The sequence below is a fragment of the Photorhabdus viridis genome, assembly GCF_040256935.1.
Lineage (GTDB): Bacteria > Pseudomonadota > Gammaproteobacteria > Enterobacterales > Enterobacteriaceae > Photorhabdus > Photorhabdus viridis.
Map to the genome: position 1 here is coordinate 1 of NZ_JBEJZY010000013.1, position 57,671 is coordinate 57,671.

Sequence of the window (57,671 nt, forward strand, 5' to 3'; positions counted from 1 at the left end):
GACAGGCTCTCGCACCAGAAAGAGTTGTTGCGGTTTCAGCATCGGGCCAGTACCCGCATCACGTCAGGCAACAGCGTCAATGGACAGGCGATGGCATACCCGTCTGGGGTAAGTAGATGAGTATTAAAGTGTTTTCTCGCCAGTTATTTAACAACGTCAGTAAAGATAAAAAGTAGATATAATTAGCGTTCGTTAAGCGTAATCCGATGGTGATTAAACTTAACAAAAAACAGAGGTTAAAACTTTATACCGATGAATACCATCAGTTAAAAAAATGACTTTTAATCACAGATTAAATCCTACTCATCATAAAACTCATGGCAGGATTCATTTTGTTTACCCTGTCCTGTTTAATTTATTTATCAGTGATTCTATATTCCACTTATTTTACCTTTACCTAACCTACTATAATCATTTAAAAGCGTGAATGCCGAAGTATTAAATCTCTTATATCAGGGCGGATTAAAACGCAATAAATGCCGATTTTCAAAAGGAGAATTAATGGCATTTAATCGAAAATCATTAACCGCTAATAGCGAGTTGAAAAGAAATTAGCACGTAAAAGGATATTATCCGAACAAATGAGTATTAAAGCATTTTCTCGCCGGTTATTTAACAACGTCAGTAAAGATAAAAAGTGGATATGATTTGCGTTCATTAAACATAATATGGTGATGATTAAACTTAACAAAAAACAGAGGTTAAAAGTGATAAAAACGACGGTAAAAATTTTATACCGATTAACACCATCAGTTAAAAACATGAATTTTAATCACAGGTTAAATCCTGCCAATAATAAAACGCATAGCAGAGTTCACTTTATTTACTCTTCCTTGTTTAATTTATTCATCAATGATTCTATATTCCACTTATTTTATATTTACCTAACCTGTTATAATAATTTAAAAACGCGAACACCGCCGTATTAAAATCTTATATCAAAACAAATTTAACGCAATAAATAAGAATTTCCAAAGGGAAATTAATCGCATTTAATCGTAAATCATTAACCATTAATAGTGAATTGAAAAGAAATCTGCACGTAAAAGGATATTATCCAAGTAGATGAGTATTAAAGTTTTTTCTCACCAGTTATTTAACAACGTCAGTAAAAATAAAAAATGGATATGATTAGCGTTCATTAAACATAATACGGTGATGATTAAACTTAACAAAAAACAGGGGTTAAAAAGGGTAAAATGACGGTTAAAACTTTACACCGATTAACAGTATTAGTTTAAAAAATAACTTTTAATAACAGTTTAAAACCTGCCTATCATAAATCTATCAGTGAAAATAATAAAAAGCATTGGTTTTATTAATGCTTATATACCCCGTAAAAAAGGCAAATAAGAATATTGAATAGGTTAATCAGATAATATATTTAAAAAAATAACCGACTTTAATCACGTTTTCAACCAGGGGAATAAATTTTTTCATAAACCAGTTAAATAATTTCTCATGAAAAATCCGGTATAAACAATATATACCGGATTATCACGACAACGTTAAATTATCCAATATTCCTTAATATATCAGTATGATAGCCCCTCCCCATGACAACTGATTGCCAGCGCCCTATTCAAAGCCTGAGCTAAAACAGTTTTATGTTGATTATCCTCCAACAGACTAAAATGGTTACCCGGTATCGCAATCAATTGAAGCAAAGCATCAGGTATTATCTGCTCCCAGCCTAACGCTGGCTCTATGCTTAAACGTTCAGGCTCTTCATCCGCCATAAAAGAGATAGCGGGGGAAGGTTCCATTGCATAAAACTGATGCAGCGTTACCGCTAATGCCTGCGGATCATAATCTCTAACCATCTGCGCATAACGCTCTATCTGCTCCCAACGTTTTGCGATTAAATCAGCGCACAGATTTGCCGGATATAACGCCAATTCTTGCGCCGCTGCAATAAACTGCACTAAATTCAATTCATCAATTTGCCGATACAACTCCGCCATCTCTTGGGTGCGCTCTTCCCTTGATTGCCTTGCTAATTCGACAAAGAACTGATGTTTAGGCGGTATGTTCTGCTGCCCAAAATAGTGAGGAGCCGGCGTATCAATCAACCCCAGGAAATTAACCTGCTCACCGGCATGTAACAACCTCTCGGCAATAGCATAAGCTAATATGCCGCCGGAAGAGTAACCGCCCAGCCGGTACGGGCCTTCCGGCTGAACCGCTTTCAGCAAGCTGATCATTCTGGCAGCTTGCGCCTCCATCGTCGATATCGGCTCTTCACTGATGGATGACCAAGGTAGTGCATAAATCGGGTAACCCGGCTGAATCTGTTGAGCCAATCCAAAGATATAAGAGTAGTCGCCCATTCCGCTAGGCACAAAGAATAGCGGCAACCCTGTTCCGTCAGATCGCACCGATATAGCGCCATTTTGTGGCTGAGACAGAGAATCTGAGGTGATTTTTACTGCTAATTCAGCCAACACCGGGAATTGGAACAACGCATTTAATGTGCAAATCAAACCCCGGCCAGCAGCAAGATTTATCATTCGCATAGCGAGCAGTGAGTGACCGCCCAGCACGAAGAAGTTGTCATGCCGGCTGATCTGATCAATCCCCAATAATTCACGCCAAATCGCTGCCAATTCGGTTTCCGTTTCGCCTTGTGGCGCTTCATAAACCTGACGGGCAAAGGCTTCATTATCCAGTGCCGGTAGCGCCCGACGATCCAGTTTACCGTTCTGCGTCAGTGGAAGCGCATCCAGACGCACAAACGCCGCCGGCACCATATAGTCAGGTAAAACAGCACTCAGGTGGCTACGCAGGCGATTAGCCAATCCTTCCTCCGCCGGCGCCGCCACATAAGCGATCAAACGTTTATCCTGCCCTTCCCCCAACGCCAGCACCACAGATTCACTCACCGCAGGATGCTCCGCTAACCGAGCCTCAATTTCACCGGGTTCAATCCGGAAACCGCGAACTTTCACCTGTTGGTCGCTACGGCCTAAGAATTCCAAATTGCCGTCCGGCAGGTAGCGAACTAAATCCCCAGTGCGGTACATTCTCGCCTCCGGGTTATCGCTAAAGGGATCGATAAGGAAACGTTCAGCGGTTAAGTCAGGGCGATTGAGATAACCTCGCGCGACACCGGCTCCGCCAATATATAATTCCCCTATTGCGCCTAATGGTACTGGCTGACCATGACCATCCAACAAATAAAGCCGCGTGTTGGCAGTCGGACGACCGATAGGGATTAACGTCGCCGTATAATCTGGCGGGCAACGCCAGCTGGCGGCGCACACGGTGATCTCCGTCGGGCCATACGCATTGAACAAGGTTGCCTTTCCCCTCAACGCTTTTATTAGCGCCGCACTGGGCGCTTCACCACCCAATATCAATGTCGGTTTTATCGTTATTTCTGATAAATCGGCCCCTTCCCGAAGCAGTGCCGGTGTTATACAAGCGTGCGTCACCGCCTGTTCTTCCAGATAATGCCAGAGGCGGCCCGGGTCCTGACGGACAATATCAGCCGGAATAACCAAAGTCGCCCCATCGGTCAGCGCCATCATGATTTCCCAGACACTGGCATCGAATCCTAATGAAGCAAATTGCAATATCCGGCTATCAGCGCCAATGCCAAACTGGGCGATTTTATCCAGCGTCAGGTTGACCAACCCTCGATGTTCGACCATCACCCCTTTTGGGGTGCCCGTCGAGCCGGAGGTGTAAATCACATAGGCCAGATGCCGTGAGGTTAATCCAGATATCTGTGGGTTACTTTCCGGCTGGTCAGGCAGAGTATTCGGATCCCGTACGGTCAGCGCAGCCAACGCCTCTGCTCCTAATGCCGCACGCCCGACATCATCCGCCAGCAACATCGCAGGCGCAGCATCCGTCAGAATATGGACCATACGCTCACCCGGGTAAGCGGGATCCAGCGGCACATAAGCGCCACCTGCTTTCAATACCGCCAACACCCCAGCCACCATTGCCGGTGAACGTGACACGCAAATCGCTACCCGTTGATCCGGCATCACACCCAAGGCAATCAGTTGGTAAGCCAACCGGTTAGCCCAGGCATTCAGTTCTGCATAACTGAGAGTTTGGTTTTCATACACCAATGCAGCAGCATTCGGGTTTTTCTCCACCTGCTGCTCAAACAACTGATGAATACATAACTGCTCAGGATACGCAGCTTCTGTCGCATTCCAGCTCTTTAACAGCAGCGTACACTCCGTTTCAGGCAGAATGTTTAGCGCCTGAACCGGCGTTTCCGGGGCCTGTTCCAGTGCCTCTACCAGACTCTCCAACGCCTGCTGCATATAGCCACATACCCGTTCCGGATCAAACGGCTGCGCCACCTGAGCCGTCAGTCCCAGTGCGCCGCCAAAATCTTCCACCGACAGCACAAACGGATAGTTAGTCCGCTCTTGTCCGCCGAGAAATTCAATATCACTGATGGGTTCATCCGACTCTGTCGGCAATGTATTATGTCGATAGTTCAGCAAGCTGCTAAAGAGTGGGATCTCCCCCTGAACACTACTGCAACGCTGGGCCAGCGCCAATGAAGCGTGTTCATGTTCTAATAATCCCGCGAGTCGGGTATGGGCGGCCTGTACGCTGTCCCGTATCGGCGTATCATTGATATCCAACCGTAGCGGCAAGGTATTGATAAACAATCCCATGCCGCTGTCAGCGCCGTCTCCCGCCTGCATCCGACCAAACAGTACGGTACCGAACACCACTTTCTCCTGACCGCTGGTACGCGACAGTACCTGCGCCCAGGCCAGATGGCACAAGGCGGCCAAACTCACGCCCAAACGTCTGGCCTGACTACGCAAACGATCATTTAGCGCCGCCGTCAGCATCCGGTGGGATTCCGTCACCTGCGTACCATCACGATGCACTTCCATCAGCCCAAAGGGCAGTGTGGGTTCATCTACCTCTGCTAACATATTGGTAAAGAAACGAGTATGCGCTTCCTGATTGACATCGAGCCGGGCCTGAGCCACCAGATTGCGGAAAGGAACTGGAGCCGGCAAACTCGCTTCCTGACCATCAAGATACGCCTGCACCTCACGATCCATCACATCCAGTGTTGTATGGTCACCAATCAGGTGATGCTGCAATTGCAATACAACCCAACGGCCATCAGTTTCCGGCACCACGATAAAGCGCAACAACGGCGCCTGACTCAAATCGAGACGATAATGATGTGGATCAAAGCGTTGAACCAATTGCTCGCTGATCGCCCCGTCAGTCGGGTCCAGCGTCAATTCAGTCACTGATAAAAACGCCTGACGCAAAACCACCTGCGCCGGCATGGATAATCCTTGCCAGACAAACGCAGTACGCAAGATATCGTGCCGGTCAATCACTTGTTGAATCGTCGTCAGGTAACGATCCAGCAGAGCGCGGTCAGCGAAGGCTACTTGTCCAATCAACAGGTACGGATCACCTCCGTTTGCCAGCAGATGGTGGAACAAAATCCCCTCCTGCAACGGTGACAATGCATAGATATCCTGAATATTAGCGATCCCGCCCGGTACTTGCCCAACGATAAGATCGATGTCAGGCTGAGTCAGATCAATCAACGGCAGTAACTCTGATGTCAATACCGTCGTATCCGGTGTAATCCGGTTTTCAGGCGCCTGAGTTTTACGATGTTGAGCCACAGACTGAGCCAAAACACAAAGTGTCTGATGCTGGAATAGCGTTTGCACTGAGACAGTCAAACCAATACGCCGCAAGCATTCAATCATCCGGACAACCAGCAACGAGTGGCCTCCCAGCGCAAAGAAATTGTCATGCCGGCTAATTTGTTCAATCCCCAGCAATTCACGCCAAATCGCCGCCAGGGCAGTTTCTATCTCGCCTTGCGGGGCCTCATAGACCTGACGGGCAAACGCTTCCTGCCTAGGCGCGGGCAACGCCTGGCGATCCAATTTGCCATTCGGCGTTAATGGGAAGGCATCCAGACGCACAAACGCCGCCGGTACCATATAATCAGGTAAAACGGCACTCAAGTGGCTGCGCAGGCGATTAGCCAGTCCCTCCTCCTCTGGCGCCACCACATAAGCGACCAAACGTTTATCCTGCCCTTTCCCCAATCCCAGCACAACAGATTCACTTACCGCCGGATATTCCATCAACCGGATCTCAATTTCACCGGGTTCAATCCGGAAACCACGAATTTTCACCTGTTGGTCGTTACGCCCCAGGAATTCCAAATTGCCGTCTGGCCGGTAACGGGCTAAATCCCCAGTGCGATACATGCGCGCATCCGGTTTATCGCTAAAAGGATCAATCAGGAAGCGGTCAGCGGTCAGCTCAGGACGATTGAGATAACCTCGCGCTACACCCGCCCCTCCGATATACAGTTCTCCCACGGCCCCCAACGGTACGGGCTGACCATAGGTGTCCAGCAGATAAACCCGCGTGTTAACTATCGGCCGCCCAATCGGCACCCATTCATCCATATAGTCTGACGGGCAACGCCAGGTCGTCGCGCAGACCGTTGTTTCCGTCGGTCCATACGCATTTAACAACGTTACCTTTCCCTTCAGAGCCTGGAGCAACACGGTACTCAGGGCTTCACCCGCCAGTACCAACGTGGGTTTTATTGTTATCGCCGGCAAATCAGTCCCCTCCCGCAGCAACGCGGGCGTCAGACAGGCGTGCGTCACCACCTGCTCTTCCAGATAATGCCAGAGACGGTATGGATCCTGACGAACCGCATCGGCAGGGATAATTAAGCTTGCTCCCCCACCCAGCGTTATCATGATTTCCCAAACACTGGCATCAAAGCCAAAGGAAGCAAACTGCAACATCCGGCTGGTTACACACATGTCAAGCCGGGTAACTTGCGTCAGCGCCAGATTACTCACACCACGATGCTCCACCATCACCCCTTTTGGCATACCGGTAGAACCGGAAGTGTAAATCACATACGCCAAATGCTGTGGCGTCAATGCAGGGACCTGCGGGTTACTGTCCGGCTGATCAGGCAGGATATTCGGGTCAAGCACGGTCAGCGCAGCCAATCCCTCCGCCCCCAACACCGCATGCCCAACACTATCCGCCAGCAAAATAGTCGGCGCGGCATCATTCAGGATATGCGCCAGACGTTCACCCGGATAAGTTGGGTCCAGCGGCACATAAGCGCCGCCCGCTTTCAGCACCGCCAGTAATCCCGCAACCATTGCCGGTGAACGCGCCACGCAAATTGCCACCCGTTGATCCGGTACGACACCCAGTGCAATCAGCTGATGCGCCAGCCGGTTAGCCCAAGTGTTCAATTCGGTATAACTGAGGTTCTGCCCTTCATACACTAATGCTATCGCGTCAGGGTTTTTCTCCACCTGTTGTTCAAATAATTGATGAAAACATAACTGCTCAGGATACGCAGTTTCCGTGGCATTCCAGGTCTCCAGCAACAGTTTCCGTTCTGCTTGCGGTAAAATGTTCAGTGTCCGTACCGGGGCCTCCGGGGCTTGTTCAAGCGCTTCTGCCAGGCTTTCCAACGCTTGCTGCATGTATCCGCATATCCTGTCCGGATCAAACGGCTGCACCACCTGAGCCGTCAGCCCCAGCGCCTCACCAAAATCTTCCACTGACAGCGCCAGTGGGTAGTTAGTCCGCTCTTGTCCACCAAAAGCTTCAATATCACTGATGATTTCGTCCGACGTTTCCGGCAAGACATTATGCCGATAGTTCAACAAGCTGTTAAACAGGGGTATCTCACCCTGCACACCGCTGCAACGCTGGGCCAGCGCTAATGAGGCATGCTCATGCCCTAATAGTCCGGCAAGCCGGGTATGGGCTGCCTGTACGCTGTCCCGTACCGGCGTATCATTGATATCCAACCGCAACGGCAAGGTATTGATAAACAATCCCATACCGCTGTCAACGCCATCACCCGCCCGCATCCGTCCAAATAACACGGTGCCGAACACCACTTTCTCCTGATCGCTGGTACGTGACAACACCTGCGCCCAGGCCAGATGGCACAAGGCGGCCAAACTCACGCCCAAATGCCGGGCCTGACTGCGCAAACGGTCATTCAGTTCGGCTGTCAGCATCCGATGCGATTCTGTCACCTGTGAGCCATCACGATGCACCTCCGTCAGCCCGAACGGCAGTGTCGGTTCATCGACCTCAGCTAACATATTGGTAAAGAAACGGGTGTGCTCTTCTTGACTGACGCCAAGCCGGGCCTGCGCCACCAAATTGCGGAAAGGAACCGGCGCAGGTAAACGCGTTTCCTGACCAGCAAGATACGCCTGCACTTCATGATCCATCACTTCCATCGTCGAATGGTCGCCAATCAGATGATGCTGCTGCTCCAGCAAGAGCCAACGCCCTCCTTCTTCCTGCGCCATCATAAAGCGCAACAGCGGCGCCTGCCCCAAATCCATACGATGATGACGCGGGTCAAAACGCCGGGACAGTTGATCGCTGATCGGTCCGTCAGCGGAGGTTAGCTTCAGTTCAGTGACTAACAAAGGCGCCTGACGCAAAACCACCTGCGCCGGCGCCGATAATCCTTGCCAGATAAACGCAGTCCGTAAGATATCGTGGCGGTCAACCACCTGTTGAACCGCCGCCAGATAATTATCCAGCAGAGCGCGATCAGCAAAGGCCATCTGATCAGTCAACAGGTACGGATCACCTTTATCTGCCAGCAGATGGTGGAACAAAATCCCCTCCTGCAACGGCGACAACCCATAGATATCCTGAATATTTTCCATCCCGCCCGGCACTTGCCCGACGATCAGATCAATTTCAGGCTGGGTCAGGCTAATCAACGGCAGCCGATCCGGTGTCAGCACCATCATATCCGCTGTAATGCGGTTTTCAGGTACCTGAATTTCACGATGCTGATCCAGAGACTGAGCCAAAACATGGAGTGTCTGATGCTGGAATAGCGTTTGTACCGAAACGCCCAGACCAATACGCCGCAGGGATTCAATCATCCGGACAACCAGTAACGAATGCCCGCCCAAGGCAAAGAAATTGTCATACCGGCTAATCTGTTCAACCCCCAGCAATTCACGCCAAATTGCCGCCAGAGCCGTTTCCATCTCGCCTTGCGGCGCTTGGTAAACCTGACGGGCAAACGCGTCCTCGCCCGGCGCCGGCAACGCCCGGCGATCTAATTTACTATTCGGCGTTAATGGCAAGGCATCCAAGCGCACAAAGGCGGACGGTACCATGTAGTCAGGCAACAATGCGCTCAGATGTTCACGCAGACGGTTAACCAATCCGTCATCCGTTTCCGCCGCCACATAGGCGACCAGACGCTTATCCTGTCCTTCTCCCAACGCCAGCACGACGGATTCTCTCACCGCAGGGTGCTCCAATAACCGGGTTTCAATTTCACCCAGTTCAATGCGAAAACCGCGGATCTTCACCTGATGGTCATTACGGCCCAAGAATTCCAGATTACCGTCCGGCAGGTAACGGGCCAAATCCCCGGTTCGGTACATGCGCGCATCCAGGTTGTCACTAAATGGATCAACCAGGAAACGTTCCGCGGTCAATTCTGGCCGGTTCAGATAACCCCGCGCGACACCCACCCCGCCAATATACAATTCCCCCACCACGCCCAACGGTATCGGACAGCCAAACTTATCCAGTAAATAAAGCCGGGTATTGGCAAGCGGACGACCAATCGTCGGGGAAGGATGCGTCGGCGCTATGCAGGCCAGCGTCGCATCCACGGTGCATTCGGTTGGACCGTAGACGTTATAAGCTGTCAGTTGCGGTATATCGGCTACCGCCTGCCAGGTTTGCCCTGATATGGGCTCACCGCCAATCAGCAACGTCAACGCGTTTTGATGCTGATGCAAACCCGCTGCCAGCAACATCTCTAATTGCATTGGCGTACAATCCAGCACATCAAGATTTGTCCTGATTAAAAATTGCAATAAGGCCGCACTATCTGCGCGCACATCTTGTGGAACAATCACCAGCGTGTAGCCATTCAACAGGCCAAGTATGTTTTGCAATGCCGCATCAAAAGAAATACTGGCATTCAGGCTAACCCGGTAAGGCGCCGGTGAAGACGCAAATGCATGCTCTGTCAGCGTTCCATGTAAGTTCAACAAAGAACCATGCTCAACCATGACGCCCTTCGGTGTACCGGTAGAGCCGGAAGTGTAAATCACATAGGCCAAATGACGGGAAGTCAGCGCAGGTATCTGTGGATTACGATCTGACTGGTCAGGCAAAAGATTGGGATCGAGTACTGTCAATCCGGCCAGCGCTTCCCTGCCCAGTGCCGCACATCCAACCTCATCCGCCAGTATCACTGACGGTGCAACATCATTCAGGATATGCGCCAGACGTTCACCCGGATAAGCCGGATCTAACGGCACATAGGCGCCGCCCGCTTTCAGCACCGCCAGCAATCCCACCACCATTGCCAATGAACGCGACACGCAAATCGCCACCGGCTGGTCCGGCGCTACGCCCAGTGCAATCAGCTGATGCGCCAGCCGGTTAGCACGGGTGTTCAATTCGGTATAACTGAGCGTCTGCTCTTCATACACTAACGCTGTCGCGTCAGGGGTTTTCTCCACCTGTTGTTCAAACCGCTGATGAATACACCATTGGTCAGGATATGCGGTTTCCGTGGCATTCCAGGTTTTCAGCAACAGAGTACGTTCCGTTTCAGGTAAGATTTCCAGTGTCCGTACCGGTGTTTCCGGGGCTTGTTCAAGCGCCGCCGCCAAACTCTCCAGCGCCTGTTGCATATAACCGCATATCCGTGCCGGATCAAACGGTTGTACCACCTGAGCCGTCAGCCCCAGTGCGTTGCCAAAATCTTCTACTGACAGAGAAAATGGATAGTTGGTTCGCTCCTGCGCGTCAAGGAATTCAATACCGCTAATGAGTTCATCCGAGGCCGCCAGCGGCGTATTATGCCGGTAGTTCAGCAATGCATTAAACAGTGGCGTGCCACTGGCTACCCCACTGCAACGTTGAGCCAGCACCAATGAGGCATGTTCATGCGCCAGCAACCCCGACAAGCGGGTATGAGCGGCCTTTACGCTGTCCCGTACCGGGGTTTCATCCATATCCAACCGCAACGGCAAGGTATTAATAAACAGCCCCATGCCATTGTCGGCGCCTTCGCCGGCCTGCATCCGGCCAAACAGCACGGTGCCAAACACCACTTTCTCCTGACCGCTGGTGCGCGATAGCACCTGCGCCCAAGCCAGATGGCACAGGGTTGCCAAACTCACGCCCAAACGTCTGGCCTGACTACGTAAACGATCATTCAGCGCCGCCGTCAGCATCCGGTGAGATTCCGTCACCTGCGAACCATCACGATGCACCTCCGTCAGTCCGAATGGCAGTGTCGGTTCATCGACCTCGGCCAACATCTCGGTAAAGAAACGAGTGTACTCTGCCTGACTGATACCGAGCCGGGCCTGAGCCACCAGATTGCGGAAAGGAACTGGGGCAGGCAAACTGTCTTCCTGACCGGTAAGATACGCCTGTACTTCACTGTTCAGCACTTCCAGTGTGGTGTGGTCGCCAATCAGGTGATGCTGCTGTTCCAGTAAGATCCAACGTCCCCCTTCTTCCTGTGCAATGATAAAACGCAGCAACGGTGCTTGACCCAGATCTACACGATGATGACGCGGGTCAAAACGCCGGGTTAACTGGTCACTGATCGCGCCGTCAGCCGGATCCAGTGTCAGTTCCATCACCGACAAGGTCGCCTGACGCCAGACCACCTGCGCCGGTACGGATAATCCTTGCCAGATAAAAGCCGTACGCAAGATATCGTGCCGATTAACCACCTGCTGAACCGCGGCCAAATAGCTGTCCAGTAGAGCGCGGTCAGCAAAGGCCATCTGACTGGTCAATAGATAGGGATCACCTTCGTCCGCCAGCAGGTGGTGGAACAAAATCCCCTCCTGCAACGGCGACAACCCATAGATATCCTGAATATTGACCATCCCGCCCGGCACTTGCCCGACGATCAGATCAATTTCAGGCTGGGTCAGGTCAATCAACGGCAGCAGATCCGGTGTCAGCACCGTCATATCCTCTGTAATGCGGTTTTCAGGTATTTGGATTTCACGCTGTTGAGCCACAGATTGAGCCAGAACACGCAGTGTCTGATGTCGGAACAGCGTTTGTATCGAGACGCCCAGACCAATACGCCGCAGGGATTCAATCATCCGGACAACCAACAATGAATGACCACCCAGTGCAAAGAAATTGTCATGCCGGCTAATCTGCTCAACCCCCAGCAATTCACGCCAAATAGATGCCAGCGCAGTTTCTATCTCGCCTTGCGGCGCTTGGTAAACCTGACGGGCAAAAGCCTCTTCTCCCGGCGCCGGTAACGCCCGGCGATCCAGTTTGCCATTCGGTGTCAGCGGGAAAGCATCCAACTGAACAAAGGCCGCCGGGACCATATAGTCAGGCAATAACGCACTCAGATGTTCTCGCAGGCGGTTAATCAATCCGTCATTCGTTTCCGCCGCCACATAGGCGACCAGACGCTTATCCGGCCCCTCTCCTAACGCCAGCACTGCTGCTGCTTGCACCGCAGGATATTCCACCAGCCGAGCCTCAATTTCCCCCGGTTCAATGCGGAAACCCCGAATTTTGACCTGTTGATCATTACGGCCCAGAAATTCCAGATTACCGTCCGGCAAGTAACGGGCCAAATCCCCGGTCCGATACATACGTGCATCCGATTGTTTACTGAACGGATCAACCAGGAAACGTTCTGCGGTCAGCTCAGGGCGATTGAGATAACCACGGGCAACCCCATCTCCGCCCACATAAATCTCACCGGTTACACCCAATGGCACCGGTTGACCATCAGCATCCAACAGATAAATTTGCGTGTTGGCTATTGGCCGGCCAATCGGGATCCTCGTCGCTCCCTGTGGTAACGCCGTAATACGGTAGGTGGTGGTAAAGGTGGCGCCTTCACTCGGGCCATAGCCATTCAATAATTGTTGTGGCGGGCTATCATGCAGAACCCGGGCAATGACATGCGGATCAAGTACATCTCCGCCGACAATCAGGATCCTGAGCTGCGGGAAAACCGGGGACAACGCTGTCGCCAGCCGGTTAAATAGCCCAACACTCAGCCACAACACCGTAATGCGATAAACCTGCAATGCCTGAACAAACTCTTTGGGCGTCAGCACAGTCGCGTGATCAATCACCACCAGCGCACCGCCGTTGAGCAACGGCGCCCAGACTTCAAACGTGCTGGCATCGAAAGCCGGATTAGCGGCAAAAGCAACCCGATCATTTCGTCCAATTTCGGCATAATCATTATTGATAACCAGCCGGACTACCGCACGATGAGGCACGACCACGCCTTTGGGCATGCCAGTCGAACCGGAGGTGTACATGATATATGCTGACCCGGCGCTGGAACACGGTAAGTCAGGATTGCGGCCATCTTCCGCCTTAATGGTATCGGTCTCACCGGAGAGGCGACACAGAGGAACAGAAAGGCCAAGCGGAATCTCAGATTGTGTATCGGTGATCAACAATTTAGCGGAGCAATCGTTCATCAACCAGACTTTCCGCTCGTCCGGTACTCGGGGATCGACAGGAACATAAACGGCGCCAACTTTAAGAATAGCCAACTGGGCCACCACCAGTTCAGTAGAGCGTTCTAATAGAACCGCCACGTGCTCATCCCGGTTAATTCCTTGCTCAATCAGTTGACGGGCCAGTTGGTTAGCGCAAGTATTCAATTCTGTATAGCTAAGTGTCTTATCTCCCGCGATCAACGCTGGCGCCGTTGGCGTTTTCTCCACCTGTTGTTCAAATAATTGATGAATGCACAGCTGGTCAGGATACACCTTTTCAGTCGCATTCCAGGTTTTCAGCAACAGTGTACGTTCCGCTTCCGGCAGAATTTCCAACCGCCTTGCCGGTGTTTTCGGAGCCTGTTCAAGTGTCTCCACCAAACTTTCCAGCGCCTGTTGCATGTACCCGCATATTCTTTCCGGATCAAGCGGCTGCACCACCTGAGCCGTCAGCCCCAGAGCTTCACCAAAATCCTCTACCGATAACACTAACGGATAGTTAGTCCGCTCCTGCCCATCCAGAAATTCAATACCGCCGATGAATTCATCCGATGTTGCCGACAGAGCATTATGCCGATAATTCAACAAGCTGCTAAAGAGTGGGATCTCTCCCTGCACACCGCTGCAACGCTGGGCCAGCGCCAATGAAGCGTGCTCATGCGCTAATAATCCGGCAAGTTGGGTATGGGCGGCCTGTACGCTGTCCCATACCGGCGTATCATTGATATCCAGACGCAACGGCAAGGTATTGATAAATAACCCCATACCGCTATCAACACCGTCCCCTGCCTGCATCCGACCAAACAGCACAGTGCCGAACACCACTTTCTGCTGACCGCTGGTACGCGACAATACCTGCGCCCAAGCCAAATGACACAGCGCCGCCAAACTGACACCCAAACGCCGGGCCTGACTACGTAAACGGTCATTCAGTGAAGTCCTCAACATCCGATATGATTCCGTCACCTGTGAACCATCACGATGCACCTCCGTCAGCCCGAACGGCAGTGTCGGTTCATCTATCTCAGCTAACATCCCGGTAAAGAAACGGGTGTGCTCTGCCTGACTGACGCCGAGCCGGGCCTGCGCCACCAGATTGCGGAAAGGAACCGGCGCAGGCAAACGCGCTTCCTGACCGGCAAGATACACCTGCACTTCACGATCCATGACTTCCATCGTCGAGTGGTCGCCAATCAGATGATGCTGATGTTCCAGCAGGAGCCAGCGCCCTCCTTCTTCCTGTGCCATCATAAAATGCAATAGCGGCGCCTGCCCCAGATCCATACGATGCTGACACGGATCAAAACGCTGAGTTAACTGATCACTGATCGGCCCATCAGCAGACGTTAATTTCAGTTCAGTCACCGATAAGGTCGCCTGACGCAAAACCACCTGCGCCGGTATGGATAATCCTCGCCAGATAAACGCAGTCCGCAGGATATCGTGCCGGTCAACCACCTGTTGAACTGCCGCCAAATAACTGTCTAACAGAGCACGATCAGCAAAGGTCATTTGACCGGTCAGCAAGTACGGATCACCTTCATCTGCCAGCAGATGGTGAAACAAAATCCCCTCCTGCAACGGCGACAACCCATAGATATCCTGAATATTGGCGACCCCGCCCGGCACTTGCCCGACAATCAGATCGATGTCAGGCTGAGTCAGGTTAATCAGCGGCAGCAGATCCGGCGTCAACACCGTAGTATCCGGTGTAATCCGGTTTTCCGGTATTTGGATTTCATGATGTTGCGCCAGAGACTGAGCCAGAGCATGGAGTGTCTGGTGTCGGAATAGCGTTTGCACCGAGACGCCCAGATCAATACGCCGCAGAGATTCAATCATCCGAACAACCAACAATGAATGGCCGCCCAGCGCAAAGAAATTGTCATGCCGGCTAACCTGTTCAACCCCCAACAATTGGCTCCAAATCATCGCCAGCGCAGTTTCTATCTCGCCTTGCGGCGCTTGGTAGACCTGACGGGCAAAAGCGTCATCTCCCGGCGCCGGCAGCGCCCGGCGATCCAGTTTGCCATTTGGCGTCAGCGGGAAAGCATCCAACTGAACAAAAGCCGCCGGGACCATATAATCAGGCAATATGGCGCTCAAGTGGTTGCGCAGGCTATTAGCCAGTTCATCATCCGTTTCCGCGACCACATAAGCCACCAGGCGCTTATCCTGTCCCTCACCCAAAGCCAGCACAATAGCTTCACTCACCACCGGATGTTCCACCAGCCGGGTTTCAATTTCCCCCGGTTCAATGCGGAAACCGCGGATTTTCACCTGATGGTCATTACGGCCCAGGAATTCCAGATTGCCGTCCGGCAGGTAACGGGCCAAATCCCCGGAACGATACATCCGGGCCCCGGATACCAAGCTAAAGGGATCCGGCATAAAATGCCCGGCGCTTAGTTCTGGCCGGTTAAGATAACCGCGCGCCACCCCAACGCCGCCAATATATATTTCGCCGGTGCAGCCCAATGGTACCGGTTGACCATGGGAGTCCAGCAGGTAAATGCCGGTATTTTTCACCGGCCGACCGATAGAACGCGTATCTTCCGGCGATAATATCGCCTTACAGGTGGCAATCACGGTATTTTCAGTTGGACCATAGGTATTTAACAGCTGTGGACGATAGGCTTTCTGGGCAAACCACGCCTGAACCGCGCTCTTCTGTACCGCCTCCCCCCCAATAATGATTAACCTGAGGCACTCCGGTAGCGGTAATGCCGCCAGTTCAGACCAAAACAGCGTCGGCAGAGACATTACCGTAATACGATGTTGTCGGATCAAAGAGATAAATTCTTGTACCGAAGCCAGCCAGCTATCATCACGCACCACCAATGTCGCACCATGAGATAATGACGAGAAAAACTCTTCGATCGACGCATCAAAAGCAAAAGAGGAGAATTGCAGCACCCGGTCTTGCGGCGTCACCGCATAGGTTTCATTAAAACCTAAACTGCGCTGATAAATCGCCTGATGTTCTATCATCACCCCTTTTGGCTGCCCGGTTGAACCGGAGGTGTAAATCACATAGGCCAGATGCTGCGGCGTCAACGCCAACACCAGAGGATTACTGTCCGGCTGGTCAGGCTGAATATTCGGATCCAGTACTATCCATTCTGCCAATATTTGCTCGCCTAATACTGCCCGTCCGGTTTTATCCGCCAGTACTATCACCGGTTTGGCATCATTCAGGATATGCGTCAGACGTTCAACCGGATAGGCGGTATCCAGCGGCACATAGGCCCCACCCGCTTTCAGCACTGCCAACAACCCGACCACCATTGCCGGGGAACGAGACACGCAAATCGCCACCCGTTGATCCGGTGCAACTCCCAGTGCTATCAGTTGATGGGCCAGACGGTTAGCACGGATATTCAATTCCGTATAACTGAACGTCTGCTCTTGATACGCCAGCGCCGCAGCATCCGGCGTTTTCTCTGCCTGTTGTTCAAATAACTGATGAATGCACAACGGGTCAGGGTACACGGTTTCCGGCGTGTTCCCGATTTCCAGCAACAATTTGCGCTCTGCCGGCATCAAGATATCGATTTCTCCGATCCGCTGCTGAACGTTAGCAGCCATCGCTTGCAGTACCGTGTGCAGATATCCTACGTGTCGTTCGATTGTCGGTTGGTCAAACAGGGCGGTTGCATAATCAAGATAACCAACAATCCGGCCCTCGACTTCTGACAAGATCAATTCCAGATCAAACTTAACGATATCAAAATCTTGATCGACCGGTGACATTGTCAGCCCCGGCAATTCCCACTCCGCATTCTCATTGTTATGCCAGGCAAACATCACCTGAAACAACGGCGTATGTGCCAGTCGGCGCGGCGGTTGCACGATTTCCACCACCTGTTCAAACGGTAAATCCTGATGCTCCTGCGCCATCAGGGCAACTTGCCGCGCCCGTGCCAGCAACTCAGCCACATTTGGCCCACCCGATAAATCCATGCGCAACGCCAGTGTATTGACAAAGAAACCGATCAGCGGCTCGACTTCCTGGCAACTGCGGCCCGCACTCGGTGTGCCAATCACTACATTATCCTGACCTGACAGGCGCGACAGAACCGCCGCCCAGGCTGATAAAATCGTCATGAACAACGTGACACCTTGCTGTTCACTCAGGCGTTTAAGAGCTTGGGTTAACTCCGTATCCAGATTAACCGCCAAGGTACTCCCCACAAACGACTGCTCAGGTGGTCGCGGCCGGTCAGTCGGTAAATCCAGCAGAACCGGTGCGTCAGCCAGCATAGTGCGCCAATAGTCGGATTGAATTTGGGTATGTTCGGCCAACAACCACTGACGCTGCCAAGCGGCATAATCAGGGTATTGAATTGCCAGCGGGGGTAATGGATCCGCTTGTTCTGCCAGAAACGCCGTATAGAGGGCGCTTAATTCACGTATCAGCACATTGACAGACCAGCCATCGGAAACAATGTGATGCTGGGTGAGCAAAAACTGATATTCGTCATCCGCGAGCCGGATGAGAGAAGCACGGATGAGTGGGCCACTCATGAGATCAAATGGCGTATAAGCTTCCTCTGCGCTTAAACGTTCAAGTACCGTTTCAACATCCGGGATACCACGTAGATCGCGTTGAGACAAAGTTAATCCACTGTCCGGCGCCAGTAGTCGTACCTGAGGCTGACCATCAACAACAATAAATACCGAACGTAACGCTTCATGACGAGCAAATAAGGCATTCAGCGCCTGCTGCCAGGCGGCGATATCAAACTGCCCACGTAAACGCAGGGCGACCGGGATATGATAGATATCACTGACGCCATCAAGCTGCGCCAGGAACCACAAACGCTGTTGCGCGAATGACAGCGGCAACTTACCCTCACGGGATATCGGCAGGATGGCAGGCAATCCCCGGTCTTGTTTATCAAACCGGGCGCGGATCTTCTCAGCAAAACCAACCAGAGAGGGGAACTTAAACAACGTGGTTAGCGGTAATTCGACACCTAAAGCCGCGACACGGTTCATCACTCGCACCGCCAACAGTGAATGACCACCGAGCGCAAAGAAATTGTCATGCCGGCTAATCTGCTCAATCCCCAGCAGTTCACGCCAAATCGCCGCGAGTGCTGTTTCGATCTCCCCTTGCGGCGCTTGGTAAACCTGACGAGCAAAAGCTTCCTCCCCCGGCGCCGGTAGCGCCCGGCGATCCAGTTTGCCATTCGGCGTCGATGGAAAAGCATCCAAACGTACAAAGGCCGCCGGCACCATGTAGTCAGGTAAAATAGCACTCAGGTAGCTACGCAGACTATTAACTAACCCGTCATCCGTTTCCGCCGCCACATAGGCCACCAGACGCTTATCCTGTCCCTCGCCCAATGCCAGCACCACCGCCTCTTGCACCGTCGGATACGCCGTCAGCCGGGCCTCAATTTCACCCGGTTCAATGCGGAAACCGCGGATTTTCACCTGATGGTCGTTACGGCCCAAGAATTCCAAATCACCGTCCGGTAGGTAGCGGGCCAAATCTCCGGAACGATACATCCGGGCATCCGGTACACGGCTAAACGGATCAATCAGGAAACGTTCAGCAGTCAACTCAGGACGATTCAGATAACCACGCGCCACGCCCACACCACCAATATACATTTCACCGACGCAGCCTAATGGTACCGGTTGACCATATTTATCCAGCAGGTAGATACCGGCATTTTTAGCCGGTCGCCCAATAGAACGGTCATCTTCCGGTGATAATACATCCTTGTAGGTCACCGTCACGGTGTTTTCAGTCGGACCATAACCGTTTAATAGGCGGGGACGGTGGGTGTCATGAGTAAACCAGTCTTGAATAGCGTTCTTTTTGACCGATTCGCCCCCAATGATGATCAGCCTGAGGCAATCCGGCAGCGGTAACCCATGATCTCTGGCCGCTAGTTCAGACCAGAATAAGGTCGGCAATGACACCACCGTGATACCACTTTGCCGGGTTAGTCTGATGAATTCCTTCACAGAGGCCAACCAACGATCATCACGTATCACCAGCGTGGCGCCGTTACATAGTGACGAGAAGAAATCTTCTACCGAGACATCAAAAGAAAAAGAGGCGAATTGCAGCAGCCGATCTTGTGGCGTGACGGCGTAAGTCTCATTAAAACCCAGATAACGCTGATAAATGGCCTGATGTTCTACCATCACGCCTTTCGGCTGCCCGGTTGAGCCGGAGGTGTAAATCACATAGGCCAGATGCTGTGGCGTCAACCCAAATCGCTGCGGGTTGCTGGCCGGCTGATCAGGCTGAACATTCGGATCCAGTACCGTCAGCCCGGCCAGCACCAACTCGCCTAATACCGCCCGGCCGGTTTCATCCGCCAGCACCACCACCGGCGCCGCATCGTTCAGGATATGGGCTAAACGTTCACCCGGATAGGCGGTATCCAGTGGTACATAAGCCCCACCGGCTTTCAACACCGCCAACAATCCCACCACCATTGCCGGTGAACGCGCCACGCAAATCGCCACCCGCTGGTCCGGCTCTACGCCCAGCGCAATCAGTTGATGCGCCAGCCGGTTAGCATGGACATTCAGTTCGGCATAGCTGAGAACCTGCTCTTGATACTCCAGCGCTGTCGCTCCCGGGTTTTTCTCCACCTGTTGTTCAAATAACTGATGAATACACAATGGGTCAGGATACGCGGTTTCTGTCGCGTTGCCGATTTCCAGCAACAATTTACGTTCTGCCGGCGCCAAAATATCAATTTCCCCAATCCGCTGTTGAACGTCAGCAACCATTGCTTGCAGCACCGTATGCAAATATCCGATGTGTCGTTCGATTGTCGGGTGATCAAACAGAGCCGCTGAATAATCGAGATGACCGATAACCCCGCCGCCTTCTTCTGACAAGCTCAGCTCCAGATCAAACTTAACGATATCAAATGATTGATCGACCGGTGATACGGCCAGCCCCGGCAATCGCCACTCGGTACTTTCATTGTTCTCCCAGTCAAACATCACCTGAAACAACGGGGAATGCGCCAATCGGCGCGGCGGTTGCACGATTTCCACCACCTGTTCAAACGGTAAATCCTGGTGCTCCTGCGCCATCAGGGCGACTTGTAGCGCCCGTGCCAGCAATTCAGCCACATTCGGCTCACCCGATAAGTCAATGCGCAACGCCAGCGTATTGACAAAGAATCCAATCAGCGGCTCGACTTCCTGGCGACTGCGACCCGCACTCGGTGTGCCAATCACGACATCTTCCTGATCTGACAGGCGCGACAAAACCGCCGCCCAGGCTGACAAAATCGTCATGAATAATGTGACGCCCTGCTGTTCACTCAGACGTTTAAGGGCTTTCGTTAATTCCGTATCCAAATTCACCGGCAAAGTATTCCCCACAAACTCCTGCTCAAACGGACGTGGCCGATCAGTAGGTAAATCCAGCAGAACCGGCGCGTCAGCCAGCATGGTACGCCAATAGTCGGATTGAATTTGGGTACGTTCAGCCGACAGCCACTGACGCTGCCAGGCGGCATAATCAGGGTATTGAATCGTTAATGGCGGCAATGGATCAGCTTGTTCTGTCAGGAAAGCCGTATAGAGGGTACTGAGTTCATGTATCAGTACATTGATAGACCAGCCATCGGAAACAATGTGATGCTGGGTGAGCAAAAATTGATATTCGTCATCCGTGAGCCGGATGAGAGAAGTGCGGATAAGTGGGCCACTCATGAGATCAAATGGCTTATAAGTTTCTTCTGCTCTTAAACGTTCAAGTACCGTTTCAGCATCTGGGATCCCACGCAGATCATGTTGAGACAAAGGCAATCCACTGTCCGGCGCCAATAATCGAACCTGAGGCTGACCGTCAACGGAAACGAAGACAGAACGTAACGCTTCATGACGAGCAAATAAGGTATTCAGCGCCCGCTGGCAGGCAGCGATATCAACTTGACCACGCAAGCGTAAGGCCGCCGGAATATGATAGGTATCACTGACGCCATCAAGCTGCGCCAGGAACCACAAACGCTGTTGCGCGAATGACAGCGGCAAATCCCCCTTACGGGATATCGGCAGGATGGCGGGTAATGTCGCGTGCTGTTCACCAAACCGGGAACTCATCGCCTCAGCAAAGGCCATTAAAGAAGGCGCTTTAAACAACGTGCTCAACGGCAATTCAACACCGAAAGCGGCGACACGGTTCATCATCCGCACCGCCAGCAACGAATGGCCGCCCAGCGCGAAGAAATTGTCATGCCGGCTAATCTGTTCAACGCCCAACAATTCACGCCAAATCTCTGCCAATGCAGTTTCCATTTCGCCCTGCGGTGCTTCATAAACCTGACGGGCAAAAGCCTCCTCTCCCGGCGCCGGCAGCGCCCGGCGATCCAATTTGCCATTCGGCGTCAGCGGGAAAGCATCCAACTGAACAAACGCCGCCGGTACCATATAATCAGGCAACATGGCGCTCAAGTGACTACGCAGTCTATTAACCAACCCGTCATCTCCTTCCGCCACCACATAAGCCACCAGACGCTTACCTTGTCCCTCGCCCAACGCCAGCACCACCGCCTCTTGCACCGCCGGATATTCCATCAGCCGGGTCTCAATTTCCCCCAGTTCAATGCGGAAACCACGGATTTTCACTTGATGGTCATTACGGCCCAGGAATTCTAGATTACCGTCCGGCAGGTAACGGGCCAAATCCCCGCTTCGGTACATGCGCGCATTCGGGTTGTCACTGAACGGATCGACAAGAAAACGCTCCGCACTCAATTCTGGCTGGTTAAGATAACCCCGGGCAACGCCCACGCCGCCAATATAGATTTCTCCAGCGCAGCCCAATGGTACCGGTTGACCATAGGGATCCAGCAGGTAAACGCAGGTATTTTTCACTGGCTGACCGATAGAGCGCGTATCTTCCAGCGATAATATCGCCTTACAGGCGGCAATCACGGTATTTTCAGTCGGGCCATAGGTATTTAATAATCGGGGACGATAGGCTTTCTGCCCAAACCACGCCTGAATAGCGTTCTTCTGTACCGCCTCGCCGCCAATAATGATTAACCTGAGACACTCCGGTAACGGTAATGCCGCCAGTTCAGACCAAAACAGCGTCGACAGAGACATTACCGTAATACGATGTTGCCGAGTTAAAGCAATAAATGCCTGTACCGAAGCCAGCCAGCTATCATCACGCATCACCAGCGTCGCGCCATGAGATAATGACGCGAAAAATTCCTCGACCGACGCATCAAAGGCAAAAGAGGAAAATTGCAGCACCCGGTCTTGCGCCGTCACTGCATAGGTTTCATCAAAACCTAAACTGCGCTGATAAACCGCCTGATGTTCTACTGTCACCCCTTTTGGCTGTCCAGTTGAACCGGAGGTGTAAATCACATAGGCCAGATGCTGCGGTGTCAACGCCGGCGCCGGTGGATTGCTGGCCGGTTGGTCAAGCCGGGTATTCGGATCAAGGACCAGCAATCCGGCCAGCAGGTCTTCACCCAACGCCTCCCTTCCGGCGCCATCCGCCAGTACCACCACCGGTTTGGCATCATTCAGGATATATGTCAGACGCTCAATCGGATAGGCCGTATCCAGCGGCACATAGGCGCCACCCGCTTTCAACACCGCCAACATCCCGACGACCATAGCCGGAGAGCGTGACACACAAATCGCCACCCGTTGATCCGGCTCTACGCCCAGCGCAATCAGTTGATGGGCCAATTGGTTGGCACGGGCATTCAATTCGGTATAACTGAGACGTTGTGCTTGGTATTCTAACGCCGTAACATCCGGCGTTTTCTCCACCTGTTGTTCAAACCGTTGATGGATACACAATGCATCAGGATACGCGGTTTCCGTGGCATTCCAAGTTTTCAGCAACAGTGTACGCTCCGCTTCCGGCAGAATTTCCAACTGCCGTACCGGTGTTTCCGGGGCCTGTTCCAGTGCTTCTGTCAAACTCTCCAGCGCTTGTTGCATGTATTCGTATATCTTTTCCGGATCAAACGGTTGTACTACTTGAGCCGTCAGCCCCAGTGCATCACCAAAATCCTCCACCGATAATGCTAACGGATAGTTAGTCCGCTCCTGTCCACCGAGGAATTCAATGCCGCTGATAATTTCATCCGATGTTGTCGGCAAGGCATTATGCCGATAGTTCAGCAAGCTACTAAACAGCGGCATCTCACCCTGCACGCCACTGCAACGTTGAGCCAGCGCCAATGAAGCGTGTTCATGTTCCAGTAGTCCGGCGAATCGGGTATGGGCTGCCTGTACGCTGTCCTGTACCGGGGTTTCATCCATATCCAACCGCAGCGGCAAGGTATTGATAAACAACCCCATGGCGCTGTCAGCACCGTCCCCCGCCTGCATACGCCCAAACAGCACGGTGCCGAATACCACTTTCTCCTGACCACTGGTGCGTGACAATACCTGCGCCCAGGCCACATGGCACAAAGCGGCCAGACTCACGCCCAAACGCCGGGCCTGATCACGCAAACGGTTATTCAGCCCGGTTGTCAGCATCCGGTAAAACTCCGTCACCTGTGAACCATCGCGATGCACCTCCGTCAACCCAAACGGCAGTGTCGGTTCATCGACCTCAGCTAACATCCCGGTAAAGAAACGGGTGTGTTCTTCCTGACTGACGCCGAGCCGAGCCTGAGCCACCAGATTGCGGAAAGGAACCGGCGCAGGCAGATTGCCTGCCTGACCGGTAAGATGCGCCTGCACTTCACGATTCATCACTTCCAGAGTGGTGTGGTCACCAATCAGGTGATGCTGCTGTTCCAGCAAGATCCAGCGACCCTCTTCTGCCTGCGCAATCACAAAACGTAACAAGGGCGCCTGACCTAAATCGAGACGATACCGATGCGGGTCAAAGCGTTGGAACAACTGGTCACTAACCGGCCCATCAGCCGGGTCGAGTGTCAGTTCCGTCACCGATACGGTTGCCTGACGCAAAACCACCTGCGCCGGGACGGATAATCCTCGCCAGATAAACGCCGTACGTAAGATATCGTGCCGATCAACTGACCGTTGAACCGCGGCCAGATAACGATCTAATAGAGATCGGTCAGCAAAGGCCATTTGACCAATCAACAGATACGGATCACCTTCGTTTGCCAACAGATGATGGAACAAAATCCCATCCTGCAATGGCGACAATGCATAGATATCCTGAATATTGGCTATCCCGCCCGGCGCTTGCCCGACGATCAGATCAATGTCAGGCTGGGTCAGATCAATCAGCGGCAGCAGATCGGGCGTCAGCGTCGTCATATCCGGTGTAATGCAGTTTTCCGGTATTTGGATTTCACGATGCTGATCCAGAGACTGAGCCAGAACCCGGAGTGTCTGATGCCGGAACAGCGTTTGCACCGAGACGCCCAGACCAATACGCCGCAAATATTCAATCATCCGAACAACCAGTAACGAATGACCACCCAACGCAAAGAAATTGTCATGCCGGCTAATTTGCTCAACCCCGAGCAACTCGCGCCAAATCGCTGCCAGTGCAGTTTCCATTTCACCTTGCGGTGCTTGGTAAACCTGACGGGCAAAAGCGTCATCTCCCGGCACCGGCAACGCCAAGCGATCCAGCTTGCCATTCGGCGTCTGTGGGAAAGCATCCAACTGAACAAAGGCCGCTGGGACCATGTAGTCAGGCAACAACGCACTCAAATGTTCACGCAGACGGTTAACTAACCCGTCATCCGTTTCCGCCACCACATAGGCCACCAGATGCTTACCTTGTCCCTCGCCCAACGCCAGCACCACCGCCTCTTGCACCGCCGGATATTCCGTCAACCGAGCCTCGATTTCTCCCGGTTCAATACGGAAACCGCGGATTTTCACCTGATGGTCATTACGGCCCAGGAATTCCAGATTACCGTCCGGCAGGTAACGGGCTAAATCCCCGCTTCGGTACATGCGTGCATCCGGGTTGTCACTGAACGGATCGAACAGGAAACGCTCTGCACTCAATTCTGGCCGGTTAAGATAACCCCGGGCAACGCCGACACCGCCAATATAGATTTCACCGGTACCACCTAATGGCGCCGGTTGGCCGTTGTTGTCCAGCAGGTAAATGCAGGTATTTTTCACTGGCCGACCGATAGAAACAGCGTCTTCCAGCGATAAGATCGCCTTGCAGGTTGCAATTACGGTATTTTCAGTCGGGCCATAGGTATTTAATAATCGGGGACGATAGGTTTTCTGCCCAAACCACGCCTGAATGGCGCTCTTTTTAACCGCCTCGCCGCCAATAATGATTAACCTGAGACATTCCGGTAGCGGTAATGCCGCCAGTTCAGACCAAAATAGTGTCGGCAGAGACATCACCGTAATACGATGTTGCCGAGTTAAAGCAATAAATGCCTGTACCGAAGCCAGCCAGCTATCATCACGCATCACCAGCGTCGCGCCATGAGATAATGACGAGAAAAATTCCTCGACCGATGCATCAAAGGCAAAAGAGGCAAATTGCAACACCCGGTCTTGCGCCGTTACCGCATAGGTTGCATCAAAACCTAAACTGCGCTGATAAATCGCCTGATGTTCTATCGTCACCCCTTTTGGCTGTCCGGTTGAGCCGGAGGTGTAAATCACATAGGCCAGATGTTGTGGCGTCAACGCCGGCGCCGGTGGATTGCTAGCCGGTTGGTCAAGCCGGGTATTCGGGTCAAGGACCAGCAATCCGGCCAGCAGGTCTTCACCCAGCGCCCCCCGTCCAGCTTCATCCGCCAGTACCACCACCGGTTTGGCGTCATTCAGGATATGCATCAAACGCTCAACCGGATAGGCGGTATCCAACGGTACATAGGCGCCGCCCGCTTTCAGCACCGCCAACATGCCAATGACCATTGCCGGGGAACGCGATACACAAATCGCTACCCGCTGGTCCGGCTTTACACCCAGCGCAATCAGTTGATGCGCCAATTGGTTGGCACGGGCATTTAATTCGGCATAACTGAGAAGCTGTTCTTGATATTCTAATGCCGTGACATCCGGCGTTTTTTCCACTTGTTGTTCAAACAGCTGATGGATACACAATGCATCAGGATACGCGATTTCCATGGCATTCCAGGTTTTCAGCAATAATGTGCGTTCCGTTTCCGGCAAAATTTCAAGCGCCTGTACTGGTGTCTCCGGAGCCTGTTCAAGCGCATTCACCAGACTTGCCAGCGCCTGTTGCATATAACCGCATAGCCGTTCCGGGTCAAACGGCTGCACCACCTGAGCCGTCAGCCCCAAGGCGTCGCCAAAATCTTCCACTGATAGAGCAAACGGGTAGTTGGTCCGCTCCTGCGCGTCAAGGAATTCAATACCATTTATAATTTCATCCGCAGCGACCGGCGGCGTATTATGCCGGTAATTCAACAATGCATTGAACAGCGGTGCGCCACTGGCTACCCCACTGCAACGTTGAGCCAGCGCCAATGAAGCATGTTCATGCACCAGCAATCCCGCCAGCCGACTATGGGCGACCTGTACGCTGTCCCGTACCGGGGTTTCATCCATATCCAACCGCAACGGCAAGGTATTAATAAACAACCCCATGCCATTGTCAGCGCCTTCGCCTGCCTGCATACGGCCAAACAGCACCGTGCCAAACACCACCTGCGCCTGCCCGCTGGTGCGCGATAACACCTGCGCCCAGGCCACATGACACAATGCCGCCACACTGACACCCAAACGCCGAGCCTGACTACGTAAACGGTCATTCAACCCGGTCGTCAGCATCCGGTGTGATTCCGTAACCTGTGAACCGTCATGATGTGCTTCCGTTAGTCCGAACAGTAACGTCGGTTCATCCACCCCTGCTAACATGTCAGTAAAGAAGCGGGTATGTTCTGCCTGACTCACCCCCAGCCGGGCCTGCGCCACCAGATGGCGGAAAGGCGTCGACGCAGGTAATCTCTCTGCCCGCCCGGCAAGATAGGCCTGCACTTCGCGACTCATCACTTCCAGCGTGGTATGGTCACCAATCAGGTGATGCAACAGTTGCAGCAGGATCCAACGTCCATCATTTTCCTGCGCCACCACAAAGCGCAGCAACGGCGCCTGTCCCAGGTCAATACGATACCGGCACGGATCAAAACGTTGGAATAGCTGGTCACTGATCGAACCGTCAGCCAGATTTAAAGTTAATTCCGTTACTGACAACAGCGCCTGACGGCAGACCACTTGCGCCGGCACGGATAAGCCGGACCAAACAAAAGCAGTGCGCAGAATATCGTGGCGATCAACCACCTGTTGCACCGCCGCCAGATAACGATCCAGCAAAGAGCGATCGGCAAAAGCCTGCTGGGTTATCAGCAAATAAGGATCACCCTCATTTGCCAGCAAATGGTGGAACAAAATGCCATCCTGTAGCGGTGACAGGGCATAAATATCCTGAATATTGGCAATCCCGCCCGGTATCTGTTCAACAATGTGGTCAATCTCAGGCTGAGTCAGATCAATCAACGGTAACATTTCCGGCGTCAACACAACCGTATCCGGTGTAATACCGTTGTCAGGCACCAAGATTTCACGATGTTGAGCCAGAGACTGAGCCAAGACACTGAGTGTTGAATGCTGGAATAACGTTTGTACCGAGATGCCCAATCCCATACGCCGCAAACGTTCAATCATCCGTACCGCAAGCAGCGAGTGACCTCCGAGAGCAAAGAAGTTGTCGTGCCGGCTGATCTGCTCAACTTCTAGCAATTCACGCCAAATAATCGCTAATGCTGTCTCAATTTCGCCTTGCGGCGCTTGGTAAACCTGATGGGCAAAAGCATGCTGATCCGGGGCGGGTAGCGCCCGGCGATCCAGTTTGCCGTTCGGCGTCAGCGGAAAGGCATCCAGACGGACAAACGCCGCCGGTACCATATAATCGGGAAAAATATCACTCAAATAGTCACGTAAGCTGGCGGCCAGCCCATCATCGGCTTCCGCTACTACATAGGCGACTAAACGTTTATCCTGCCCATCACCCAACACCAGCACCCGTGCGCCACTCACCACAGGGTGTTCAGTCAAACGCGCTTCAATTTCCCCCGGCTCAACGCGAAAACCACGGATTTTCACCTGATGGTCATTGCGGCCAGCAAATACCAGATTGCCATCCGGCAAGTAACGGGCCAAATCCCCGGTCCGGTACATCCGCGCCTCTGGCATATCACTAAATGGATCAGCCAGGAAGCGTTCCGCAGTCAGATCAGGGCGATTGAAATAACCCCGGGCGACGCCAATGCCGCCAATGTACAACTCACCCACCGTTCCTAACGGTACTGGCTGACCATAGATATCCAACAGATAAACCCGCGTGTTAACCATCGGCTGCCCAATCGGAACCCATTCATCCATGTAATCTGACGGACAACGCCAGGTCGTCGCGCAAACCGTGGTTTCCGTCGGGCCATACGCATTGAGCAGCGTTACCCGGCCACGCAATGCCTGAAGCAACGCGGCACTGGGAGTTTCACCCGCCAGGACCAACGTGGGTTTTATCGTTATCTCCGGCAAATCAGCCCCTTCCTGGAGTAACGCGGGCGTCAAACAGACGTGCGTCACCGCCTGTTCTTCCAGATAGCGCCAGAGGCGGCGCGGCTCCTGACGAACTGCCTCGGCAGGGATAGCCAAACTGGCTCCCCCACCCAGCGTTATCATGATTTCCCAAACACTGGCATCAAAGCTGAATGAAGCAAACTGCAACATCCGGCTGGTTACATGCATGTTAAGCCGGGCAATTTGGGTCAATACCAGATTAACCACACCACGATGTTCGACCATCACCCCTTTCGGCATACCGGTCGAACCTGAGGTGTAAATCACATAGGCCAGATGCCGTGAAGTCAATGCAGGCACCTGCGGATTACTGTCCGGCTGATCCGGCAGGATATTTGAATCGAGCACCATCAGCGTCGCCAGAACCGCTTCACCCAACACAGCCCGCCCAGCTTCATCCGCCAGCAAAATAGCCGGTGCGGCATCATTCAGAATATGCACCAAACGCTCACCCGGATAAGTCGGGTCCAGCGGCACATAAGCACCACCCGCTTTCAACACCGCCAACAATCCCACCACCATGACCGGTGAACGCGCCACACAAATTGCTACCCGCTGATCCGGCGCCACCCCCAACGCAATCAGCTGATGCGCCAGCCGGTTAGCCTGAGTGTTCAGCTCCGCGTAACTCAGGATCTGTCCTTCATATACCAGCGCTGTCGCCCCCGGATTTTTCTCCACCTGTTGTTCAAATAACTGATGTATGCACAGTTGGTCAGGGTACGCGGCTTCTGTCGCGTTCCAAGTTTCCAGCAACAATTTACGTTCCGCTGGCGCCAGAATGTCAATTTCGCCGATCCGCAGCTGAACGTCAGCGACCATTGCTTGCAGCGCCGCATGCAAATATCCGATGTGTCGTTCGATTGTCGATTGATCAAACAGAGCAGTCGAATAACCAAGATGACCGACAATCCGGTCTTCCTCCTCAAACAGGTTTAATTCAAGATCAAACTTAACGACATCAAAGGCTTGGTCAACCGGTGACACGGCCAGCCCCGGCAATCTCCACGCAGTATTTTCATTATTCTGCCAAGCAAACATCACCTGAAACAACGGGGTATGCGCCAATCGGCGCGGCGGTTGCACAATTTCCACCACCTGTTCAAATGGTAAATCCTGATGCTCCTGCGCCATCAGTGCGACTTGTCGCGCCCGTGCCAGCAACTCAGCCACATTCGGCTCACCCGATAAATCAATGCGCAACGCCAGCGTATTGACAAAGAAACCGATCAATGGCTCCACTTCCTGGCGACTGCGGCCTGCACTTGGTGCGCCAATCACCACATCACCCTGACCTGACAGGCGCGATAAGACCACCGCCCAGGCTGACAACAGCGTCATAAATAACGTGACGCCGTGCTGTTCACTCAGGCGTTTAAGGGATGCTGTCAACTCCACACCCAGATTGACAGGCACAACATTCCCGCTAAACGACTGCTCTGGCGGACGTGGCCGGTCAGTGGGTAAATCCAGCAGAACTGGCGCGTCCGCCAGCATGGTACGCCAATAGTCGGATTGAATTTGGGTACGGGCCGACAACCATTGACGCTGCCAAGCGGCATAATCAGGATATTGAATCGCCAGCGGGGGCAATGGATCCGTTTGTTTCGCCAGAAACGCGGTATAGAGAGTACTTAATTCACGTACCAGCACATTGATAGACCAACCATCGGAAACAATATGATGCTGGGTCAGTAAGAATTGGTATTCATCATCCGTGAGCCGGATAAGGCAGGCGCGAATAAGCGGACCACGCTGGAGATCAAATGGTGTATAAATTTCTTCGGCGCTCAGACGTTCAAGTACCGTTTCAACCTTCGCTATCCCGCGCAGATCATGTTGTGATAACGGAAGTCCACTGTCCGGCGCCAATAGTTGTATCTGAGGCTGACCATCGACAACAATAAATACCGAACGTAACGCGTCATGACGGGCAAACAAGACATTCAGCGCCTGCTGCCAGGCAGCAATATCAAGCTGACCACGCAAACGCAGTGCCATTGGAATATGATAAGTATCACTGACGCCATCAAACTGCGCGAGAAACCACAGGCGCTGTTGAGCGAATGACAACGGCAACTCTCCCTCACGGGAGATCGGCATGATGACAGGCAATGTACCGCACGGTTCATCAAGCCGGGCGATGACCACTTCAGCAAAGGCCATTAAAGAAGGCGCTTTAAACAACTCAGTTAACGATAACTCCACCCCCAAAGCGGCCACACGGTTCATCATCCGTACCGCCAGCAATGAATGACCGCCTAAAGCAAAGAAGTTATCATTCCGGCCAATCGGCTCAATTCCCAGTAATTCGCTCCAGATAGCGGCCAGTGCCGTTTCCATCTCGCCTTGCGGAACTTCATAGACCTGACGGGCAAAAGCCTCCTGCCCGGGAGCAGGCAACGCCCGGCGATCCAACTTGCCGTTCAGCGTTAACGGGAAGGCGTCCAGACGCACAAACGCCGCTGGTACCATATAATCAGGAAAAATGGCGCTCAGGTAGCTACGCAGGCGGTTAACCAACCCGTCATCCGCCGGCGCTACCACATAGGCAACCAGACGTTTGTCTTGCCCGTCATTCAGCGCCAGCACCACCGCTTCACGCACCACTGGGTATTCCACCAGCCGGGCTTCAATTTCCCCCGGTTCAATCCGGAAGCCACGAATTTTCACCTGTTGATCATTACGACCAAGAAATTCCAGATTGCCATCCGACAGATAGCGGCCCAAATCCCCGGTCCGGTACATACGGGCATCCGCTTGATCACTAAACGGATCCATTAGGAAACGTTCAGCGGTTAACTCAGGGCGATTGAGATAACCACAGGCAACTCCATCTCCACCCACATAAATCTCACCGATCACCCCTATCGGCACCGGCTGACCATCAGCATCCAGCAAATAAACACGGGTATTCGCTATCGGCTGACCAATCGGGATCCGGGTCACGCCCTGCGATAAGGCCTTAATGGGATACATCGTGGTAAAGGTGGTTCCCTCGCTCGGACCGTAAGCCTGTAATAATCGCTGTGGCGGATGGAGATCCAGAACTTGAGCAATCACATGCAGATCAGGGATATCTCCCCCAAAAATCAGCACCTTAATCTGGGGAAGAACTGGAGATAATTCTGCCGCCAGCCGGTTAAACAACCCAATAGTCAGCCACAGAACCGTGACATGATGCACCTGTAACACCTGTACTAACTTGTGAGGCGTCAGCAACGTGGCATGGTCGATAACCACCAGCGTACCGCCGTTGAGCAACGGCGCCCAAACTTCAAACGTGCTGGCATCAAACGCCGGGTTAGCTGTAAAAGCCACCCGCTCATCCTGTTCGATTTCGGCATAGCCATTATTGATCACCAGCCGGACCACAGCGCGATGAGGCACCACCACCCCTTTCGGCGTGCCGGTCGAGCCGGAGGTATACATGATATACGCTGACCCGGCGCTGGAGCCCGGTAAATCAGGATTAAAACTGTCTTCTTCTCTGCGGGTATCCGCCTCACCGGAGAAGCGAAGCAGCGGCACTGAGAGGCCGGGCGGAACATCAGATTGCGTATTGGCGATCAACAACTTAGCCGAGCAATCGTTCATCAGCCAGATTTTCCGCTCATCCGGCACACTGGGATCAACAGGGACATAAACCGCCCCAGCCTTGAGGATCGCCAACTGCGCCACCACCAGCTCAATGGATCGTTCTAATAATATCGCCACATGTTCATCTGGGCTAATTCCCTGCTCGATCAGTTGGCGCGCTAACCGGTTAGCGCGGATATTCAATTCAGCATAGTTGAGAGTCTTATCCCCTTCGATCAGCGCAATGGCCTCCGGTTTTTTTTCCGCCTGTTGCTCAAACAACTGATGAATACATAACTGGTCAGGATACGGTGCTTGAGTGGCGTTCCAAGTTTCCAGTAATAATGTGCGTTCAGCCTCAGGCAACAAATTAAGCTGCCGGATGGGAACTTCATCATCCATCCTTTTCGACAAGGCCAGAACCTGTAAGTGTTCACTCATCCGCAGAATCTCTTCCGCACTCAGGCCATTTGCATCGTATATCCAGCGAAAACCACCCTGCGCATTGATCTGGAGGGTCAGTAACTCGCCGAGCATATCCTGATCATACAGCCTGTCATCCTGTATCACAGAGACGGCAATCCGCCACGGCCGGCTTGTTGTCAACGCCGGGATAGCATGCAGTGAGGGAGTACGGAAGAGGAAATCAAGACTAAATGTACGATGCTGCGCCAGCCTGGCCAGTTCGTCATCAATCCAGTCAGCTACCATGCTCCACGGCTGATCAAACGCTATCTCCACGGCCATGGGCACCACAGGCGCTAAATCAGTTAACATATTTGACGTATCTTTTCCTTTATCCACGCACCAGCCAATTTGGAATTCGGTTTGATGAGTCAAGCGCGCAAGATAAATAACGAATGTCTGCAATAGTAGCCGTAGTGGATCTTCTTCACTATTTCCTGACAGTGGGGATTGCCAGGCACTTATTGCCCAACTAGGTTCCGTTTGCTCCCCGGCGGTTTCGAAAGGTAACTGGAGTGGTTGTAAAGCAGCAAGACGCTCATACCAAAATAATTCATTAGGCGTGAGTGCCTGGAGGATCTTCTTTACATTCTGATTCTGCGATGAATTGTTACTTACATTAGTTATATTTTCTGACGTCTGAGAGACAAGTTCAGTTTTAAGAACATTTCCCAATCTAACAATATTATCTTTCATTTATTCCCCCAACGAATCTGTTATAAATTCGAAAACTGTCATTCCCGACAGTCACTACTCATGTTTTTTTCTTATTTCTTGCCCCAAGAAATGAAAACGAACCGGCCTGACATCAATCCAAAACAATCAGATATGGATGCCATAATCCGGTCAATAACCGCTAATTAATAATTTTCCGACGCTAACTTCCCCGATAATAGAATAAATAATTTATCTTATGACTTTAAATAAGATATTCCTTTTTCATTCGATTCTTTATATGCGTTATACTAATTTGCTACAATTCTTATTGGCTGACACTGAATGACACCATAACAAATGGGATAATTAATCTCATTTATTATATATAGATACCAAATCACCACTGTATTTTATCTGTCTTCGATTAATTTACAATTAAAATTATTTCAAGAATAAATCAGGCATTTCGAAAAATAAACCTAACTGATTCACCTTAAACTATCAAAAAGTTTACCTTGATAGTAGCGGGTAGAATAAGGCCTCCATCCCAATAATGGTTAAACACCTAAAAATAATTTTAACTCATTGAAAATTAAAAAACACCACTAAATATTCAATTATCTGAAAATATAAAATGAGGTTAAAATAATTCATAAAACATTATTTTTCAACAGCAAAAACATCTGAACACCAACACCACAAAAGAAATAAATAAAAATCAAAACTAACTCATTTACACATTATTTTATCATAACAAGATCACAAAACTAATATAATCAGCATTGTGTTTAGTACCATAATGAAATGATTTAGAATCATAAATAACTCCATTGTTTATTATTCTATAATAGTAAAATAATGTCATTTTCCTAACATTCAACGATATTTATTATTGCGTTATGAAATTAGAGACTCTATTTAACACTATTAAAATTCAAGATATCGGAATAACTATATAACAAGGGTTACACTCACCATTTCCTGATATTTATTACCAACAAGAAACACATTAATAATACTTTATATTACCTCTGTTAAATCACTTAACAAAATAACCCCTAATAAGAATGACATTAATTAAATATATTTATAATCTCTTTATAAAGTTATCTATTTACGCCTGCTATAACTCACATCTTTAAATATCAATGCTAAAGCAGCTAACATAGTAGGAATGGATAAAATTGCAAAAATACTGCTATGATTTAATTCAAATCTGATCAATTCCGCTCCAAATAAAGCACCGAAGATCCCACCAAATCTTCCAAATCCTAACATCCAGGCAACTCCCGTTGCCCGACAATGTGTCGGATAAAATTGTGCGGAGATAGCCCCCATCGATGCCTGAGCGCCATTCATTGTTATTCCTGCAAGAAATATAAAAATACTCAGTAATAATATATTCTCTCCCTGACCAATAAAGAAAACCAAAATACCCGTTAGTAGATAATTAGTTGCTACCACCCTATGAGGATTAATTCGATCCATTAACCAACCAGAAAAAACAGCGCTTATTACGCCCCCCAAAGGAAATAATGCAGTCAATGTTGCCGCCATGCTAATACTGAAACCAACATCGTTCATTAAAAATGGCAGCCAACTTGTCAGCACATAAAAGACCAATGCTCCCATGAAATAGGTTGTCCATAACATGCTAGTCCCAAATAAGAATCGATTAGATAAAACCGCTTTAACTGACGATTTATGTATAATTTCTTCTTCATCAAAAATAAACTTATTTATATCATTGAAAGAATTACCGGTCATTTTAGACAGAATCCGTTTTATATTACCTTCTGCTCCCCCTTTCAACGCCAGATATCTAAGTGATTCAGGTAATAAAGAGAGGAGAAATAGAGACAGAAATAATGGCAAAATTCCCCCTAAAATCAGAACGCCCCGCCAACCAAAATGTGGAATAATCCATGCAGAAACTACCCCGCCTACCGCTGCGCCAAGAGGAAAACCACAAAAAACGATATTTATTAACAACGATCTCCGATGCTCCGGTGCATATTCAGACATTAGAGTTACTGCATTTGACATTGCGGCGCCAAGACCTAACCCAGTCAAAAAACGCAAAATAGTTAATGTTTGTATTGAACCGGCTAACGCTGTGGCAAGACTTAATAAGCCAAAAACAGTAACTGATGTCATCAGCACTGACTTTCGACCAAACCGATCTGCAAGTGGCCCAGAAAAGATCGAGCCCAGCGATAACCCCAAAAGTGCGGCGCTCATAGTCGGCCCAAGAATCGCACCTTCTACTTTAAAATCATTGATTACTGCGGGTGCAATATATCCCATTAATACAGTGTCAAAACCATCAATAACAACAATTAAGGAACAGAGAATTAATACTTGCCATTGAACTTTCGAAAGTTTTTGATTATTAATAATATGTTGGACATTGACTGCTTTAGTGTTATTCATATTGAATCACCAATCGTAAAGAAAATCGTTTTAATGTTTTTCGTGTTAATTTTACTTATGCTCATATTATTACTATGAAAAATATAATTGACGTTATTATTTTCAATTTATTATTGTATCAACCAACCCGAAACTAAAGACATTAAGACCCATCAATAGAAGTCTTTCAGAATAAATATTACCACAAGATTACCAGATATATCTTGAACAGAAAGATAATAATTGAAAAATTGCAGATAAAAAATTGCATTAATAATAACGAAAAGATGTAACTCAAAGAGCCTATCCCACCAATGGTTCACTCTTTATGACAAAAAAGAACAAATAAATCACCATTAAATTATTTACATATAGTTAATTTTTCATATAAAACCATTTATTAAAACAATCAAAGATAATAATCAACCTAACTCTGCCCTTATAAAAATAATATAAATATTTACAATCTATTATAATATAAAATACCCTTTATCAATTACCATGGCACTACACAATTTCAAGTATACAAGCATTGGCAACATAAACCGTATACCAACACAAGTATCCCCAACCACCAAGATATAGCAAGGAAAAATTAACACTCAATATTAACGTTTACTCTGAATAGCACAAACAGATACGCAGGTAAGATCAATTGCCAGTTCGTCACTAAATTCAGACTCTATTGAACCCATTTAGGTTTTTAGGTAAAAAAATAACAACGACTTTGCAAATTTCATGACAAATGAGCAGAGGAAGACGATGAAAAGTAAACATTCATGAATGATAAAAACAAACAGCCTCTCGTTGATGTTGACAACTATAGAAAAATTGACAAGTATGAATGATCTGTCTACCTAAAACATAAAACACCTGAGGAATAATCGTGTTAGATATTAAACTAGTCCGAGAAAAACCCGAATTTATTCAGCAAATCTGCAATAACAGAGGTCTTGATTTTGACGTTTCCCAAATCATTGCACTAGACCAGCGTAAAAGGAAAATCCAGCAGGAACTGGAATTATTACGAGCAGAATCAAAAAAGCTTGCACAAAACCTTGCAAAATTATCTGATCTCGAAAGAAACGAAGGAATTACTCGTGGTAAGCAGCTAAAGTATGAAATCTCTATTTTAGAAAATGTTTTTGAGAAAGTTGCGTTCGAATATAACAATTTTGTCATGAAACTACCCAATCTATACTCCGATGATACACCTATAGGGAAAAGTGAAGATCACAACGTTGAATTCGAGATCTACGGGAAGGCTCCAGAATTCGATTTTGATCCACTGGACCATATAAAAATCGGCACCAGAATGGGAATGGATTTTGAAGCAGGCACACGAGTAGGAGGTGCCGGGTTCCCACTACTGCGAGGAAATTTAGCTCGTTTAGAAACAGCTTTGATGCGATTCGTACTCGATCAAGCTATTGAGAAAGGATTTGAACAAGTCAGTGTCCCATTGATGGCTAAAACCGAAATAATGCAAGGTTTAGGTTTTAACCCCAGACGAAACGAAGATGGAAATGAGTTGTTCCCTCTCGAAAATGATGGCTTATACATGATCGGTACAGCAGAGATTCCCCTGATTGGGCAATTTTCAGATTGTATATTGCCAGAATCAATATTACCTATTCGTATGACCGCGCTATCCCCTTGCTTTAGACGTGAAGGCGCTAGTGGCCGAAGAGATGCTGGCCTATATAGAAATAAAATGTTTCACAAAGTAGAGCTCGTGAGCATTGTCGAACCGGAGACATCAGCAGCTACGCTAGCTAATCTCCTTGAATTTGAAACCGAAATCTTTAAGCAACTTGGGTTGTATTTCAGAGTCATAAAAATATGCTCTGGAGATTTGGGTGCACCTGCATATAAAAAATATGATTTGGAAGCCTGGATGCTCGGTAGAGGGGGGGCTGACAGCTGGGGATGGGGAGAACTGACAAGTTGCAGCAACTGTACTGATTATCAAGCGCGACGATTGAAAATACGTTACAGAGATGGCGACGGAAACATAAAACTTCCCCATACTTTGAATGCAACAGGAATAACCACTCGCGCTATTATACCGATATTAGAGCAAAATCAATTGGAAACTGGGCAAATCCAAGTTCCCAAGGTATTACTAAAGTATTTAAATAGCGAATATTTATAAATAAATCGCTCCTAAGTAAAAAGATCTATTTGTACCGCAGGAAATCAGCATAAATGTTCTGCGGCAATTTTTCGAATTCAGCCCAAGTTTCGCCATTACACAGTCTTACTTGTAAGTTTAAACATTGGATATCATCATTAATAAGTGAGCTATCCTTAACTCTATAATTCATAAAATTTTCTTTTAAATGAATATCTGAATTAGAACTAAAAACAGGAATGATACCGTTATTCTGAAACCAAGCCAAAACAATTCCAGCTACATTAGTTTTATAAGTTAAAGATAACGCTTTAATTTTCGCATCTGTAAAAATTCTGCCTTGCGCAAATGGTGTATGTGCCATTATTGATATTCCCTTCATCTTACAAAAAGCAATCAATTCTAACTCTTGCAGGTATGGATGGATCTCAGACTGAATCGCATCAATTCTCAGTCCTGCATAATAAATTTCTGACAAGTGATGTACTGTATAATTACTAACACCAATGTGAGTGATTACCCCTTTTTGCTTTAGTTCGTTTAATTTACTCAATTCAGCTAAGTGATCAACTGACCTGGGTGAGTGAATTAACACAGAATCCAAATAATCAGTCTTGTAAAATTGCAAAACCTTATCGATAGAAATATCTAGCGGATCAGCATTAAGTTGATTAAGTGCCTATCCCAATAGGATTTTATGCCAAACGATAATCCCGCATGCAAAATGTAATATAGCTTCATAGTTTTCGACCTTCTTTTCCCATCGGGTCAATATCCGACGAAAGCGATTCATCCAGCTATGAGTCCTCTCGACAACCCATCTTTGCGCTTTAAAGCCCGTATTTTGCCAGGCATCTGATTCTTCCTTGCGAGACTGGATGTGCGGCTCGTAACGCCGACTTTACCGATAGCTTTTCAGCCATTCAGCATCATATCCCTTATCCAGACACAGCCTGACCTTTTTACCCGGCTTGCCTGTCTGAAGCGCATCAAGCGTCTCTGCAACGAGTTTGATATCGTGAGTGTTTGCGCCGGCAACAACGAGTGAAAAAGGAAGCCCATTAGCCTCTGTCATGAGGCTGCGTTTTACGCCTTGTTTCCCTCTGTCTGTGGGGTTACGACCTGTTTTTTTGTCCCCACTAAAGGGGACTTGGTCATGCAGCCATCCAGTGATAACCACGACCAGTCGATTATTGCGAGATGCTCGCAGGCCAGTAAACCGTTCTGCCAGAAGCGTTCAAAAACGCCTGCGTCACGCCATTCCTGAAAACGACGGTGAGCAGAACTTGACGAGCAGATCCCTGTTGCATTCAGGGCATTCCATTGGCAGCCCGTTCTGAGCACAAAGAAGATGGCATCCATAGCGGCGCGGTTATCAACACGTTTGCGATGTGTACCTAGCGGATGCTGAGTTTTATGTTTGGGGATAAGCGGCCTCATTTTTTCCCAAAGTTCATCACTGAGCCGCCATTTGTTGTTTGTCATACTCTCTATACCTTTCGAAATTATTCATTATAGAATATGACAATTCCTTTTGGGATAGGCTCTAAATTAATTAACAAATTAGGCGTGATTAAGATCAAAAAATAAAATTGATATTTTGACATTAGTAGTTGACTAACATACGATTCATTCAGCCCAAGTGCTACACGAAAATTCTCAATGAAATTATTAATTTATTTACACATGAGAAGTAAAGGCTTTATGCCTTATAATAGACATGGTTATGTGAGAGCGAATATTACGGATCGGTATAGAGATCATGATTTTCTTGGTTTTGGTATTAATGCCATATCTTCTCTACGGGGGCACGTTATAACGAATACTACAGGTAGAGAAAAATATATTGATTCAATGAATAAAAATATTTATCTGTGCAAAATCAGCCAGCATGATGAGTTATTAGATGAAATGAAACCTCTGATATTGAGGTTACCTTATCATGGGTATGTAGATAAATCACAGGTCAAAATGAATCTAGTCCCTGAACGGTTATATGGCAGGCTCGGTGAACTGATCGACGCTGGCTTAGTTATAGATGATACACATTCATTTCGACTAACAAAATTGGGTTGGTATTGGTACAGTAATATTATGTTTTATCTTATGCCTGAGGCAGAGCAAACTATACTCAAAAAGATTGTTCACGAGGAATTAAAAACTCCTGGGAAATTTTTGTCTAAGAAAGAAATAATATATACCTCCGGTTTAAATGTATAAGAGTATAGCATGCAGAATGTCATTTTTAACAAAAGAATACTACCACTATCCCTATCTAGTTTAATATCTAAAATAGGTGATTTTGCGCATGATGTTGTATTCGCAATTATCGCAATTGAGCTGCTTTCGTTTAATTTTATGTACATAGGGATAGTATATTTCTTTAGATTTATCCCATACTTATTTTTTGGACCTGTAGGAGGGTGGCTTGCGGATGTTTTTCCGAAAAAGAATAATATGATATTCAGTGATATATTGCGCTGTGCCATCACATTCATATTATTCATAACCTATCTAAATGATTTATTAAATATATATATTCTCATCGTTTGCTCTATGCTCATGACAATTGGGAGAAGTCTTTTTCAACCTAGTTTTAGAGCATATTTACCTGAAATGCTGGAAAAGAAAGATTTACCAAAGGGCAATAGCCTATTTCAAGTGATAGAAGATCTTGCATCTATAATTGGTCCATTGGCATGTTCCATAATAATTGCTATGGGCAATAAGTCATATGTTCTTTTAATGGATAGTTTAACCTATTTTATTTCAGTTATCTTTTTGTTTTCCTTAAAAAGAAATGAACCTCATGGGAGAGAGGAGTTTTCTGTTTCGAAAATTATTTATGATACTAGAGACAGCATCATAGATATGCGTAGAAATAATCAAAATTTATTCATGGTAATAATTGGAACTTCTATATGCGTATTGTTTACAGCGGCACTATTGAGATATGTATTGCCAGCCTCAATTATCGATATTTACAAGAATGAGGAACTTGTTGGATATGTATTTTCAATAACAGCTGTGGGAACTGTATTAGGAGGGATTTTTTATACGCGTATAGTCAAAGATTCAACTCCGGTACAAGTAATGAAATCTTGGATGATATATGGATTGTTTTTCTTGATTGTTTCATTGGTTATAAAATTCAGCTTTGTCCTTCTAATCATTTCTGCGTTATTTCTTGGGTTCTCTGGAGCCATTGTAGATATATCTATAATTACTAATATAATAGGAAGACATTTATGAATAACTGGCATATATAGGTAAAAATAGAAAGGAGACCTATTCTGTAACAAGAAAAATATGGAACAATGACCGACAAAGAACCATTTCATAGGGTTATCTGGGAATGACCATATTTAGTGAGACTGAGCAAGCCGGACAAAGGGCAATGCTCAGGTTAAACATAAAATTAAGCAGCTACTGCTCTCCAGTTTCTCAGTTCTGGCATATAAAAACACAGAGTTCAGGATATTCCCCATAAAAATAATCCTTCACATCTTCTATTTTAAGTCCTCCTCATCACTTATCACAAACTTTCAGGGATAAGAGTCAATGTGTAAGTTGCATACACTAGGGCAAGTGCCCCCTGTAAAGTACCAGCGATACGAATACCGCAGATCATTATTTTGCAAGCTATAACCCCGGCGCCTTCCATAATGAAGTTGTCAAACCATGATCGACCAAAGTTAACTGATCGGCATATATCGCCTGCCAGTTCTCTTTAGCTTTTTGATACACTTCATAATGTTCAGGATTTGGCTGATATTCATGTTGCCAACGCACCAGTTTTTCCCCTGTCGCGCTCATTGCATCATAAAGCCCAACCCCGACTCCGGCGGCAATGGCGCATCCCAAAGCAGTAGATTCTTTGACCATCGGCACCCGAACCGGCAACCCTGTCACATCAGATAAAATCTGGCTCCACAATTTTCCTTTTGAACCACCGCCAGCAAATACCAGTGAATCCGGTTTAACAGCCGAAAATGCAGAAATCAGATCCAAGTTACAGGCCGAGACAATCGCCGCATTTTCTTCTAATGCACGGAATAGTGTCGCTTTATTGCATTTTTCCGGATCTATCGAAAGGTTAATAAAAGAAGGTGCCGCGTGATACCAAGCTTTAAACCGCATCACGTCAGAAAAAATCGGCATGACGCCATAAGCGCCGGCGGGTACTCTGGCTGCCATATCTTCCAGTAAGTTATATGTATCAACGCCAAGACGCTCCGCCAATAATTTCTCTTCCGCGCAAAATGCATCCCTGAACCAACGCATCGTCAAACCGGTAAAGAAACTGATAGATTCCGCCTGAGCCATACCCGGAATAACATGCGGGTTTATCCGGGTATTCATATTCGGGTCAGTGACCGGTTCTGGTAAATTGACAACCTGCTGCCAAAAAGTCCCTCCGAGAACCGCGGTTTGCGCCGGCTTGACAACCCCTAAGCCAAGACAACCGAGCTGTACATCACCACCGCCCATAATGACCGGTGTTCCAACATTAAGCCCGCATTGAGACGCGGCTTTTTCAGTGATGTAACCTAACAGGGTTCCGGTCTCTTTGACCGGAGAAAGAATATCAGAACGCAAACCAGCCATCTCAAGCAGGTTGGGACGCCAGTCACGGCTCACCAAATCCAGCATTCCTGTCGTACCGGCATTAGAGGGATCGACGGCCAATTCACCACTGAGCATATTTGCCAGCCAGTCACTGATCATCGTTAAAGCGGCTGCCTGACGGTAAATATCCGGACGGCGATGCGCAAGCCATAACAGACGAGGCATTGCCCCCAGCGCCAATGTTTGCCCTGAACACCGATAAACTTCATATTCAAAGGTGTTGTTATACAGCGCTTTCAACTCACTGACTTCACGGCTGGAACGCGCATCCACATTAGCACAAGCCCAGATTGGTTCACCATTGCTGTCATAAAGAACAATCCCTTCCCGCATAGAACAGGACGCCACCGCCTGAATAGCACTGGCGGGCAATTCCGCCGTTTTCAGCGCCTGGCGGATACACTGGCAAACCAGTTGCCAGTTCTTCACTAAATCAAACTCCATTGAGCCCGGTACATCAGGGACAGGCTGATGTATCCATTCAGCCTGTCCTGCGGTTATCTGATTCCCTTCAAGATCAAATATTACTGCACGAACGCTCCCTGTTCCTGCATCAAGCGCCATCAGATATTTTCCCGATGGATTAACACTACGGCGTTGATTCATGATGCTATCCTCAGTTTAATGACTTTTTGAACTTATAGCCTTACCTCAAATTTTTTCTGTTTATTCACGGATAGGTTGAATACGAGTTCAACGCAATAAATTCAGCATCGCTCTGGCGGTCTGCTCTTCCGTCACCAGCGCATTGATATATTGACCATTAAGTGCAGCAACAATGGCTTCCGCTTTATCCTCTCCTCCCGCAACTCCAATAACCGTTGGAATCGTTTTCAGTTCCAGCATAGAGATACCAATAAGCTCTTGATGAATCTGCATATCGTCCACCAATTGACCATCTGCTTGCATAAAATAGCCAAGGATATCGCCCACCGCGCCTTTCCGGCCAAACATCAGTTGTTCACCACCGCTGATATAGCCGGAACGCATAATGGTCGCCTGCTGTTTCTGATTAACTGCGCCAATACCAACGATAGCCACATCCGCCGCGCAAGCCGCCAACAGCACATCACGGACGCTGCTCTCCTGACGGAATGTTTCGGCGACCTGAGCCGTCGAAGCACGCAGTGGTGTGGGGATAATACTGATTGGACAAGCGGCATCCAGTTGGCCGATGCCGGTCATATAAGGACCAACACCCCCGGACAACGTTACCAGCCTGATTTGTTGTGATGAGATAAAACCACTTAAATGCTGCAATGTGCACATGGTGGTTTCACCAAACCCGACTGCCAGTAATTGCTGTGGTTCAATCAACGCCATCAGTAAATGGGCTGCTCCAACCCCCAATCTGGCATTAAGATTCATATCAGCCAGCGCGGGTAAAACACGCACTTGTTTCAAAGAGAAATGTTTTTGCAGGGTATCTTCCAGTTCCAGACACCCCTCATAACGGGAGTTAATTTGCACCCGAATCACACCTGACTGCCGCCCTTTTTCCAGTAACCGGGAAACTTTTAATCGGCTCAAACCCAACAGATCGCCGATGTCCCCCTGTGTCAGGCCATCGTGATAGTAAAACCATGCAATACGCGCAAGCAGCTCTTCTTCACTCATGCTATTACCCGGATAGGTGTCCTCAGACGACACATTTTTCTCTTTAACTGATTTTTCTTTCGCTGATTTTATCGACATAACCACTTTCTTTTATCCGCACTCAACAGATAACCATTAAAACGTATAACACACCAGAGTCTTATCGTAAAAATTTGAACATAATATTACGCATATCTAATTTTTTCACAAAATGTGATCTAAATAGTGCCAATATCACAAGTTAACAGCTACCATGTTGAACAATTGTTTTTTAGTTACATAAATGTTCATTTTGTTTGCCTCAGCACCTGCATTAAGAGGATGCCACGATGTTACATCACAACACCGCAGTACCACCGCTATTAGAAGTCAGTGGCATCAGTAAGCAATTTTCCGGCGTGATGGTACTGAAACATATTGATTTTACTCTGCTTCCAGGGCAGATACATGCTCTGTTAGGGGGTAATGGCGCAGGCAAATCAACACTGATGAAGATCATTGCCGGTATAGAACAACCGGATAAAGGATCTCTCAAGATTGACGGCAATAATGTTAGCCATCTCAATCCCACTAAAGCACATCAATTTGGTATTTATCTGATACCGCAGGAACCATTGCTGTTTCCTAATTTGTCTGTACAGGAAAATATACTGTTCCGTTTGCCCAAGCATCAGGCAGATAAAGCCAGAGTGAAACATTTGCTGGAGTTACTTGGCTGTCAATTAGATCTCAATGCCAATGCGGGCAGCCTCAATGTGGCCGATCAGCAACTGGTAGAAATTATGCGTGGCCTGATGCGTAATTCAAACGTTTTAATTCTCGATGAGCCCACCGCTTCCCTGACACCAGCGGAAACTGAACGCTTATTTACCCAGCTCCGTGAACTACAGCAGCAAAGCGTCGGCATCATTTTTATTTCTCACAAGATCCCTGAAATTCGCCAGTTGGCGGATCAAGTAAGTGTCATGCACGACGGTAGCATTGCGCTGAGTGGTAAAACCTGTGATTACACCACGGATGACATCATTCGGGCTATTACACCCACAGCGAAAAATAAATTATTAACCGACACAGAAAAGCTGTGGTCAAAGCTGAACGATAACCAGCAAAAGACCTCATCTGATTTACCGGTATTGACAGTGACTGACCTGAATGGCGAAGGTTTCCGCAATATCACGTTTTCAATGAAACCCGGCGAAATTTTGGGTTTGGCCGGTGTTGTCGGTGCAGGTCGTACAAAATTAGCTGAAACAGGGGCTAGTGTATTTACCAGAGGATCGACAATCATCGGGGTTATTTCCGGATTCATCCCTAAGCTGGAATATCTGCTCGTTTCTTCAAAAATGACAAAAATAGTCAGGCGACATAATGAATATCGGTCAACGTTATGGCTGGGAATTAGCCTTAGCCACATTACTGATGATGGAAATTTTGCTATTTGGTATAGCAAACCCACGAATGCTGGATATCAATATATTGTTATTCAGTACCAGTGATTTTATCTGTATCGGAATTGTCGCCCTGCCACTGACTATGGTTATCGTCAGTGGTGGTATTGATATCTCATTCGGTTCGACAATTGGCTTGTGTGCAATATCGCTGGGTGTGATGAATCAGGCGGAGATCCCGATGGCCGCAGCCATTCCCCTGACGCTGATGGTCGGTGCAATGTGTGGAATAATCAATGCAGCGCTGATTTTATATACCGGCGTTAACCCCTTGGTTATTACACTCGGGACTCTGTACCTGTTTGGTGGCAGTGCGCTTCTGCTTTCCGGTATTTTCGGCGCCACAGGTTATGAAGAACAGTCACCGACCAAAACCAATGGGTAAAACAAGCCAAAGATAAAATCGCCGCAGAACATCCGGGTTGGGAAATTGTTACCACTCAATTTGGTTATAACGATGCCACGAAATCCTTACAAACTGCGGAAGGGATTCTAAAAGCCTGGGGTGATCTGGATGCGATTATTGCCCCAGATGCCAACGCCCTGCCTGCGGCTGCACAGGCGGCGGAAAATCTGAAACGACAAGATGTTGCAATAGTGGGTTTCAGCACTCCCAATGTTATGCGCCCTTATGTCGAACGCGGAACCGTGAAGCAATTCGGGCTGTGGGATGTTGTTAGTCAAGGCAAGATTTCAATCCATGTCGCCAACGAATTACTCAGAAGAGGTGATTTAAATGTCGGAGATAAACTCGATATTCCTGATATTGGCGCCGTTGACGTTGCACCAAACAGCATTCAGGGCTACAGCTATGAAGCCAAAGGAAACGGTATTGTTGTTTTGCCTGAACGGGTGATTTTCACCAAAGACAATATCAATCAGTACGATTTCTGATTCTACTGTCCGGCAATCTCCGCCATTAAGGGTTGCTGGCCCAGTATAAGCTAGTTAGGAGAAGAAAAATGGCAGATTTAGACGATATTAAAGATGGTAAAGATTTTAGTCTTGATGTCCCGCAGAAGAACAGTTTATTTGAACTGAAAGGCTGTGGCGCGCTTGATTGGGGCATGCAGTCACGACTATCACGTATTTTCAATCCCAAAACCAATCGAACTGTTATGCTGGCTTTCGACCACGGTTACTTTCAAGGGCCAACAACCGGCCTTGAACGCATTGATATCAATATTGCGCCGTTGTTTCCGCATACTGATGTATTGATGTGTACCCGCGGTATTCTTCGCAGTCAAGTTCCGCCCGCCACCAATAAACCTGTAGTGTTGCGTGCTTCCGGCGCCAACTCGATTCTGACGGAATTGTCCAATGAAGCAGTCGCTGTCGCGATGGAAGACGCTTTGCGCCTGAACGTCTGTGCGGTAGCCGCTCAGGTGTATATCGGCTCAGAACATGAGCATCAGTCGATCAAGAATATTATCAAGTTAGTCGATCAGGGAATGCGTTACGGGATGCCAACCATGGCAGTCACCGGCGTTGGTAAGGATATGGTGCGGGATCAGCGTTATTTCTCTCTGGCGACCCGCATTGCGGCTGAAATGGGCGCGCAAATTATCAAAACTTACTATGTCGATCCTGGCTTTGAGCGTATTGCCAGTGGATGCCCGGTTCCTATTGTGATTGCTGGCGGTAAAAAGCTGCCAGAAAAAGAGGCGCTGGAGATGTGTTATCAGGCAATTGATCAAGGCGCTGCTGGTGTCGATATGGGGCGCAATATTTTCCAATCCGAAGCACCGGTTGCTATGTTGAAAGCCGTTCACGCGGTCGTACACCAGAATGAAAATGCCGGCAAAGCTTATGAATTATTTTTAAATGAAAAAGGGTAAGGAGAATTAAAATGCACGTCACTATGGTTGAAATTAATGTTAAACAGGACAAATTAGATAAGTTTCTTGAAGTTTTTCGCTTCAATCATCAGGGCTCAATTCAGGAAGAAGGTAATCTGCGCTTTGATGTATTACGGGATGAAAATATTCCTACCCGTTTTTATATTTATGAAGCGTATGTCGATGAGAAAGCGGCTAATGCACATAAAAAAACACCTCATTATCTGAAATGTGTTGAAGAGCTTGAATCCCTGATATCTGAGCCAAGGAAGAAAACCTCTTTTATTGGTGTGATGCCAGAAATAAAATAAATAACATCAATATAACGATAAGAGATAATACTATTTACAATTTGCAGAAAAACCCGGGGTGGGATATCCCGCCCCGGGTTTATGCTCCGGCATTTTTCTTGCCAATCAGTAATATCAATGAGCAATAACGCCTGGCAAAATATCCAAGTACCAAAGCCAACATTGCTGAATGTCATATTAGCAATACCGATATCGCTAGTGAATCATTGCCTATAAATCGATTCAAATGGTTGACTTTCACTCAAACTACGCTATTTTTGAGCAATGGAAAGAGTATTGATTAACATTCTCCTCTTTAGACGATATTAAACCGGAATACTTCAAAATGCTTTCCAAACAGACAGACATACCAATGTCTGACCTTTTGATAGCATGATGGACGTTAGAAAAAGAGATGAAGCTAAAAATCAAACTACTTTCTTACATATGCAATTCATACCGATGGCACAGGAGTAAACATATTGTGGCTGACTTAATTTATTTAACAATAAAAGGGAAGGATCAGGGATTAATTTCCGCTGGTTGCTCGTCAATTGATTCGATTGGTAACAAATACCAAGAAAATCATCAGGATGAAATTTTGGTTTACAGTTTAAGCCACTCAATGTTACGTAAGAAAAATGTCAATCATCAACCGGTGATAATTAAAAAGCCTGTTGATAAATCAACGCCTTTATTAGGCGTTGCAATTTCCAATAATGAATTACTGGATTGCTTTATTGATCTTTATCGTACAAGTTCAAATGGAGGGCTGGAATTATATTTTAAATTAAAGCTAATCAAAGCTAAAATATTGGAACACAGTTTCCTCCATCCTAACTCTTTAGAACATAATAATCTGCAACCGCAAGAAACATTGTCATTAATATATAAAAGCATAACATGGAGCCATGTTATCGCAGGGACGAGTGGTTATAGTATATGGGAAGATACGGTATATTAATACCTAATAAAATCCCCGCTTCTTTGGGAGGTGGGGTTTTACAACTTGAAAACAGGCTGCGCTTTATAAACCATTAAGTAAGTCTCAATCATTTTTATTTTCTTTATCACGATAAGATTTACTCACGGGAACAAGACAGTAATATGCAATTAAAAAAATAAAGCGCCATAAGCAATTGAATTATAACCGCAAATACTAAAGCAATATGAAAATATATATGTCAGCACACCACCATTTGCTAAAATGGCATATTGAACAACATTAAGAAATAAAAGAACAAGAGTAAAAATTACTTCTTGAATATGGATCTTTACATACCCTCTCAACTTAACAAGTATAATAAATACGAAAATAGACATTGCATAACAAATAAGATATTGTAATATGACAATGTTACATCATCATTCATTTTTTTCACCATTACCTTTGTTCTTCTTTTCTTTTTCTTCACGATAAAATTGACTCACTGGCATCAAACAGGAATATATAATTAGAAAGAACAAACCACCAAACCGAATCGAACTATAATCGTAAATACTAAAATAATGTGGAAATATATATATCAGCACCCCACCATTTGCTAAAATATTATATTGAATAATAGTAAAAACTGAAAGAACAATAGAAAAAAACACTGCTTGAATATAAACCTTTACATAACCTCTTAGCTTAAAAAATATAATAAATACCAAAATAGATATTGCGTAATAAACAATAACAAAAAAGATATTGTAATATGACAATGTCACATCATCATTCATTTTTTTCACCATTATTCTTATTTTCTTCTTCCTCTGCATCAGATGCATCACGATAAAACTTACTCACAGGCATCAGACAGCAATATACAATGAAAAAAAACAAAGCACCATAAGTAATTGAATCATAATCATAGATACTAAAATAATGTGGAAATATATATATCAGCACCCCACCATTTACTAAAATATTATATTGAATAAAAGTAAAAACTGAAAGAATAATAGTAAAAAAAACCGCTTGAATATAAATTTTTACGCGCCCTCTCAATTTAAAAAGTATAATAAACACGAAAATAGACATTGCGTAATAAACAATAACAAAAAAGATATTGTAATATGACAATGTCACATCATTATTCATTTTTTTCACCATCAGAAATCGAATAAATACCGAAAGCAGTCACAGCATCACCGATAAGTTCAGCAAGTAGAGGTATTCTCCCCATCTCTTGCCACCCTCTGATATAATCAGATTGAATATATCTAAATAGACGAAAAGTACCAGGCCTCATAATAGATCTTACCATTCCGTACCCAGACAATCCCAGATCTACATAGCCATAAACCATATCACCATCAGCTTCACTATAACCAAGTATTTTAGCCGCATCGCGATAAACATCTCTTACCGGACCCGAAACTTCTTTTCTTAATAACAGGTAATACCCATTCTCATAAACATTATTTCCTCCTTGCACCAATAGCGGAACACCAAACCCGGCACAAGCTGCACCGAGAGAGGCCACGCATACCCCAATACCGGCAAAAATTTGAGAGCCACCACTAACAAAGCCAATTTGTTTCAAAACCAAATTGATTCTGTCACCTTTTTTTTCTTTTTGAACAATCATATACTGCTGGCTATCGTTTATTAACAGGTCAAACTCCTGTTTCTTCAGATTATCTATTTCACTTTGAATGATTTCAATACCCCCATCAACAGACAAGCAATTTGAGGCTACCTCGTGATTAATATTTCTTATTAGTTCATTCGTTTCGAAAAAAAAACCATTTTTACTTCTAACATCAGAAAGATATCGTAAATTGAGCCTAGATGATATTTCATTTAACTCTCTAATTTTTGCCTCTAAACAACTATGATGCTTTGATGAAAATGCCATTTTAACCTCTAAACTCATTAATTCTAACTTATACGATCCTCAAACAACACAAGCATCGTTCCACCATCTTGTTTAAAAAAACACTGTAAACTCTGGATCCGTGGGTGCTGATTATAGATTCCAGTGGATAGCCAATATTATTAAACCACAATAAATAAACAATCAATAGGTTTTCCTGCTGACAAAATACACCAGAATGAATATACCAGCAAATCCTATGAGTTGTTTTTGAGTAAAAAAGAATGAGCAGGAAAATTTAGTAGAATTCTCTTTTCTATTTATAGAATTATTTTATTAAATCATCTTGGCTCAATTCAGGAAAAGGGCAATCTGCATTTTGATGTATTCCGAGGTAAAAATATTCTTATTCGATTTTATATTTATGAAGCGTATGTTGATGAGAACACTGCCAATATACATAAAAAACACTTGATTATCTGAAATGTGTTAAATAGCTTGAATTCCTGATATCCGAGCCAAGGAAGAAAACCTCTTTTATTGGTATTATACCAGAAGTGAAATATTGCATTCGTTTGATAAGATCTTAGTTCCAATTCATGTTGTTACAATTTATTTCAACCGAAATAATCACTGTTTCTAACAGTGGAAATCCTACTGAATAAAAAATAACATAACTTGATTACGGGATATTGACCTCATCAAAAGATGACTTTGTGGGAAAAATAATAATGAATAACCATTATGATGTTTTGATTATCGGCGCGGGTATTGCTGGCATTGGTGTAGCATGTCATTTAACAAAAAAATGTCCTGATAAGAAATTTATTATCTTAGAGCGTCGCCATACGATAGGCGGTACCTGGGATTTGTTTCGCTATCCGGGCATTCGCTCAGATTCAGATATGATGAGCTATGGCTATAAATTCCGCCCTTGGACAGACACCAGTATTTTTGCAGATGGGCCTTCAATTAAAAGTTATATCCACGCAACAGCAAAAGAGTATGAAATTGACCAGAAAATACAGTTTGGGCTAAAAATCACTCAGACTGACTGGTCAAATACAACTCGCCAGTGGACCGTCACCGCGATTGACGAAATCAGTGGAGAAACCCAGCAATTTACCTGTGATTTTCTCGTCGCTGCAACAGGTTATTATAACTATGATGAACCTTATATACCTAAATTCCCCGGTATTGAAGATTTCAAAGGCCCGGTAATTCACCCTCAACATTGGCCTGAAGGATTGGATTACAAAGGAAAGCGGGTTGTTGTGATTGGTAGCGGCGCAACCGCAGTCACTTTACTTCCTGCTATGGCAAATGATACTGAACATATCACGATGTTACAGCGCTCCCCGAGTTATATTTTTTCAATACCAGGAAGAGATAAGATAGCAGAATACTGCAAAGGCATTATTCCACAGCGCTGGATTTACACATTGAGTAGAAATCGCAATCTCTTTCTGTACCGTTTACTTTATAAAACGAGTCGATTTTTACCTAACTTATTGAAATCGTTTTTGCTGGCGTCTGCTCGCAAACGTGTCGGCCCAAATTTTGACATGAAGCACTTGACGCCAAAGTATATGCCATGGGATGAACGGCTGTGTTTTATTCCCAGTAGTAACCTATTTGAAGTACTGAAAGAGGGTAAAGCGTCTATCGTTACTGACCATATTGAACGCATAACTGAAAACGGTATCTTGTTACAATCCGGCAAAGAATTACCCGCGGATATTATTGTTACAGCAACCGGGCTGAAATTACATTTTATTGGCGGGGTTGAACTCTCTATTGATGGGCAAAAGCAGCAAGGTCATGATCGAATGCTCTATAAGGGGACGTTGATACAGGATATCCCTAATTTTGCCTGTCTGTTTGGTTATATCAATAACGCTTGGACGTTGAAAGTTGATCTATCTGCGGAATATATCTGCCGTTTGTTGAACGAGATGGATCGTCGCGGTGCGACGGTTGTGACACCATGTGCTCAACCGGGTGAAATGCTGGAGGACGAAAATATTTTTGGTGCTTTGAAATCGGGTTATGTAAAACGCGCAGCGGATTCTCTTCCTCGTCAGGGACGCAGCTCAACCTGGCAGGTTCCACATGATTACAAAAAAGATCAACAGGTTTTGCAACAGCCTATTGATGATGCTGCGTTGAAATGGACATAACCGCACTAAGTATGACAGAAAAAGCTCCACCTTCCGGGAGCTTAATTACTCAATTAAAACAGATAGCTAAATCAGTCAGTTTTTTTATTAAAAATAACTTCATCGAAATCATTATTACGAGTCAACCACAGAGAAAGCGCTTTCAACGAATCGGGAGTGAATTCATCGCAGCGAGCGGTGATTTCTTCCGGTGTTAGCCAGCACACATCGTCAATTTCCGCTTCCTGTAAAGCAAATGGGCCATGACTGATACAACTGAATAATGCGCCATAGATACGGCAATTCTCTTCCTCATAATAAAAACTACCATGCTCGGCAAAAGGAACGCCTGCAATACCCAATTCTTCTTCTGCTTCGCGCCGGGCTGCATCCAACATGTTTTCACCCGCCAGCGCAACTCCGCCTGCGGTCGCATCCAATTTTCCCGGATAAAAATCTTTAGTTTCTGTACGATGCTGAACCAGAATTCTTCCCATACCATTATGAACGACGATATAAGTGGCACGGTGCCGTAGACACTGGGCGCGCATCTGCCGACGTGTAGCCTGAGCAATAACTTCATTGTCTTCATTGACAATATCAATCCACTCAACACCCTCTGTATTCTCTTGTTCCATCTTCAAAAAACCTTTTTTATTAGCAAGAAATTGCAAATCTATAGAATGGTTAACCTATTCAAAATAACCAAATTGATAGAAGCTCTACGAAGTTATTCGTTTCGGACGCTTCATGCAACCCTTTAACTTAATCCGAAATAGAACACCTGATGAACCGCAATGCGATAAGATTTTTACCCACAGTGATAACAGGGTTGATTACCTGCACCTTATCAACCTCCAAAACCAGAAAAGAGGGGCTAATCCATTTATACCCCTCATTATGCCAGCATTATTTTACAATAACCTACTGTTTGGCTATTAATATCAATTCATCCATCGGGGTACTCAACCCACTCATCTTTTCCGCTAATTATAGTTACCTCCGATATATTCATACGGATCCGTTTTAATCTCAGTACCTTATATGGCTTAATACCTGCGTAAAACCTGATATTAATGTTACTGACGAGTATTCTCTCATATTTATCATATCCAATCTTCTCCAATCAGTACAAAATTATCCGTATAGCGTTTTAAAGCCAAATTACCCCATTTATTTTGTTTAGTATAAATAAGCGATTGTGCTAACTGGTCATCCATATGTAAAAACAGAGTATTACGTTGCCGAATATCAGGAACGACATCCGATCTTTCCTCCATTGTTCTTTCAAATAATCGCTCCTTATCACGATAAAAATGATATTTCCTCGGTTCAACCAACTCTGCAATTCGATCACCGATGTAATGAATATATTTAAACATACGGTGATCAGGCAGACTCAAAGCATCTTTTAACTTCGGGTTGTCATTACGTGGAAACCATTTAGCCCTATCAGCTTCACTTATATGTTTAAAAAATTCTTTCTGAATCGCTAATGCTTCCTTCATCTTATCTTCCGTCTCATGATTCAGTGACGGGATTAAATACAATTTTACGTCAACAGGTAATATATCACTCAGCCGTATAAAATTATTTGAATCACTCTTTTTTAAAGATTCAATAACCAGATTAGCTTTATAAAAGTGAACTATTTTTCCATGATGCAAGAAAACTTCATCACCTTTTGTTAAACCCAACAATTCAATAGTGCTGAATAAATAGCCCAGCGGCCCCCAATAATCATAAAGCCAGTTATCCAGGTCTTTTTCCGGCGGAGCTGAGGGAACCAGGTCATTCTCATTTAGATGACGGTAATGCGTAATATCTTCCAATTCTTGTACCGCACTACGGGTTAATGTCCGCGGCATCCCATAACTGTATAAACAAGGATGATATTTTTTCAGTTGTGCACTGTGCAATAACCCCAGAGCGCCGCCTAAACTATGCCCACAAACAAATAAGTTTCGATTTTTAGCCAAATCAATAATTTTATCAAACATACTTTTATCAGAACCGGGAACTTTTAATTTTCCAATAAGGTTAAATGCTTCCCAAAACCCTCTATGGACTTTACCATTCTCGATAAAACCACTACATACACCGCCTTGACCACAGCCCAATTTCATTGGCTGATACATAATATCAGTGAGAGCATTATCTATACTGGCCGTTCCCCGCCAACTGACAATAATATCTTGTTGATTCGATGCATAAAATAACTCAGTATCTCCTAATGGGTTTTCACTCGCTTTTGAATCAATAAATACAACATCAGTATAACGCTCACGAAATGGCACATCATAAACAATTGGAGAACGCGCTATTTTTTCTATTTTATTGGGTAATTGGGATATATCCAGCATCTGTCGGTTAAAAAAATGGGTAATGGAACCTGCCGCATCGACATTATTATTAGAATATGATAATACTCCCATTAATGCTAGGTTATAAGCATTCACCAAGGAATAATCAAGCTGATGATGTAACAATAATACCCAAGCCCGAAATGGGCATACTTCCAGAACATACCGGCAGTTTATTGAGGGAATTCCAAAACCTTTTGGTACCGGATCTGGGAAATGATAGCGTGGCGGTTTATCCTCTTTCCATTTATCAATCACAGGTAAGCCATCACTTATCTGACCGATGGTCACATAACGATATTGATGACCTTCTGCTTTGGTTTTCGATTTGACTACCGATGTATTGACATCACGTTTTTCTCGTAATGGGCGCTGTTCCATTTCATCGGCCAATGGTTGAGCGCTGATATACAATGTTACTGGATCCGGCGACAAACTTTCTTCCCTAAGCAATCCTTGATCATTAGTCACTCCTTTACGTTCATCACGCAGCTCTCCCTGGCTTATCAGGCGATAAGGCATATTAACTAATGGATTACCTTGTTCATCAACAAGTTGGAATTCCACCCAATATTCCATAATTTTTTGACCATCAATAAAGTCTCGTGGGAATAATTCGCTCATAATTATTATTATCCTTTTTTATTCTGAGAAAGTAATACAATACTTATTACCAGATCAATACACTAATAATAGTGGGAGAGAAAACTCATTCTCTCAAGCGTAATATCATAATAAAATTCAATAAATGCCAAACGAATATAATTATGAAAAGCCATAGGGCGGAAAATGAAAAAACAGAAAAAGTCCAATTTATTTAATTACTTTACCTAATAAACATTACATCTAAAAAAATAAAACACCAGCATTAATTCACTTAACAAAAATTTATTTCCATCATAAGAAAAAATAATAAAAACCTAATGGTAATATATTAATAATTTATTATTGATATAAATATCATACCAATTATTTAGAATATATTTCCATTTAAACATTATTCAAAAAATATACAGTTTATTGGCTCTCTCAGTCTATATGAACTTGGGAAAACCATAGTCGAACTCGGCTATGAGGTTGACCACACCACCTTATCCCGTTCCGGTTATTCATAAAAGATGGTATTGTTTTGTTAACGCAGAAAAACCAATTTATCTGATTAATTTTTACAATATTATCGTCTGTTTTTGATAGACGATCCTGTGCTTCTGCCACATAATTTGGACAATATTTTAGTCGTACTCAATTATTTTTATGAGATTTATTGATGTCCAAATTAGAGAAATTATGTGCAGATTTTGCCGCTCAGACTAACATTATGTTGAATCTTTCTACGGGCGCAGCGCAATTGAATATTGGTGATTATGGCCCCTGGTGGATAGAGGTGGACTCAACGGGATCTATGCTGACTTTTCATCATACAGTCACTTCATTTGTTGAGAATGATGCGGAATTTTGGCTCTCATTAAACAGTAATATCAATATACTTGGAGGAGCATGGCTCGCATTACATCAGCCAACGCGAACTATTCGTCTCTGCTTGCTTCAGGATATAACACGAATCGATTCTGTTGATTTAGTCAATATTTTGGGAAATCTGCAAAAAATAAGAGCTGAACTGCCTTTTCCCGAAATTAAACACACCACGTCAGCATCAACCCACGATATTTTAGTTTGATATGTTTTTTTAGAGAGTAAATTCAAAGAACTCACAGAAGAAAAAACAATAAAATAATGGAGAGAAAGTATGCCGAATCTTTCAATACAGAGCGCTAACACCAGGATTGATATTAATCACAATGAGTTGTCTCAAACGGCTTCAACAGATAAAACTTGTCACTGTTGCGAACCGTTGCTAAATAATACTATTGATAATCCGCTTACCGCACCAACCTCTGTGATCACACAATGGAATGAAAAATCCGTCGTAACCAACAAACAAATTGAAGCTAACATTTCCCGTTTAGCCAGCGAAAGTACTGCCGCCCATAAAACGGTTGATTCTCTCTTATCTAACCTGGTAAAACTGTTCGTTCGGGTGGAGGGTAATGAGTTAACCGCAATGACTAAAATGCTTAATGCCTATACCGGAGATAAACCCGGATTCAGTATCTTAGGTCAGCTTGGTGCGGGTGGATTTACCCGGATCATTAGCGAAGCACAGCAAAGCGGTGTCAGGCCTGATAGGGCAAATACAGAACCTCTGACATTGAGGGAGAAAG

At 46.9% G+C, this 57,671-nt stretch carries 19 protein-coding genes and 5 pseudogenes (1 of these 24 running past the window's edge); 13 read left to right on the forward strand and 11 right to left on the reverse strand.

Going from position 1 to position 57,671, the window contains the following annotated elements:
* Window positions 1-1,535: 1,535 nt before the first annotated feature.
* Together ABR397_RS07120 and ABR397_RS07125 are read right to left on the reverse strand one after the other, a co-directional pair.
* Window positions 1,536-33,815, reverse strand: a complete 32,280-nt coding sequence (locus tag ABR397_RS07120; protein WP_350305113.1) for a non-ribosomal peptide synthase/polyketide synthase — start codon at window positions 33,813-33,815, stop codon at window positions 1,536-1,538.
* Window positions 33,816-34,886: 1,071 nt separating this feature from the next.
* Complete coding sequence (locus ABR397_RS07125) at window positions 34,887-36,209, reverse strand: MFS transporter (RefSeq protein WP_350305114.1); 1,323 nt, start codon at window positions 36,207-36,209, stop codon at window positions 34,887-34,889.
* Between the two features lie 865 nt (window positions 36,210-37,074).
* On the opposite strand from ABR397_RS07125, the gene serS reads away from it, so the two are divergent.
* On the forward strand, window positions 37,075-38,343 hold the full coding sequence (serS, locus tag ABR397_RS07130; RefSeq protein WP_350305115.1) for a serine--tRNA ligase: 1,269 nt from the start codon (window positions 37,075-37,077) through the stop codon (window positions 38,341-38,343).
* Window positions 38,344-38,368: 25 nt separating this feature from the next.
* Here the strand turns inward: serS and ABR397_RS07135 are convergent, their stop codons facing one another.
* Both ABR397_RS07135 and ABR397_RS07140 read right to left on the reverse strand, forming a co-directional pair.
* The gene (locus ABR397_RS07135) at window positions 38,369-38,968 is read right to left on the reverse strand and encodes an aldo/keto reductase (protein ID WP_350305179.1); all 600 of its coding nucleotides are present in this window, start codon (window positions 38,966-38,968) and stop codon (window positions 38,369-38,371) included.
* Window positions 38,969-39,001: 33 nt separating this feature from the next.
* A pseudogene (locus tag ABR397_RS07140) lies at window positions 39,002-39,807 on the reverse strand (IS5 family transposase).
* Between the two features lie 177 nt (window positions 39,808-39,984).
* Here ABR397_RS07140 and ABR397_RS07145 point away from each other — a divergent pair.
* Window positions 39,985-40,542 (forward strand): hypothetical protein, encoded by a 558-nt coding sequence (locus tag ABR397_RS07145; protein ID WP_350305116.1) that lies wholly within the window; start codon window positions 39,985-39,987, stop codon window positions 40,540-40,542.
* 9 nt (window positions 40,543-40,551) lie between these two features.
* Window positions 40,552-41,574, forward strand: coding sequence for an MFS transporter (locus ABR397_RS07150; RefSeq protein WP_350305117.1), 1,023 nt, complete (start codon window positions 40,552-40,554; stop codon window positions 41,572-41,574).
* A gap of 390 nt (window positions 41,575-41,964) precedes the next feature.
* Here the strand turns inward: ABR397_RS07150 and lsrK are convergent, their stop codons facing one another.
* Both lsrK and lsrR read right to left on the reverse strand, forming a co-directional pair.
* Complete coding sequence (lsrK, locus tag ABR397_RS07155) at window positions 41,965-43,557, reverse strand: autoinducer-2 kinase (RefSeq protein ID WP_350305118.1); 1,593 nt, start codon at window positions 43,555-43,557, stop codon at window positions 41,965-41,967.
* A gap of 87 nt (window positions 43,558-43,644) precedes the next feature.
* On the reverse strand, window positions 43,645-44,646 hold the full coding sequence (gene lsrR, locus ABR397_RS07160; protein ID WP_350305119.1) for a transcriptional regulator LsrR: 1,002 nt from the start codon (window positions 44,644-44,646) through the stop codon (window positions 43,645-43,647).
* A gap of 230 nt (window positions 44,647-44,876) precedes the next feature.
* Here lsrR and ABR397_RS07165 point away from each other — a divergent pair.
* From ABR397_RS07165 to ABR397_RS07190, 6 genes and pseudogenes are all read left to right on the forward strand, one after another.
* Window positions 44,877-45,879, forward strand: a pseudogene (locus ABR397_RS07165) (ATP-binding cassette domain-containing protein); the annotation flags it as partial.
* A gap of 33 nt (window positions 45,880-45,912) precedes the next feature.
* A pseudogene (locus tag ABR397_RS07170) lies at window positions 45,913-46,350 on the forward strand (ABC transporter permease subunit); the annotation flags it as partial.
* A gap of 2 nt (window positions 46,351-46,352) precedes the next feature.
* Window positions 46,353-46,889 (forward strand): annotated as a pseudogene (locus ABR397_RS07175) (substrate-binding domain-containing protein); the annotation flags it as partial.
* Window positions 46,890-46,957: 68 nt separating this feature from the next.
* Window positions 46,958-47,833 (forward strand): 3-hydroxy-5-phosphonooxypentane-2,4-dione thiolase, encoded by an 876-nt coding sequence (gene lsrF, locus ABR397_RS07180; RefSeq protein ID WP_350305120.1) that lies wholly within the window; start codon window positions 46,958-46,960, stop codon window positions 47,831-47,833.
* Window positions 47,834-47,844: 11 nt separating this feature from the next.
* Window positions 47,845-48,144, forward strand: coding sequence for a (4S)-4-hydroxy-5-phosphonooxypentane-2,3-dione isomerase (lsrG, locus tag ABR397_RS07185; protein ID WP_350305121.1), 300 nt, complete (start codon window positions 47,845-47,847; stop codon window positions 48,142-48,144).
* Window positions 48,145-48,607: 463 nt separating this feature from the next.
* Window positions 48,608-49,087: an Hcp family type VI secretion system effector gene (locus tag ABR397_RS07190; RefSeq protein ID WP_350305122.1), complete on the forward strand. Its 480-nt coding sequence runs from the start codon at window positions 48,608-48,610 to the stop codon at window positions 49,085-49,087.
* A gap of 401 nt (window positions 49,088-49,488) precedes the next feature.
* Here ABR397_RS07190 and ABR397_RS07195 read toward each other — a convergent pair whose 3' ends face one another.
* The 3 genes from ABR397_RS07195 to ABR397_RS07205 are packed head-to-tail and all read right to left on the reverse strand — an operon-like array spanning window position 49,489 to window position 50,969.
* Window positions 49,489-49,848 carry a hypothetical protein gene (locus ABR397_RS07195; protein WP_350305123.1) on the reverse strand — a complete coding sequence of 120 codons (360 nt, stop codon included), beginning with the start codon at window positions 49,846-49,848 and terminating at the stop codon, window positions 49,489-49,491.
* The gene (locus ABR397_RS07200; RefSeq protein WP_350305124.1) at window positions 49,841-50,209 is read right to left on the reverse strand and encodes a hypothetical protein; all 369 of its coding nucleotides are present in this window, start codon (window positions 50,207-50,209) and stop codon (window positions 49,841-49,843) included. The genes ABR397_RS07195 and ABR397_RS07200 overlap by 8 nt, the downstream gene beginning before the upstream one ends.
* Window positions 50,202-50,969 carry a DUF4225 domain-containing protein gene (locus ABR397_RS07205; RefSeq protein ID WP_350305125.1) on the reverse strand — a complete coding sequence of 256 codons (768 nt, stop codon included), beginning with the start codon at window positions 50,967-50,969 and terminating at the stop codon, window positions 50,202-50,204. Before ABR397_RS07205 ends, ABR397_RS07200 begins: the two co-directional genes overlap by 8 nt.
* A gap of 264 nt (window positions 50,970-51,233) precedes the next feature.
* Here ABR397_RS07205 and ABR397_RS07210 point away from each other — a divergent pair.
* Window positions 51,234-51,517 (forward strand): annotated as a pseudogene (locus ABR397_RS07210) (autoinducer-2 (AI-2) modifying protein LsrG).
* A gap of 141 nt (window positions 51,518-51,658) precedes the next feature.
* Window positions 51,659-53,107 (forward strand): flavin-containing monooxygenase, encoded by a 1,449-nt coding sequence (locus tag ABR397_RS07215; RefSeq protein WP_350305126.1) that lies wholly within the window; start codon window positions 51,659-51,661, stop codon window positions 53,105-53,107.
* 71 nt (window positions 53,108-53,178) lie between these two features.
* Here the strand turns inward: ABR397_RS07215 and yfcD are convergent, their stop codons facing one another.
* Window positions 53,179-53,724, reverse strand: coding sequence for an NUDIX hydrolase YfcD (gene yfcD / locus ABR397_RS07220; protein WP_350305127.1), 546 nt, complete (start codon window positions 53,722-53,724; stop codon window positions 53,179-53,181).
* Between the two features lie 468 nt (window positions 53,725-54,192).
* Entirely contained in the window at window positions 54,193-56,073 is a 1,881-nt protein-coding gene (locus ABR397_RS07225) for a lipase family protein (RefSeq protein ID WP_350305128.1), read from the reverse strand.
* 643 nt (window positions 56,074-56,716) lie between these two features.
* On the opposite strand from ABR397_RS07225, the gene ABR397_RS07230 reads away from it, so the two are divergent.
* Window positions 56,717-57,127 carry a type III secretion system chaperone gene (locus ABR397_RS07230; RefSeq protein ID WP_350305129.1) on the forward strand — a complete coding sequence of 137 codons (411 nt, stop codon included), beginning with the start codon at window positions 56,717-56,719 and terminating at the stop codon, window positions 57,125-57,127.
* A gap of 69 nt (window positions 57,128-57,196) precedes the next feature.
* Window positions 57,197-57,671, forward strand: partial view of a hypothetical protein gene (locus tag ABR397_RS07235; RefSeq protein ID WP_350305130.1) — the start only. The gene runs 1,055 nt beyond the window's last position; 475 of the gene's 1,530 nt are visible here — the first part of the coding sequence; its start codon is at window positions 57,197-57,199; its stop codon lies off the right edge, out of view.

Excerpts from the sequence above, each read along its gene's own strand:
- ABR397_RS07120 (WP_350305113.1), bottom strand. The coding sequence starts at position 33,815 with ATGAAAGATAATATTGTTAGATTGGGAAATGTTCTTAAAACTGAACTT.
- lsrG (WP_350305121.1), top strand. The coding sequence starts at position 47,845 with ATGCACGTCACTATGGTTGAAATTAATGTTAAACAGGACAAATTAGAT.
- ABR397_RS07145 (WP_350305116.1), top strand. The coding sequence starts at position 39,985 with ATGAAATTATTAATTTATTTACACATGAGAAGTAAAGGCTTTATGCCT.
- ABR397_RS07205 (WP_350305125.1), bottom strand. The coding sequence starts at position 50,969 with ATGGCATTTTCATCAAAGCATCATAGTTGTTTAGAGGCAAAAATTAGA.
- ABR397_RS07150 (WP_350305117.1), top strand. The coding sequence starts at position 40,552 with ATGCAGAATGTCATTTTTAACAAAAGAATACTACCACTATCCCTATCT.
- ABR397_RS07125 (WP_350305114.1), bottom strand. The coding sequence starts at position 36,209 with ATGAATAACACTAAAGCAGTCAATGTCCAACATATTATTAATAATCAA.
- ABR397_RS07225 (WP_350305128.1), bottom strand. The coding sequence starts at position 56,073 with ATGAGCGAATTATTCCCACGAGACTTTATTGATGGTCAAAAAATTATG.
- ABR397_RS07215 (WP_350305126.1), top strand. The coding sequence starts at position 51,659 with ATGAATAACCATTATGATGTTTTGATTATCGGCGCGGGTATTGCTGGC.
- ABR397_RS07200 (WP_350305124.1), bottom strand. The coding sequence starts at position 50,209 with ATGAATAATGATGTGACATTGTCATATTACAATATCTTTTTTGTTATT.
- ABR397_RS07195 (WP_350305123.1), bottom strand. The coding sequence starts at position 49,848 with ATGAATGATGATGTGACATTGTCATATTACAATATCTTTTTTGTTATT.
- lsrF (WP_350305120.1), top strand. The coding sequence starts at position 46,958 with ATGGCAGATTTAGACGATATTAAAGATGGTAAAGATTTTAGTCTTGAT.
- yfcD (WP_350305127.1), bottom strand. The coding sequence starts at position 53,724 with ATGGAACAAGAGAATACAGAGGGTGTTGAGTGGATTGATATTGTCAAT.
- lsrK (WP_350305118.1), bottom strand. The coding sequence starts at position 43,557 with ATGAATCAACGCCGTAGTGTTAATCCATCGGGAAAATATCTGATGGCG.
- lsrR (WP_350305119.1), bottom strand. The coding sequence starts at position 44,646 with ATGTCGATAAAATCAGCGAAAGAAAAATCAGTTAAAGAGAAAAATGTG.
- ABR397_RS07230 (WP_350305129.1), top strand. The coding sequence starts at position 56,717 with ATGTCCAAATTAGAGAAATTATGTGCAGATTTTGCCGCTCAGACTAAC.